The following is a 57671-nucleotide window of genomic DNA, read 5'->3' as shown; positions in this document are numbered from 1 at the left end:
GCCAGAAGGGCGTGGCCAAGCGTGAGAGCCGCAACGCCGAGAACGGCGCTGTCGTCTCCCTCATCGCGGACGACAAGACCTCCGGCGTGCTGGTCGAGCTGAAGTGCGAGACCGACTTCGTCGCCAAGGGCGACAAGTTCGTGGCCGTCGCGGACGCCATCGCCGCCCACGTCGCCAAGACCTCCCCGGCCGACCTGGAGGCCCTGCTCTCCTCCGAGATCGAGGCGGGCAAGACCGTTCAGGCGTTCGTCGACGAGGCCAACGCGACCCTCGGCGAGAAGATCGTCCTGGACCGCTTCGCGCAGTTCTCCGGCGGTTACGTCGCGGCGTACATGCACCGCACCAGCCCGGACCTGCCGCCGCAGGTCGGCGTCCTGGTCGAGCTGGACAAGGAAGACGCCACGGTCGCCAAGGACGTTGCGCAGCACATCGCCGCCTTCGCCCCGAAGTTCCTCACCCGCGACGAGATCTCGGCCGAGACGGTCGAGAACGAGCGCCGGGTCGCCGAGGCCACGGCCCGCGAGGAGGGCAAGCCCGAGGGCGCCCTGCCGAAGATCGTCGAGGGTCGCGTCACCGGCTTCTTCAAGGAGAACGTCCTGGTGGACCAGCCGTTCGCCAAGGACAACAAGAAGTCCGTCCAGAAGGTCCTGGACGAGGCCGGTGTCTCGCTCAAGCGCTTCGCCCGTTTCCGCGTCGGCGTCTGAGCCGAGCAGCGAATGACCGTCGACCCCGATAGGGTCGTAGTCAGCCAACCGTCAACCGGTCGGCCGCAGATGTGACGAGGAGGCCATTGCCGCAGAGGTCGTAACAGGACCCGTCCGGCAGTGGCCTTCTTCGTATGTGCACGAGGAGATCTCCAATGAATCACGGCGCGGACGCCAAACAGGCCGCCGATGACAAGAACGCGCACGGCGCGGCCAAGCATGGTCGCTTCATGCTGAAGCTGTCCGGCGAGGCGTTCGCCGGAGGCGGGGGACTCGGTGTCGACCCCGATGTCGTGCACGCCATCGCCCGCGAGGTCGCCGCCGTGGTCAGGGACGGCGCCGAGATCGCCATCGTGATCGGTGGCGGCAACTTCTTCCGCGGTGCGGAGCTGCAGCAGCGCGGTATGGACCGGGCCCGTTCGGACTACATGGGCATGCTCGGAACCGTCATGAACTGTCTCGCCCTCCAGGACTTCCTGGAAAAGGAGGGCATCGACTCCCGCGTCCAGACCGCCATCACCATGGGCCAGGTCGCGGAGCCGTACATTCCGCTGCGTGCGGTGCGCCACCTGGAGAAGGGGCGCGTGGTCATCTTCGGCGCGGGTATGGGCATGCCGTACTTCTCCACGGACACCACCGCGGCCCAGCGGGCGCTGGAGATCGACGCGCAGGCCCTGCTCATGGGAAAGAACGGCGTGGACGGGGTCTATGACTCCGACCCCGCCCGCAACCCCGATGCGGTGAAGTTCGACGCCCTGGAGTACGGCGAGGTGATCACCAGGGACCTGAAGGTCGCCGACGCCACCGCGATCACCCTCTGCCGGGACAACAAGCTGCCCATCCTCGTCTTCGAGCTCCTGGCCGAAGGAAATATCGCGCGCGCGGTGAAGGGTGAGAAGATCGGCACGCTGGTGAGCGACCAGGGCTCCCGGGCCTGACGGCTCGAACGGGGGATGGACAACGGCCTGCCGGTCGGACACCGTGCAGGAGAAGACGCACGCAGGGGCGAGGCTCTGCTTACTGATAACACCAGGAGCAAGTGGTGATCGAAGAGACCCTCCTCGAGGCCGAGGAGAAGATGGAGAAAGCCGTTGTGGTCGCCAAGGAGGACTTCGCCGCGATCCGCACCGGGCGTGCGCACCCGGCGATGTTCAACAAGATCGTGGCGGACTACTACGGTGCGCTGACGCCGATCAATCAGCTGGCGTCGTTCTCGGTGCCGGAGCCGCGCATGGCCGTGGTCACGCCGTTCGACAAGACCGCGCTCCGCAACATCGAGCAGGCGATCCGGGACTCTGATCTGGGCGTCAACCCGAGCAATGACGGCAACATCATCCGGGTGGTGTTCCCCGAGCTCACCGAGCAGCGCCGTAAGGAGTTCATCAAGGTCGCCAAGGGCAAGGGCGAGGACGCGAAGATCTCGATCCGCAGCGTCCGGCGCAAGGCCAAGGAGTCCATCGACAAGCTGATCAAGGACGGCGAGGTCGGCGAGGACGAGGGGCGCCGCGCCGAGAAGGAGCTCGACGACACCACGGCGAAGTATGTCGCGCAGGTGGATGAGCTGCTCAAGCACAAGGAAGCCGAGCTGCTCGAGGTCTGATGAACGACTCTTCCTGGGGGGCCCCACCAAGCGCCGGATTCCGGGGACCGGGCGGTCAGGGTACCTCCCCCGGCTACGGCTGGGTGGCGGCGCCTTCTTCGGCGGGTCCCGCGCATGAGGTGGGTGAAGCGGCGCAGACTCGCCCCATGCCCACCGTGCCCCACGCAGGCGGCGGCGACTCCGGCGAGGCCGCCGACCGTGACCGGGGGGCCGCTCGGCTGAGCGGCCCCCTCTTCCGCGACGAGCGGGAGCCGCAGCCCGGACCCCGGCAGCCCGCTGGACGCCCGCCGACGCCCCCCGACCCCGCGCCCGACCCGGCCTCCGCGGACGGCGGCGCGCGCGGCGCCGGTGCCGGGCAGGGGAAGAAGAGCGCGGGCCGCAATCTGCGCGCCGCGATAGGGGTGGGCATCGGCCTCGGCGTGATCATCGTGGCCTCGCTCTTCATCTACAAGCCCGTGTTCGTCGGCGTGGTAGCGGTCGCGGTGGTGGTCGGGCTCTGGGAGCTGACCTCGCGGCTGACCGAGCGCAAGGACATCCGGGTCCCCCTGGTGCCGCTCGCCGTCGGCGGGGTCGCAATGATCGTCGCCGGCTATGTGCGCGGTGCCCAGGGCGCGGTGGTGGCGGTGGCGCTCACGGCGCTCGCGGTGCTGGTCTGGCGGATGACCGAGCCGCCCGACAACTATCTCAGGGATGTCACCGCGGGCGTCTTCGCCGCCTTCTACGTGCCGTTCCTGGCCACCTTCGTGGCACTCATGCTCGACACCGAGGACGGCCCGTGGCGGGTCCTCACCTTCCTGCTGCTGACCGTGGTCAGCGACACGGGGGCGTACGCGGTGGGCTGGCGCTTCGGCAAGCATCCGCTGGCGCCGCGGATCAGCCCCGGCAAGACCCGCGAGGGGCTGCTGGGCGCGGTGACCTTCGCGATGGTCGCGGGCGCGCTGTGCATGCAGTACCTCATCGACGACGGCGTTTGGTGGCAGGGCCTGCTGCTCGGCCTCGCCGTCGCGGTCAGCGCGACCCTGGGCGACCTCGGCGAGTCCATGATCAAGCGGGACCTCGGCATCAAGGACATGGGCAAGCTGCTGCCCGGCCATGGCGGGATCATGGACCGGCTCGACTCGCTGCTGCCCACCGCGCCGGTGGTGTGGCTGCTGCTGGTGATCTTCGTGGGCGGCGGCTGACGACGCCGGCCCACAGGCCCCGCGCCACACATGGCGCGGGGCCCTTCGTACGTCTGCGACACTGGGTGAACCATGCCTAAGCCCGGAGAACTCACCTTCGTCGCGCCGCGTGGGGCCAAGAAGCCCCCGCGGCATCTTGCCGACCTCACACCCGCCGAGCGCCGGGAGGCCGTCGCCGCCCTCGGGGAGAAGCCCTTCCGGGCCAGTCAGGTGTCGCGTCACTACTTCGCGCGCTACGTCGACGACCCCGCACAGTGGAGCGACATACCGGCCGCCGCGCGCGAGAAGCTGGCCGCCGGGCTGCTGCCGGAGCTGATGAGCGTGGTGCGCCACATCAGCTGCGACGACGACACCACGCGCAAGACCTTGTGGCGGCTCTTCGACGGCACGCTCGTGGAGTCCGTTCTGATGCGCTACCCGGACCGGGTGACCATGTGCATCAGCTCACAGGCGGGCTGCGGGATGAACTGCCCGTTCTGCGCCACCGGCCAGGCGGGCCTGGACCGCAATCTGTCCACCGCCGAGATCGTGCACCAGATCGTCGACGGGATGCGGGCCCTCCGCGACGGTGAGATCCCCGGTGGGCCGGCCCGGCTGTCCAACATCGTCTTCATGGGCATGGGCGAGCCGCTGGCCAACTACAACCGCGTCGTCGGCGCCATCCGCCGGCTCACCGACCCCGAGCCCGACGGCCTCGGCCTTTCGCAGCGCGGGATCACCGTCTCGACCGTCGGCCTCGTGCCGGCGATGCTGCGCTTCGCCGACGAGGGGTTCAAGTGCCGGCTCGCGGTGTCGCTGCACGCGCCCGACGACGAGCTGCGCGACACCCTCGTGCCGGTCAACACCCGCTGGAAGGTGCGCGAAGTCCTGGACGCCGCGTGGGAGTACGCGGAGAAGTCCGGCCGCCGGGTCTCCATCGAGTACGCGCTGATCAAGGACATCAACGACCAGGCGTGGCGCGCCGATCTGCTCGGCCGGCTGCTCAAGGGCCGCCGGGTGCATGTGAACCTCATTCCGCTGAACCCGACGCCCGGCTCCAAGTGGACGGCGTCCCGGCCCGAGGACGAGAAGGCGTTCGTGGCAGCCCTGGAGGCCCACGGGGTGCCGGTGACCGTCCGGGACACCCGTGGCCAGGAGATCGACGGGGCCTGCGGGCAGCTGGCGGCTTCGGAGCGCTGACGACCGGCTGATACGGTGCCTGAGCATCGTTGCATCATGTGATCGTCGTAAAAGTGAACATCCGCACAAATGAACATTCCGACAGGGGAGCGCTCAGAGCGCTGAGAGTGCGGCACGGCCGCAGACCCTCGGACCTGATCCGGGTCATACCGGCGTAGGGAGTCAGCATCATCATGAACAGCCAGCTTCGGCGTGCCATCTCAGCCGCCCTCCTCGGCTCACTGGCCTTGGGCGCGCTCGTCGGCTGCGGCGAGGAGTCCAAGAGCGGCGCGGACTCCAAGACGGTCACCCTGGTCACGCACGACTCGTTCGCGGCATCCAAGGCGGTCCTCAAGGAGTTCACCAAGGAGACCGGCTACAAGGTGCGGGTGCAGGCCGGGGGCGACGCGGGAGCCGCCGTCAACCAGGCGATCCTGTCCAAGGGCCATCCCCAGGGCGATGTGTTCTTCGGCGTCGACAACACCCTGCTGTCCCGGGCGCTCGACAACGACCTGTTCACCCCTTACACGGCGAAGGGCCTGGACAAGGTCCCGGCGGCCCTTCAGCTCGACCGGGCCGAGCACCGCGTCACCCCCGTCGACTTCGGCGACATCTGCGTCAATTATGACCGTAAGTACTTCGCCGACAAGAAGCTGGCGCCGCCTCGGACGCTGGAGGATCTGACCAAGCCCGCCTACAAGAACCTCCTCGTCACAGAGAACGCGGCCACCTCGTCCCCCGGTCTCGGCTTCCTCCTCGCCACGGCCGCCAAGTACGGCGACGACGGCTGGAAGGGCTACTGGAAGAAGCTGCGGGCCAACGGCGTCGAGGTTGTCGACGGCTGGGAGCAGGCGTATTACGACCGGTTCTCCGGCTCGGCCGGCGGCGGCAAGGGCGACCGGCCGCTCGTCGTCTCCTACGCCTCGAGCCCGCCCGCCGAGGTGGCCGACGCCAAGGCCAAGCCCGCCAAGGCCCCCACCGGGGTGGCGACGGGCACCTGCTTCCGGCAGGTGGAGTTCGCCGGGCTGCTGAACGGCGCGGGCAACACCAAGGGCGGCAAGGCGCTACTGGACTTCCTGCTGAGCAAGCGGTTCCAGGAGGACGTCCCGCTGAACATGTACGTCAACCCGGCGCGCGAGGACGCCAAGTTGCCGGAGCTGTTCACCCGGTACGGGGCCAGGATCGCCGACTCGGCCACCCTGGCACCGCAGAAGATCGCCAAGAACCGTGAGCCGTGGGTCAAGACATGGTCCTCGCTGGTCCTGTAGAGCCCCGCGAGAACCGTAAGACGGCCGACGGCCACCGTAAGGCCGACAGGGCAGACGGCGGCGGCCGTCGCGCGCTCGCCCTCCGGCTCGCCCTGATGGCGGTGCCGCTCGCCTTCTTCGCGGTCTTCTTCGCCTATCCCGTAGCGGCCATCGTCACCCGGGGGCTGCGCGTCGGCGGGCAGTGGCGGTTCGGCCGGATCGCCGAGGTGGTGACCGACCCGGCGACGCTGGACGTCCTGTGGTTCACCTGCTGGCAGGCGGTCGCGTCGACCACCCTCACGCTCGCGGTCGCGCTGCCCGGCGCCTATGTCTTCGCCCGCTTCGACTTCCCCGGCAAGGGGCTGCTGCGGGCCCTGGTGACCGTGCCGTTCGTCCTGCCGACCGTCGTCGCCGGATCGGCCTTCCTGGCCCTGCTCGGCCGGGGCGGGCTGCTGGACGAGCTGTGGGGGGTGCGGCTCGACACCTCCGTCTGGGCGATCCTCCTGGCCCATGTCTTCTTCAACTACGCGGTCGTCGTCAGGACCGTCGGCGGGCTGTGGGCCCAGCTCGACCCGCGCCAGGAGGAGGCCGCGCGGGTGCTCGGCGCGAGCCGGCTGTCGGCCTGGCGCCGGGTGACGCTGCCCGCGCTGGCGCCCGCCGTGGCCGCCGCCGCGCTGATGGTGTTCCTGTTCACCTTCACCTCCTTCGGCGTGATCCAGATCCTCGGCGGCCCCCGTTACGCCACCCTGGAGGTGGCGATCTACCGGCAGACCGCGCAGCTGCTCGACCTGCCCACGGCCGCGGTGCTCACCCTCGTCCAGTTCGCCGCGGTCGCGGCCGTGTTGGCCCTGCACGCGTGGACCGTAAGGCGCCGGGAGAGCGCCCTGCGGCTCGTCGATCCCGGCCGCACGGCGCGCCGGCCGAACGGCCCGGCCCAGTGGGCGCTGCTGTGGGGCGTGCTGGCGGTGGTCGCGCTGCTGATCGTGACACCGCTCGCGGTGCTGGTGGAACGCTCGCTGAACGGACCGGACGGCTACGGCTTCACCTACTACGAGGCGCTCAAGTCGTCCGCCGACAGCGGAGGCACCTTCTTCGTGGCCCCCATGGAGGCCATCGGGAACTCCCTGCGGTACGCGGCGGTCGCCACCGTCTTCGCGCTCGCCGTGGGCGGCCTCGCCGCCGCCGCGCTCACCCGTAAGGCGGGCAGGCTGGTACGGGGCTTCGACGCGCTGCTGATGCTGCCCCTGGGTACCTCGGCCGTCACCGTGGGATTCGGGTTCCTGATCGCCCTCGACGAGCCCCCGCTGGATCTGCGTGCCTCCTGGGTCCTGGTGCCGCTCGCCCAGGCCCTGGTGGGCGTGCCCTTCGTCGTACGGACCATGCTGCCCGTGCTGCGGGCGGTGGACCACCGGCTCCGGGAGGCGGCGGCCGTGCTCGGGGCGTCCCCGTGGCGGGTCTGGCGGGAAGTGGACCTGCCGCTGGTGGGACGGGCCGTCGCGGTCGCGGCGGGCTTCGCGTTCGCCGTCTCCCTGGGCGAGTTCGGGGCGACCGTCTTCATCGCGCGCCCCGATCAGCCGACCCTCCCGGTGGCCATCGCCCGCTTCCTGGGCCGGGCCGGACAGCTCACCTACGGGCAGGCGATGGCCCTGAGCACGATCCTGATGCTGGTCTGCGCCGGATCGCTGCTGGCGCTCGAGCGCATCCGCACCGACCGTTCCGGAGAGTTCTGATATGACGCTGCTGCGACTGGACGAGGTGACCGTAAGGTTCGGCCGGCGCGACGCGCTGGACGCCGTGGCTCTGGAGGTCGCCGAGCACGAGACGGTCTGTGTGCTGGGCCCGAGCGGAAGCGGCAAGTCCACGATGCTGCGCGTGGTGGCCGGGCTGCAGCCCGCCGACGCCGGCCGCGTGTGGCTCGCCGGACAGGACCAGAACGGGGTGCCCACACACCGGCGCGGGGTGGGGCTGATGTTCCAGGACCACCAGCTGTTCCCGCAGCGGGACGTGGGCGGCAACGTCGCCTTCGGGCTGCGGATGCGCAAGGTGGGGCGCGCGGAGGCGGATCGCCGGGTCGCCGAACTGCTGGAGCTGGTGGGGCTGCCGGGCGCCCAGCGCCGCTCCGTCGACTCCCTCTCCGGCGGCGAGCAGCAGCGGGTGGCGCTCGCCCGCGCGCTGGCCCCGCGGCCCAAGCTGCTGATGCTGGACGAGCCGCTGGGCCAGCTCGACCGGGGGCTGCGGGAGCGACTGGTGGTGGAGCTCCGCGAGCTCTTCGCGCGGTTGGGGACCACCGTCCTCGCGGTCACCCACGACCAGGGGGAGGCGTTCGCGCTCGCGGACCGGGTGGTGGTGATGGACAACGGCCGGATCGCCCAGACCGGCACCCCGCTGGAGGTGTGGCAGCGGCCCGCCACCGAGTTCGTCGCCCGCTTCCTCGGCTTCGACAATGTGGTCGACGGGATCGTGGAAGGCGGGGTCGCCGACACCCGCTGGGGCAAGCTGCCCGTTCCGCCCGGCTCCCGGCCGGGCCCCACCAGGCTGCTGGTCCGCCCGGCCGGGGTGCGGCTGACGGACCCCGAGGAGGGGCTGGCGTGCACCGTGGAGACGCACACCTTCCGCGGCGACCATGTGGCGCTCATTTTGCGGCTGCCGGACCCGGCCGCGCCTCCTCTGGAGGCGTCCTGCGCTCTGCGGGACGCCCCGGAGGCGGGGGCCCGGGTGGGGGTGGCCTTCGACGCGGCCGATGTGGTGCTGTTGGACGTCGCGTCCTGACGCCTGGGTTCCTGGCGCCGGGCCCCTTGCGTCATGGGCTGACGCCTGGACTGCGGCGCGCCGAAGTGCGGACCAACGCGGGGGGCCTCCGGCGCGCCGGGCCCCTGGCACGAGGACCCGTGCGTGCCGGGGCCTTCTTGACGTCGGGTCAGCCCAGCAGCGACAGCAGTGCCTCGGGTGCCTCGTCCACCGAGTCCACCAGTGCGATACGGGCCTTCATGGACCGCCCCTCCGCGAGCGCTTCGAGCAGTGGCCAGGTCGGCAGCCGCCGTGTCCAGTGGTCCCGGTCCACCAGCACCATCGGGGTGGGCTCACCGCGCGACTCGTAGTAGTTCGGCGTCGCGTTGTCGAAGATCTCCTGGACGGTCCCGGCAGCGCCCGGCAGGAAGACCACGCCCGCGGTCGAGCGCGCCAACAGCCCGTCCTCCCGGGTGGCGTTGGCGAAGTACTTGGCGATGTGCGAGGCGAACGCGCTCGGCGGCTCGTGTCCGTAGAACCAGGTGGGGATGCCGACCGACGCCCCGCCGTCCGGCCAGCGTTCGCGCACCGCGAAGGCGGCCTCGGCCCACGCCCCGATGGACGGCCGGAACGAGGGCGTCTTGCCGAGCAGTTCGAGCGCCTCGTCCAGCATCGCGTCCTCGTGCGGGGCCGCGTAGGCGCCCAGGTTCGCGGCCTCCATCGCGCCCGGCCCGCCGCCCGTCGCGACCGTGAGACCGGTCCGCGCCAGGGCCCGTCCGAGGCGTGCGGCGCCCGCGAACCCGTCGGAGCCGCGCTCCAGCGCATGGCCGCCCATGACGCCCACCACCCGCGTCCCGACGAGGAATTCGTCGAGCGCGTCGGAGATCGCGTCGTCGTGGATGGAGCGCAGCATCGAGGCGAAGATGTCGCCGTCCGTCTTGGTCCGCTGGAACCAGGCGTAGGCGAGCGCGTCCGGCGTCCGCGCGTAACCGTGCTCCGTGAGGCCCTCGAAGAGCTGCGCGGGCGAGTAGAGGGTGCCGCGGTACGGGTCGAACGGCAGATCCGGCACCGGAGGGAACACCAGCGCACTCCCCGCCCGGACCTTCGCGGCCGCCTCGGACTCCATCGGGCAGCCGAGGAAGACCGCCTCGCTGGTGTCGGTGGAGAGGAGGGCGGCCGTACGGCTCGTCAGGTCCACGGACTGGACCCGGAACCCGGCCAGGGTGCCGCGGGCGACGACCTGGTCGAACTCCTCGATGGACTCTATTTCCCGGTCTGGTTCCTGCACGCCGACATGCTAATCACACCGGAGGCGGGGGTCTGTGGATTGAGGTAATCGTGACCGGGCCGCTCGGTCGCACAATCCAGGCATGGACACCAACACCCGAGACTTTCAGCGGCGGAACGGCATCGCCGTGAGATGCGCCACCACCCACACCAGCGGCACCAGCAGCGCCAGCAGGGCCGTCGCACGCAGCGCGGCCGCCCCGCGGAGCAGCCGGGCCGGGGCGCCGAGGCGGAGCAGCGCGGCCGTCGTGCGCTCGCGCGCGCTCCTCGCCTCCACGACCGCGGTCAGGGTGGTGGCCGCGGCGCACAGCGTGACCAGCGCCGCGCCCAGACCGGTGAGCGGGCCGAATGCATGGGTGCCGGACGGCCCCGAGGCCCTTCCGTACAGCTCCAGGACGGTGTATCCGGCGGAGGCCAGGGCGCACAGCGCGCCGACCGGACGTCCGATCAGACCGGCCTCCTGCTGGAGCATGCGCCCGGCCAGCAGCCGCAGCACACCAGGTCGCCCGACAGCCAGCAGCCTGCCGCACAGATGGGTGAGGCCGGGCCCGGCCAGCACCAGCCCGAGCGCCGCCAGCGCCCAACCGCCCACCACACCGGGCGGGTTGCCGCCGAGCCGGCCCTCCACGGCGAGCAGGGCGTCTGGGTGCGGGGGCGCGTCGCCGCTCGCGTATGCCTGCAGGGCGAGTCCGGCCGCGGTCAGGGCGATGCCCCACGGAAGTGCGGAGGTGGCCCGGTGGGGCCAGGGCGCGATCGGCCCCGTCACGACGGTGGGCGGGGCCGGGACCGCCGGGCGGCGGGCGCTCCGTGGTTCGCGGGGCGGCTGGTGCCCGGTCCGCGGCTGCCGGGGCCACAGCCCGGCCGCACACGCCGCGCCCACCAGCACGGGGACGACGGCGAGCAGCGTCACGGTGCCGGCCAGGGGCAGCGGCCGACCGCTGCCGAGCTGGCGGCCGACCGCCCCGCTTCCGGCCCAGTCCAGCCAGGATCCGAGGTCACCACGCAGATACAGGAAAACCAGCAGTGCCAGCACACCGCCGAGCGCACAGGCGGCCGCCATCGAGACCGCCGCGAGCAGTGCCGCACGGGCCGGCCCGAGCCCGGCCGCGGCGAATCCGGGGCCCGGCCCTGTGCTGGGGTCGGCGCGGCCCACGGCGATGGCCAGATGGACAGTCGCGGCCAGTGGCACGAGGCACCACAGCAGCCGCCCCACCGCGCCCTGCGAGTCGGCCGGATGGCCCGAGGCGAACCCGAGGGCGCTCAGCAGCAGAAAGCTCGCGCCCGCCGCCGCGACGGTGACCAGCGACCGCCGCAGCAGCACCGATGGGCGGGCACCGCGGGTCAGACGGAGGCTGAGCACGCGGCCCTGCCTTCCGTCTCGGAGGGGTCCGAGCCCACCCGGCGCCCGTCGAGCAGGGCGACGGTGCGATCGGCGAGGGTGGCCACCTCCTGGTCATGAGTCGCGAGGAGGACGGTGATGCCGTGGGAGCGGGCCGCCGAGGTGAGGGTGCGCAGCACCTGGGCCCGGTCGGCCTGGTGCAGCGGGGCGGTGGGCTCGTCGGCGAAGAGCACGCTGGGCCCGGCGGCCAGGGCACGGGCGATGGCGACCCGCTGGCGCTGCGACTGCAGCAGCGCGGCGGGCCGTGCCCGGGCGCATTCGCCGACGTCGAGCCGGTCCAGCCACTCGCACGCGGCGCTCTTCGCGGCGCGCCGCCCGGTGCCGCGCAGCATCAGGGCGAGCGCGGCGTTCTCCCAGGCGGTGAGCTCGGGGATGAGATGGGGCTCGGTGCCGATCCAGCCGAAGTGGTCGCGCCGCAGCCGTTCGAGACCGAGTGGGGGGAGGCTGTGCACGGGGACGCCCTTGAACCACACCTCCCCGCCATCCGGGACGAGTTGGCCCGCCAGGCAGGTGAGGAGGGTGGTCTTGCCGCAGCCCCGCGGACCGGTGACGGCGAGGATCTCGCCCTCTCGGGCGCCGAGGGAGACACCGAGGAGGGCGGGTGAGCCGCCGTAGGCATACGACACGGTGCGTGCCGCGAGCATGTCGTCGTCCGGCGGAGCCACCATCCCGAGCACCTCGCCTTACCTGCGATCGTCTCATTCCCCCGGTTGGGTGAACGAGCGCGAAGCCAATGGGTCACTGGCACGGTAAGGACTCGGGTGGGGGCCCGCGCCCAGGCTCGGCGCGGGTGGCCCCCATTTCCTCCGATCAGCCCTGATCGGGGTCGGGCTCCGATCAGCGCTGACCGGGTCCGGGGCTGTCATCGGGGCCGTCGTGGGCGAGCCGGTCGAGGTGGGTGGGCGCGAACATCCGCAGCAGCGCGGGCAGCACCACGACCGACGGCCCGGGGGCCGCGAGGGCGCCGGCGAGGTCCGTGCGCAGCCGCTCGGGTGTGGTACGGACCGCCGGGACGCCGAAGGACTCGGCCAGCGTGACGAAGTCCGGGCGGGACAGCTCGGTGGCGGTCGCCTCGCCGAACGTGTCCGTCATGTACTCGCGCAGGATGCCGTAGCCGCCGTCGTCCACGATCAGCCAGGTGACCGGCAGCCGGTACTGGTGGGCGGTGGCGAGTTCGGCGATCGAGTACATCGCCCCGCCGTCGCCCGACACGGCCAGCACCGGCCGTCCGGGATCCGTGGCGGCGGCGCCGAGGGCGGCCGGGAAGCCGTAGCCGAGGCCGCCCGCGCCCTGCGCCGAGTGCAGGGCACCCGCACGGGGATCGAAGGCCGACCAGGCCCAGTAGGAGAGGATCGTCATGTCCCAGAAGCTGGGGGAGTCATCGGGCAGCGCGTCCCGCACCGCGCCCAGCACCCGCTGCTCCAGCTCCAGACCCTGCGCATCGATCCGCTCCCGCACCCGGGTGAGCAGCCCGGCCGCGGCCTTGGCCGCCGTGCCCGGCGGGCGGGGCGTGACGGCCTCGGCGAGGGCGGCCAGCGCCTCCCGGGCGTCGGCGTGGATGCCGAGCGCCGGGTGGTTGGACTCCAGCTTGCCGAGGTCGGCCTCGACCTGGACCAGGCGGCCGCGCGGGCGGAACGTGTGGTAGTTGGAGGAGAGTTCGCCCAGTCCGGAGCCGACGACCAGCAGGACGTCGGCGTCCTCCAGGAACTCGGTGGTGTGCGCGTCCTCCAGCCAGGACTGGAGCGAGAGCGGATGATCCCAGGGGAACGCGCCCTTGCCCCCGAAGGTCGTCGCCACGGGCGCGTCCAGCGCCTCGGCCAGCGCCCGCAGCTCCTGCCGCGCCCCGGCGCGCACCACTCCGCCCCCGGCCAGGATCACCGGACGCTCGGCGGCGTCCAGCAGCCTCGCGGCCTCCGCCGTCAGCTCGGGCCGGGGCGGCAGCGGCCGGGGCTCGGCGCGCAGGGAGGTCACCGGCGGCACGGAGACCGGTGCGAGCAGCACGTCCTGCGGGATCTCCAGCCACACCGGCCCGGCGGGGGCCTCCAGCGCGGACGCCCAGGCGGCGGCGACTGCGGAGGGGATCTGGGAGGCGGTACGGACCGTGTGGACGGACTTGACGATGTCGCGGAACGACGCCTTCTGGTCGACGAGTTCATGGAGATAGCCCTTGCGCCCGCCGCCGAGCCCCGCGGTCGGCACCTGGCTGCCGATGGCCAGGACGGGCGCGGAAGCCGCCGCCGACTCCTGCAGCGCGGCGAGCGTCATCAGCGCCCCCGGCCCGGTGGACACCAGCAGCGGCGCCACCGTACCGGTGACACGCGCGAAGGCGTCGGCGGCGAACCCGGCGTTGTTCTCCACCCGCAGCCCCACATAGGTGAGCCCGGACCGCCGGAGCGCGTCGAACGCCCCGAGAGCGTGCTGTCCGGGAAGCCCGAACACGGTGCTCGCCCCGAGCGCGGTGAGGGACTCCACGACGAGATCGCCGCCGTGACGCGCGCGCTGTGCGGTGGGCATGGGTTGGTGCCTTTCTGACGGGGCGTATGGAGGCGCGGATGAGGGAGGGGTACGTAGGAGGGAGAGGTAGCGAATGAAGGGGCGCGAGGCCGAGGCCGTCTCAGGCGCCCGCGGTGGCCGGGCTGGTGGTCTCGGAGGCGGGGGCGGCCGGTTCACCGGCGAGTCGGCGCCGCCAGGCGTCGAGGATCGCCGCGTCAGTCGGCTTGGTGGCGAGGCTGACCGCCACATACGCCACCAGCGAGGCCAGCAGCCCGAAGTAGATGGGTTCGTTGGCGAGGATGCCCTTCCACCCCATCAGCGCGATGACCGTAAGGCCGCCGACACCGACCGAGGCCAGGGCGCCCGCGCCCGTGCCACGCTTCCACAACAGCCCGCCCAGGATCGGCATCAGCAACCCGCCGACCAGCACGTTGTAGGCGACGGTCAGTGCCTCCACGACATCGTTGAGCGCGACGGAGATGCCGATGACCGCGATGCCCATGATGAGGATGAAGACGCGGTTGCCGCCGACCTCGTCGTGGGCGCCACCGGCCGTACGGAGCGTACGGCCGCGCAGCCGGGCCCAGATGTCGTTGTTGGCCACCGTCGCGCAGGCGATGAGCGCGCCCGAGGAGGTGGACATCACCGCGGACAGCGCGGCGGCCAGCACCAGCCCCTTCACGCCCACCGGGAGGGAGTCCTTGACGATGGTCGCGAATGCGTCGTCCGGGGCGTCCAGCTTGGGGTACAGCACCTTCGCCGCCGTGCCGATGACCGCGCCCGCGACCGCGTAGGCCAGGCAGTACGTACCGGCCGCGGTGCCGCCACGGCGGGCCACCTTGTCATCGCGGGCGGTGAAGACCCGCTGCCAGATGTCCTGGCCGATCAGCATGCCGAAGGAGTAGATGAGCACATAGGTGAAGACGGTCTGGCCGCCGATGCCCAGGGGGGAGAAGTAGCCGTGGGGGAGTTCGGACTTCATCGCGCCGAAGCCGCCGGCCTTGACCACCGCGATCGGCAGCAGCAGGAGCAGCACGCCCACCGTCTTGACCACGAACTGCACCATGTCGGTGAGGGTGATCGACCACATGCCGCCGAGCGTCGAGTAGCAGACCACGATCGCCCCGCCGAGCACGATGGCGATGACCCGGTCCAGGCCGAAGATCACGTCGAAGATGGTGGCGTAGGCGATGGTCGAGGTGACCGCGAGCATCAGGGTGTAGCCCCACATCACGATGCCCGAGATCAGCCCGGAGGAGCCGCCGTAGCGCAGATCCAGCATCTGGCTGACCGTGTAGACCTTGAGGCGGGCGATGCGCGCCGAGAAGAAGACCGACAGCGCCAGCAGCCCCAGGCCGATGGCGATGACCATCCAGGCGCCGGAGAGCCCGTACTGGTAGCCGAGCCCGACGCCGCCGATGGTGGACGCGCCGCCGAGCACGATCGCGGCCATCGTCCCGGAGTACATGAACGGACCCAGCCGTCGGCCCGCGACCAGGAAGTCGCTGGTGGAGGTGGTGCGGCGCATGCCCCACCAGCCGAGCGCGAGCATGCCCGCGAGATAGACGACGATCACGGTGTAGTCGACAGCGGTCATGGTGGTGCTCCTCGGTCCGGCGGGGGTCGGGTAGCGGTACGTAGGTCGGGGGAGCGGGGCCGCACGGGATCGGGGAGGTCCCGGCGATCCGCGGGGATCGGGTCGTGGGAAGTACAGGAAGTGCGGGGGAGTACGGGGTGTGCGGGGAATGTGGGGAGTGACGGAGACCCTAGGTGTCGCCGGAGCGTCCGGGAAGTGTACGTTTCCTCCACTCCCGATCCCCGGGATGTACGAACCGTCCCCACGCGAGGCCCGCCGTGATGAACGACCGCGTACCCCCGACGGCCCCCGTCCCGCTCGCCACCCTCCTCGGCCACCCTGCCCTTGGGCTGCGGCAGGTCGCGGGGGCGCGCGAGGCGGACACACCCGTGTACTTCGTCCACACCAGCGAGATGGAGGACCCCGTCCCGTATCTGCTGGGCGGCGAGCTGCTGCTCAGCGCGGGGGTGCACTGCCCGGAGGCGGCGGGCGCCGGCACCTACTGGGACCGCTATGTGGCCCGTACGGTCCAGGCGGGTGCGGCGGCGCTCGGCTTCGGCATCGCGCCGGTGCACGACACGGTGCCCCGCGCGCTGGTCGAGGCGTGCGACCGGCATGGGCTGCCGCTGGTCGAGGTGCCGCGGCAGACGACCTTCACGGCCGTCGCGAGCGCGGTCTGGGACGCGATGGCCGAGCGCCGCCACCATGAGCTGCGGAGCGTCACCGAGGCGCAGCAGTCGCTGGCGACGGCCGCGGCGCGCCCGCACCCCGTACCGGCCGTGCTGCGACAGCTGGGCCAGCACCTCGGGGCGTGGACGGTGCTCTACGGCCCGGACGGTGCGGAGCTGGCGGCCGCGGGGCCGCGGCCGTCGCGGGAGGTCCGTACGGCGCTCGGCGCGCTCGCGGCGCGGCTGCGCTCGGGCCCGTCCTCGGCGGCGGGCAGGGCGGCCGGCGCGGACGGTGAGGAGCTGCAGCTGACCGCGTACGGGCTGGGCGGCCCGGCCGGGCCGGAGGACCGGCTCGCACTCGGCGTCTGCGCTCCCCGGCGGGACGGCGCGGACGGGGCGATCGTGGGGGTGGCCGTGGTGCTGCTGTCGCTGCTGACCGCGCGGCGGGTGGTCGGGGCCGAGGCCGAGCGCACGGCGGCGCTGGTACGGCTGATGCTCGGCGCCGAACCGGCACGGGTGGCCGGACTGCTGAGCCGCTCGCCGGGGCAGGCGGGGACACCCCCCGATGTGAGATCCGGGCCCCCGGAGGGCGGCGGGCTGTGGACCGTGGTGCACGGGCGGCGGCGCGGCCGCGGCCGGGACGACGGGCTGCTGGCCACGGCGGCGCTCGCGGCCGGGCTCGGGACGCCGCTGGTCGACCTCGACGGGGACGCGCTGTGCGCCCTCGTGCCAGGTGAGGGGGAGGTACGGGCGCAGCCCGGCTGGACCCTGGGCGTCGGGGCGCCCGTACCGGCCGCGGATCTGCCGCGCGGCGGCGCCGACGCCGCCCGTGCGCTGCGGCGGGCCGTCGCCGAGCGGGTGCCGCTGGTGCGGCACGGCCCGTCCCGCGCGGGCGGGGTCGGCTCGCTGGTGGACCCGGCCGAGGCGGGGGCGCACGGCCGGGCCCTGCTCGCGCCGCTCGACGGCGCACCGGCGCTGCTGGAGACGGTGCGGGTGTGGCTGTCGCTGCACGGCAGCTGGGACCGTACGGCGGTGGCACTGGAGGTGCACCGCAATACGGTCCGTCAGCGGATCGCCCGCGCCGAGGCCCTGCTGGATGTGGACCTGGGCGACGCGGACGTCCGGATGGAGCTGTGGTTCGCCCTCAAGTGGGCCTGAGCCTTACGTGGGCCTGAGCCTCACGTGGGCCTGAGCCTCACGTGGGCCTGAGCCTCAAGTGGGCCCGAGCCTTACGTGGGCCTGAGCCTCACGTGGGCCTCAGCCTCAAGTGGAGCTGACCTCAAGTGAACCTGAACCAGGCCGCCTTGTGCCGCCAAAGCGAGGTTCACCCTCAAGTGAGACCGAACCACGCGGCCTTGGGCTGCCGAAGCGACCGGCCGTCAGAGCTTGGTCCACGCCTCCGTCAGCACTGCCCGCAGGATCTGCTCGATCTCGTCGAACAGCGCCTGGTCGGCGATCAGCGGCGGCGCCAGCTGGACGACCGGGTCGCCGCGGTCGTCGGCCCGGCAGTACAGCCCGTTCTCGTACAGCGCCTTGGAGAGGAAGCCGTAGAGGATCCGCTCGGTCTCCTCCTCGTCGAAGGACTCCTTGGTGGCCTTGTCCTTCACCAGCTCGATGCCGTAGAAGAAACCATTCCCCCGGACATCGCCGACGATCGGCAGATCGTGCAGCCGCTCCAGCGTGGACCGGAACGCGCCCTCGTTGTCCAGCACATGCTGGTTGAGGCCCTCGCGCTCGAAGATGTCGAGGTTGGCGACGCCGACCGCGGCCGAGACCGGGTGGCCGCCGAAGGTGTAGCCGTGGAGGAAGGTGTTGTCGCCCTGGTAGAAGGGCTCGGAGAGCCGGTCGGAGATGATGCACGCGCCGATCGGGGAGTAGCCCGAGGTCATGCCCTTGGCGCAGGTGATCATGTCCGGGACGTAGCCGAACTTGTCACAGGCGAAGATCGTGCCCAGCCGGCCGAAGGCGCAGATGACCTCGTCCGAGACCAGCAGCACGTCGTACTTGTCGCAGATCTCGCGGACCCGCTGGAAGTACCCGGGCGGCGGGGGGAAGCAGCCGCCCGCGTTCTGCACCGGCTCCAGGAAGACCGCGGCCACGGTGTCCGGGCCCTCGAAGAGGATCTGCTGCTCGATCTGGTCGGCGGCCCAGCGGCCGAACGCCACGGGGTCGTCGCCGAAGATCGGCGCGCGGTAGATGTTGGTGTTGGGGACCTTGTGGGCACCGGGGACCAGCGGTTCGAAGGGGGCCTTGAGCCCCGGCAGCCCGGTGATCGACAGGGCTCCCTGCGGGGTGCCGTGGTAGGCCACCGCCCGGGATATGACCTTGTGCTTGGTGGGCTTGCCGGTGAGCTTGAAGTACTGCTTGGCCAGCTTCCAGGCGGTCTCGACGGCCTCGCCGCCGCCCGTGGTGAAGAAGACCTTGTTCAGGTCGCCGGGCGCGTAGCCCGCGAGCCGCTCGGCGAGCTCGACGGCCTTGGGGTGGGCATAGCTCCACACCGGGAAGAAGGCGAGCTCCTGGGCCTGCTTGTAGGCCGTCTCCGCCAGCTCGACCCGGCCGTGGCCCGCGTTGACCACGAACAGGCCGGCCAGGCCGTCGATGTACCGCTTGCCCTTGTCGTCGTAGATGTACGTGCCCTCACCGCGGACGATCGTCGGCACGGGGGAGTTCTCGTACGACGACATGCGGGTGAAGTGCATCCACAGGTGGTCGTACGCCGTCTTGGAGAGGTCGGCGCTCATTGCTATCTCGTTCCCCAGGTATAGGTCTGCTTCCGGAGCTTGAGGTAGACGAAGCTCTCGGTGGAGCGCACACCGGGCAGCGTGCGGATCCGCTTGTTGATCATTTCGAGGAGGTGGTCGTCGTCCTCGCAGACGATCTCGATCAGGAGATCGAAGGAGCCCGCGGTGACGACCACGTACTCGACCTCGTCCATGGCGGTCAGCGCGTCCGCGACCGGGTCGAGATCGCCCTCGACATTGATGCCGACCATCGCCTGCCGCCGGAACCCCACGGTGAGAGGATCGGTGACGGCGACGATCTGCATCACGCCCTGGTCGAGCAGCTTTTGCACGCGCTGCCGCACGGCGGCCTCGGAGAGCCCCACGGCCTTTCCGATGGCGGCGTACGGCCGGCGGCCGTCTTCCTGGAGCTGCTCGATGATCGCCAGGGATACGGAGTCGAGGGTCGTGCCGTTCTTGTCAGGTGTGGCCACGACCCTCACTGTGCACGAGCCTCGCCCGTGTCGCAACCCTTCATCGATGAATTTCGTCGTTAAGGGGCCTCGAAAACACTGATTCCGTTGTTCTGGTGTGGCGGGTATGTTGAAAGCGCAGCCCCGGCGACTACTGTGGGTGTCTCACCCATCGGACAGCTGACAGGAGGGGTGGCACGTGACCACCGAACTGCGTCGTCTGCGCAACTACATCGACGGAGCGTTCCGGGACGCCGCGGACGGGCGGACCACGGAGGTGGTCAACCCGGCCACGGGCGAGCCCTACGCCACCGCGCCGTTGTCGGGCGCGGCGGACGTGGACGCGGCGATGGCCGCCGCCGAGGCCGCCTTCCCGGCCTGGCGCGACCTGGTGCCCGGCGAGCGGCAGAAGGCACTGCTCAAGATCGCCGACGCCTTCGAGGCGCGGGCGGAGGAGCTGATCGCCGTCGAGTCCGAGAACACCGGCAAGCCGATCGGCCTCACGCGGGACGAGGAAATCCCGCCGATGATCGACCAGATCCGCTTCTTCGCGGGCGCGGCCCGGATGCTGGAGGGCCGCTCGGCCGGTGAGTACATGGAGGGGCTCACCTCGATCATCCGGCGTGAGCCGGTCGGGGTCTGCGCCCAGGTCGCACCGTGGAACTACCCGATGATGATGGCCGTATGGAAGTTCGCCCCGGCCCTCGCCGCGGGCAATACGGTCGTCATCAAGCCCTCGGACACCACCCCCGCCTCCACCGTGCTGATCGCCGAGATCATCGGTGGAGTGCTGGCGGAACTGGGCCATCCGCAGGGCGTCTTCAACGTGATCTGCGGCGACCGCGAGACCGGCCGGCTGATGGTCGAGCACTCCGTGCCCGCCATGGCGTCCATCACCGGCTCGGTGCGAGCGGGCAAGCAGGTCGCCGAGAGCGCCTCGAAGGACGTCAAGCGGGTGCATCTGGAGCTCGGCGGCAAGGCCCCCGTGGTCGTCTTCGAGGACACCGACATCCCCAAGGCGGTCGAGGACATCTCGGTCGCGGGCTTCTTCAACGCGGGCCAGGACTGTACGGCCGCCACCCGGGTGCTGGTCCACGAGTCGATCCACGACGAGTTCGTGAGCGCGCTCGCCAAGGCCGCCGCCGAGACCAAGACCGGTGCGCCCGACGACGAGGACGCGCTGTACGGGCCGTTGAACAACGCCAACCAGCTGGCCCAGGTCTCCGGCTTCATCGACCGGCTCCCCGCACACGCCAAGGTCGAGGCGGGCGGCCACCGGGTCGGTGACAAGGGCTTCTTCTACGCGCCCACCGTGGTCTCCGGGCTCAAGCAGGACGACGAGATCATCCAGAACGAGGTCTTCGGCCCGGTCATCACCGTGCAGACCTTCTCGGAAGAGGCGCAGGCGATCTCGTACGCCAACGGCGTGGAGTACGCGCTCGCCTCGTCGGTCTGGACCAAGGACCACGCCCGCGCGATGCGGATGTCCAAGGCCCTGGACTTCGGCTGTGTCTGGATCAACACCCACATCCCGCTGGTCGCCGAGATGCCGCACGGCGGCTTCAAGAAGTCCGGCTACGGCAAGGACCTCTCCGCCTACGGCTTCGAGGACTACACCCGCATCAAGCACGTCATGACGTCGCTGGGCTGATCCCGGGCCGATCCCGGCAGATTCCCGCGCCGGGCTTGTCACTTGGTCATGGCAGGATCTCCTGTCATGACCAAGTGGGGGAAATCCGGACGTCTGTGGATCGCGGCGGCCGCCGCGATCCTGCCGGCCATCGCGGGCTGCGGCGAGAAGAAGGCGGGCGGCCCGGCCGCGTCCGAGCTGGGGTTCCGGCACTACGCAGGGGCGGTGCAGTACCCGGCGATCACCAAGGACAGCGGCGGTGAGCACGGACTGAAGGCGCTCGTGCCGTACGGCGACTGCGTCCTCGGCCTCGGCACGTACAGCAACGGCCATCGCGACGTGGGCGTCAACTGGACCGGCGACGCGGCCTGTACGAAGCTCTCGCTCGATCCGGCGCCGGAGACCGGGGCCACCCCCGGCGAGGTGCCCGGGGACATGGCTCCGGGAAACGGCGCCGAGGGCTGGGGCGGCGGCGGGCTCGCCGGGAGGGCGGTGCTCTCCGGTGAGGACGGCTCGGTGTACGCGGCCGGTACGTCCCTCTCGCGCCTCGACCGCTCGGGGCGCGTCCACCGGCTGGCCGACCTCAAGGTCCCGCCCGTGGAGCCGGATCCGAACGCCGAACCGGGTGCCCGGGACCCGGGCGGCGCGGCCGTCATGGTGCGTAGCGGCCAGCGGCTGGTCCTCGGCGGTTCGGTGACCGAGAAGCGGCGGCTCGTACCGACGGTATGGATCTCCACGGACCAGGGGAGGACCGTCCGGCGCCAACGGCTCCCGGAGCTGCCCGCCGCTCAGGGCGCCTCCCTCACCAGGACGGGCGTGCTGGCCATGGCCGCCGAGGGCCGCCGGATCGTGGCCATCGGCGGCAACGCCCAGGGCCAGGGCCGGCCACGGCTGCCGGTCTGGGCGTCCACGGACGGCGGACGCACCTGGCGAACCGCACTCACCCCCCGGCTGCACGGCTACGCCCCGGTGAGCGGCGTGCTGTGGCACGACGGCCGGTGGATCGCCTACGGCGCCCGGTCCTACGGTGGCCGCGAGGACTACGGCAAGCCCGACCGGCCCTCCGTGCTGACCAGCGCGGACGGCCTGCACTGGACGGTCGAGGACACCTCGTCGCTGGGGGAGGGGCGGATCCGGGGCGCGGGCGTCGACGGCTCGGGCGCGCTGGTGCTTCTCGGCCTCCGCAGCGGGGACCACACCTTCTGCGGCATGGTGTGGACCGGCTTCGGCGAGGACGCCGAGCGGGCCGAGCTCGGCTGCGGCGATTCGCTGCCCTCGGCCATCACCACCCGCTCCGACGGGAAGGTCGTCATCGCGGGCAGCAATGACCTGTGGGTGGGCGGCGCCTCCGCCCGCCGCGCGGTCAGCCGCTGAGCAGAAGGGCCGCCAGGGCGCCGACCCGGTTGGTGGTGATCCCGTCGACGCCCGCCCTCAGCAGCCGGGACATCGACCGGCGGGTGTCGGCGGTCCAGGCGGAGACCAGCAGCCCGTCGGCGTGATGGCGGGCGACCAGCTCCCGGGAGACCAGCCCGAAGCGGTAGTTGAGCCACCGGGGGCGCAGCGCGGCCAGCAGCGCCGGAGCCGGCGGGGCGAGCGTGGTCCAGGTCAGCGCTATCTCGGCGTGCGGCTCCGCGCGGCGCACGGCGTGCAGGGCCGCCAGGGCGCCGCAGTAGTACACCCGGTCGCCCGCTCCGCTCTCCCGCACCTGGGCGACGGCGGCGGGCGCGGCCGACGCGTCCGGCAGATCGATCAGCAGCCGGGTGGAGTCGGCGCACGCGAGGGCCTCGCGCAGGGTCGGGACGCCCCCGCCGGTCAGCTGCCGCACCTCCTCGGCGGTCAGCCCGGACAGCGGCCGGTCCTGGCCCCACAGCCGCTTCAGCGTGGCGTCGTGGAGCAGCACCGGCACGCCGTCCCGGGACAGCCGTACGTCGATCTCGACCGCGCCCGCCCCCGCGCCCACCGCGGAGCGGATGGAGGGCAGGGTGTTCTCACGGCACACATACGGGTCGCCGCGGTGGCCGACCGGGACGCATCGCGCCCCCGCCGCCCTCATCGGCCCGCGACCGCCGTGTAGGCGTCGATCTCCGCGGCGAGCCGCGCCTTGCCCTCGGCGTCCAGGAAGGACGCCTGGACGGCGTTCTTCGCCAGGGCCGCGACGCCCGCCGCGTCCAGGTCCAGCAGCCGGGCCGCGACCTGGTACTCGGTGTTGAGGTCGGTGCCGAACATGGGCGGGTCGTCGCTGTTGATCGTGACGATCACCCCGGCATCGACCATCTGCTTCAGGGGGTGCTCATCGAGCGTGGCGACGGCGCGCGTGGCGAGGTTGGAGGTCGGGCAGACCTCCAACGGAATGCGATGCTCCGCGAGATGGGCGAGCAGTTTCGGGTCCTGCACGGCGCTGGTGCCATGGCCGATGCGCTCGGCCCGCAGCTCGATGAGGGCGTCCCAGATCGTCTGCGGCCCGGTGGTCTCGCCCGCATGCGGCACGCTGCGCAGCCCGGCGGCGATGGCTCGGTCGAAGTACGGCTTGAACTGGGGGCGCGGCACCCCTATCTCCGGGCCGCCGAGGCCGAAGCCGACCAGCCCCTCGGGGCGCAGCTCACAGGCGATCCGGGCGGTCTCCTCGGCGGCCTCGAGACCGGCCTCGCCGGGAATGTCGAAGCACCAGCTCAGCACCGTGCCGAACTCCGACTCGGCCGCCTTACGGGCGTCCTCGATCGCCTCGACGAAGGCGGTGTCCGGGATGCCGCGCCGGGTCGAGCTGTAGGGGGTGACGGTCAGCTCGGCGTAGCGGATGTTCTGCCGGGCCATGTCGCGGGCGATCTCGTAGGTCAGCAGCCGGACGTCCTCGGCGTCGCGGATCAGGTCCACCACGGAGAGATAGATCTCGATGAAGTGCGCGAAGTCCCGGAAGACGAAGTACTCGGCGAGGGCCTCGGGGTCGGTGGGCACCTTGGAGTCGGGGTGCCGGGCGGCCAGCTCGGCCACGATGCGCGGGGACGCGGACCCCACGTGGTGCACATGGAGCTCCGCCTTGGGCAGCCCGGCGATGAAGGTGGTCAGATCGGTCAACGAAACCTCCGGGAGACGCCCGCCGGTGGCGGGTTCCGGTCATCGTATGGTGTGTCGCCGGCGGGCTCGCCACAGGCCGTAGCATGGGCGGACGTCTTTGTGGGGGAGCTTCATGGCCGACCAGCACGACCCGTCCGAGCCGCAGGATGAGCCACGGCGGCCCGGGCAGCCGAGGCAGCCCGAGCCGCGCGAGCGCGATCCCTGGGCTCCACCGGCGCAGCGGGTCGCGATGGACAAGGGCCCGATGGACAAGACGGCGGCCGAACAAGGGATACCGGCTCCCCGCCCCCCGGTGGCCGAGCAGCCGACCCTCACCTCCTATCCCGCGGTGCCGGGCCCGACGCCCCCGCCCCCTCCGCCGCCCCCGCCGGGCCCCGTGGCCGCGCCGGGCGCGGTACCCCCGCCGCCGCCCGCGCCGACCGGCCCGGGCACGCCCAGCGCCTACCCGGCCGCCGGGCCGTACGGTCCAGCGGGCTACGGGCCGACGGGATACGGTCAAACCGGATACGGCCAGCAGGCGCCCCCCAAGCAGTCCCCGTACGGCGGGGTGCCGGGCTATCCCGGCTACGGCTACCCGGGCACCGCTCACCCCGGCACGGGATACTCCGGCTCCGGATATCCGGCCGCCGCCTACCCCGGCGCCGCCTACCCCGGAGGAACGTACGGCCAGGGCTGGCCGGGCGGGACGTATGTGCCGAACAACGGCCATGGCACGGCCGCCCTGGTGCTCGGCATCATCGGCCTGGTCCTCTCCCCGAGCATCGTGCTCGGCATCGTCCTCGGCGTGCTCGCGATCGTCTTCGGGGCACTCGGCCGCACCAGGGCGGCAAGTGGTGAGGCGACCAACGGCGGTTCGGCGCTCGCCGGGGTGATCCTCGGGGTGGTCGCCGTGGTGGCGAGCGTCGTCATGATCTTTGTCTACATCGCCACCGCGGACGACGGCTCGGACAACGGTGACGATCCGGGCTATGCCGATGTCTCGAGCGCGGCGGTGCTCCCGCTCGCCGATATCGGCCGCTGACGCGCCTCCGACAACGCGACCGGCCTCCCGGGACTCTCCCACCCCGCTCAGAAAGGCGCCGCCGACAGCGGCGCCGACCTGGACAATCGAGCTGTCCCGGGATGAGGCATGCCCATAACATTGCCGGACGTTTACCAGGAGGGGAGACCACCGATGTCCAGCTCCATGCCCGGCCCGCCGCAGGATCCGTACGACCCCCAGGCCAATCCCTACGCCACGCCCGCGCCACCGGCCCAGCCACCGCAGTACCCCGGCGCCGGCTACCCCGCCGCGCCGCCCCTCTACCCGGGGGCGGCCGGGACGCCGATGCAGCTGAACAACGGCATGGGCACGGCCGCGCTGGTCTGCGGCATCGTCGGCCTGGTCTGCGGGATCACCTACTTCCTGTGGGTCTTCGCGGTCATCCTCGGCATCCTGGCGATCACCTTCGGCGCCATAGGCAAGGGGAAGGTCGGCCGGGGCCAGGCGAACAACGGAGGCTCGGCCACCGCCGGTCTGGTCTGCGGAATCATCGGCATGGTGCTCCCGGTGATCTACGTCTTGGCGGTGGACGCCGCCATCGACTCCATCTTCTAGAACGGCGGTCCGGACCGGCATCCGAGCCGGGCATCCGGACCGGCGTCCGGCCCGGCTGTCCAAACCGTCGGTCCAGACCGGGATCCGGCGCGGAAACGGTGACGCCGGAGCCGCTCTGATCACTGAATCCGTCGCGAAATCAAAAAGCAACAACGGAATCCCTTGTTGAAGCGAAGGCTCTCTGTCAGGATCGGCCTTCAATTCCGGTTGGAGCTACGCCGCGCCTCGTTGGGGCGGACCGGCGGAGGAGAGCGCGATGGATCAGCGGTTCGACGTGACGGAGCGGTTCGCCGACGGTGCCCAGTACATCGCGGGCCGCCTGCGCCAGGGGGGCTCCGAGGGCACGCATCAGGTCGTCGACCCGGCCACCGGCGAGCAGGTGTTCAGCTACCGGCTCGCCGGTGCGGCCGATGTCGACACCGCTGTGGCCGCGGCCGAGGCCGCCTTCCCCGAATGGGCGGGCGCGACCCCCGGTGAGCGGTCCGACGCGATGCACCGCTTCGCCGCGGTGCTCACCGAGCGGGCGGACGACCTCGCCTACGCCGAGTCGCTGCAGTGCGGCAAGCCCATCAAGCTGAGCACCGAGTTCGATGTGCCCGGCTCCATCGACAACGTCTCCTTCTTCGCGGGCGCCGCCCGCCAGTTGGAGGGCAAGGCCGCCGCCGAATACAGCGGTGACCACACCTCGTACATCCGCCGCGAGCCCATTGGGGTCATCGGCTCCATCGCCCCCTGGAACTACCCCCTCCAGATGGCGGCCTGGAAGGTCCTCCCGGCCATCGCCGCGGGCAACACCATCGTGCTCAAGCCCGCCGAACTGACGCCCCTGACCTCGCTGATGTTCGCGCAGGCGGCCACGGAGGCGGGCCTTCCGGACGGCGTCGTCAACGTGGTGAGCGGCACCGGTCCGGAGGCGGGCGAGTGGCTGGTCTCCCACCCCGCGGTGGCGATGACCTCCTTCACCGGATCGACGGCGGTCGGCAAGCGGGTCGCCGAACTCGCCACCTCCACCGTCAAGCGGATCCATCTCGAACTCGGCGGCAAGGCGCCCTTCGTCGTCTTCGACGACGCGGACCTGGAGGCCGCCGCGCACGGCGCCGTCGCGGGCGCGTTGATCAACAGCGGACAGGACTGCACCGCCGCCACCCGCGCGTATGTCCAGCGCCCGCTGTACGACGCGTTCGTCGCCGCCGTCGCCGATCTCATGGCGTCCGTACGGCTCGGCGACCCCTTCGACCCGAACACCGACCTCGGCCCGCTGGTCTCCCACGCCCAGCGCGATCGCGTGGCGGGCTTCGTGGACCGGGCCCGCGGCTACGCCACCGTCGTCACCGGCGGCGAGATCCCGGGCGGCGACCTCGCCAAGGGCGCCTACTACCGGCCCACGCTCATCACCGGCGCGCCCCAGGACAGCGAGATCGTCCAGTCCGAGATCTTCGGCCCGGTCCTGGCGGTCCTCCCCTTCGACAGCGACGACGAGGGGATCGCACTCGCCAACGACACCCCTTACGGTCTCGCCGCCTCCGCCTGGAGCCGCGATGTCTACCGGACGGGCCGCGCCTCCCGCGAGCTCCGGGCGGGGTGCGTGTGGATCAACGACCACATCCCGATCATCAGCGAGATGCCGCACGGCGGGGTGCGGGCGTCCGGCTTCGGCAAGGACATGTCGGCGTACTCCTTCGAGGAGTACACGCAGGTCAAGCATGTGATGTTCGACAACACCGCGGTGGTCCGCAAGGACTGGCACCGCACGGTCTTCGGGGATCGACAGACCTGACCGACAGACCTGAATGTGCGGCCACCTGCGCGTGGCCTCGGCCGGCCGCCACCGGCCGACACCCTCGAAAGGCACAGCTTATGGAAGCACGGCACGAGCCCGAGAGCCTGTCCCCACCACAGATCGCCGCGATGCGGCGCTCCATGACCAGCGGCCGTATGGCCCTCACCCGCCGCTCCCTGCTGCGTGCGGGAGGCGCCGGGGCGATCGCCGTCGGCGGGCTCGGGGCGCTCGGCGGCTGCGGTATCCCGCCCGCGGGGCGCACCGAGGTGGACAACGCCTCAGATGACCACTCGGCCGAGGAGAAGCGGCTCGCCTTCTCCAACTGGACCGAGTACATGGACGTCGGTAAGGGCGGCCGCCATCCGACCCTGGACGCGTTCCAGCGCCGTACCGGCATCAAGGTCAAGTACACCGAGGACATCAACGACAACGTCGAGTTCTTCGGCAAGATCAAGCCACAGCTCGCGGCGGGCCAGGACACCGGCCGCGACCTCATCTGCGTCACCGACTGGCTGGCCGCCCGGATGATCCGGCTCGGCTGGATACAGCCGCTGGACCCCGCCCAACTGCCCCATGCCTACACCAACCTGGGGAAACCTTTTCGCACCCCGGACTGGGACCCGGGCCGCGCCCACTCCTACCCGTGGACCGGTATCCCCGCCGTCATCGCGTACAACAAGAAGGCCACCGGCGGCCGTAAGGTCACCTCGGTCTCCCAGCTGCTGGAGGACCCGAGGCTCAAGGGCCGGGTCGGGCTGCTGACCGAGATGCGCGACACCGTCGGGCTGACCCTCCTGGACATGGGCAAGAACCCCGAGACGGTCACCGCCGACGACTACGACGCCGCGATCGCCCGCCTCCAGAAGGCGTCCGACCGGGGCCAGGTCCGCCGCTTCACCGGCAACGACTACACCGGCGACCTCACCAAGGGCGACATCGCCGCCTGTATGGCCTGGGCCGGGGACCTGATCCAGCTCCAGTCGGACAACCCCGAGATCGAGTTCGCCATCCCCGACGCCGGCTATATGACGGCCACGGACAACCTCCTGGTGCCCAACAAGGCACGCCACAAGAGGAACGCCGAACGGCTCATCGACTACTTCTACGAGCCCAAGGTCGCCGCGAAGATCGCCGCGTACATCAACTACGTCTGCCCGGTCGACGGGGTGCGCGAGGAACTCGCGAAGATCGACAAGGCGCTGGCGGACAATCCGCTGATCCTCCCGGACGAGGAGATGGCCGCCAAGTCCCACTCCTTCCGCTCGCTCTCCAGCAAGGAAGAGGCGGCATTCGAGGACAAGTTCGCCAAGCTCACCGGCGCCTGACAAGCGAGGAAGCGCACCGCCATGACCCAGCCCACCTCCGGCGGCGACGTCCGGCTCGACCGGATCAGCAAGACCTACGGGTCCTTCACCGCCGTCCACCCGCTCGATCTGCACATACCCGCCGGCTCCTTCTTCGCCCTGCTCGGCGCCTCCGGCTGCGGCAAGACCACCACCCTGCGCATGATCGCGGGCCTGGAGGAGCCCACCAGCGGCATCGTCCGGCTCGCCGATGAGGACATCACCGCCCTCCCGCCCCATAAGCGGCCCGTCAACACGGTCTTCCAGAGCTATGCCCTCTTCCCGCACCTCGACGTCTTCGAGAACGTCGCCTTCGGACTGCGCCGGCGCGGCGTCAAGTCGGTGAAGAAGCAGGTCGAGGAGATGCTGGAGCTGGTCCAGCTCGGCGACTTCGCCCGCCGTAAACCGCAGCAGCTCTCCGGCGGCCAGCAGCAGCGCGTCGCCGTCGCCCGCGCCCTGATCAACCACCCCCGGGTGCTGCTGCTCGACGAGCCGCTGGGCGCGCTGGACCTCAAGCTGCGCCGTCAGATGCAACTGGAGCTCAAGCGCATCCAGACCGAGGTCGGCATCACCTTCATCCACGTCACCCACGACCAGGAGGAGGCCATGACCATGGCCGACACGGTCGCGGTGATGAACGGCGGCCGGGTCGAACAGCGCGGCGCCCCCGCCGACCTCTACGAGAACCCCGGCACCACCTTCGTCGCCAACTTCCTCGGCACCTCCAATCTCATCGCGGCCGAGATCACCGACAAGAGCGGCGGCGACCTCGTCCTCGCCGCCGCCGGCGGCAAGCTCTCGCTGCCCGCCGACCGATGTAGCGCTCCCGTCCGCACGGGAGGGAAACTGCTGGTAGGGGTGCGTCCCGAGAAGATCGCCCTGGCCCACGCCGAGGACGCCGGGACCATCCCGGAGGGCCGCAACCGGATCACCGGGCGGATCGCCGACTCCAGCTTCATCGGCGTCTCCACCCAGTACCTCATCACCACCCCGGGCTGCCCCGAGATCACCGTCTACGAGCAGAACATCGAGCGTGACGCCCGGCTCGTCCCCGGCGCCGAAGTCGTCCTGCACTGGAACCCCGCCCATACCTTCGGCCTCGACGCGACCCAGGACATCGACGCCGGCACGGAGCTGGACGAGGAGGCCCCATGAGCGCGACGGCGACTCCCGACGCCCCGCCGGATGCCGCCGGGCCGGTGCCTGACCCCGTACAGAAGCCGCCCCTCTTCAGGCCCGCCGTCCGCAAGCGGCTGGTGCCCTACTGGCTGCTGCTCCCCGGCATCCTGTGGCTGCTGATCTTCTTCGCCGCACCGCTGGTCTACCAGGCGTCGACCTCCGTCCAGACCGGCTCCCTCGAAGAGGGCTTCAAGGTCACCTGGCACTTCCAGACCTACTGGGACGCGCTGAGCGAGTACTACCCGCAGTTCCTGCGCTCGGTGCTCTACGCCGCCACCGCCACCGTGATGTGCCTGGTGCTGGGCTATCCGCTCGCGTATCTCATCGCCTTCCGGGCGGGCCGCTGGCGCAATCTGGTGATGGTCATGGTCATCGCGCCGTTCTTCACCAGCTTCCTGATCCGCACCCTGGCCTGGAAGACGATCCTGTCCGACAGCGGCCCGGTGGTGGGCGCGCTCAACTCGCTGCACCTCCTGGACGTCACCAGCTATCTGGGGATCACCGAGGGACAGCGGGTGCTGGCCACCCCGCTCGCGGTGGTCTGCGGGCTGACGTACAACTTCCTGCCCTTCATGATCCTCCCGCTCTACACCTCGCTGGAGCGCATCGACCCCCGGCTCCACGAGGCCGCGGGCGACCTCTACGCCCGGCCCGTCACCACCTTCCGGAAGGTGACCTTCCCGCTGTCCATGCCGGGGGTCGTCGCGGGCACGCTGCTCACCTTCATCCCCGCCACGGGCGACTACATCAACGCCGAACTGCTCGGCTCCGCCGACCAGAAGATGGTCGGCAACGTCATCCAGTCGCAGTTCCTGCGGGTGCTGGACTATCCGACGGCGGCGGCGCTGTCCTTCATCCTCATGGCGGCCATCCTGACGATGGTCACCGTCTACATCCGCAAGTCCGGGACGGAGGACCTGGTGTGACGGCCCTGACGCGCTGGATACGGCGGAACCTGGTGGTCATCGCGGGGCTCGGCACCCTCGCGTATCTGATCCTGCCCAACGTCGTCGTCCTGGTCTTCTCCTTCAACAAGCCCAACGGACGCTTCAACTACGAATGGCAGCGGTTCTCCACCGAGGCCTGGACCGATCCGTGCGGCGTCGCCGACCTGTGCGGCTCGCTCTCGCTCAGCCTGAAGATCGCGGTATGGGCGACGATCGGCGCGACCCTCCTCGGCACGATGATCGCCTTCGCGCTGGCCCGCTACCGCTTCCGGGCCCGCTCCGCGGTCAACAGCCTGATCTTCCTGCCGATGGCCATGCCCGAGGTCGTCATGGCCGCCTCGCTGGCCACCCTCTTCCTCAACATGGGTGTCGACTTCGGCTTCTGGACGATCCTCATCGCCCACATCATGTTCTGCCTGAGCTTCGTCGTGACGGCCGTCAAGGCGCGGGTGATGTCCATGGACCCCCGGCTGGAACAGGCCGCCCAGGACCTCTACGCCTCCCCGGCGCAGACCTTTGTGCGCGTCACCCTGCCGATCGCCGCACCCGGCATCGCCGCCGGCGCGCTGCTGTCCTTCGCGCTCTCCTTCGACGACTTCATCATCACCAACTTCAACGCCGGCTCGACCGTGACCTTCCCCATGTTCGTCTGGGGATCCGCACAGCGCGGCACGCCCGTGCAGATCAATGTGATCGGAACGGCGATGTTCGCCGTCGCGGTGCTGTGCGTTCTCGCCGGCCAACTGGCCGGCGCCCGCCGCAAGAGGAGCTGAAAACCATGGCCACGGACGCCATGACCCGCTCGCCGGGGGGCGACGGCGCCCCCGGCCCGTCCGCCCTCAAAGCCCTGGCCGACGCCGCGTACCGGCCGTACTGGCTGGATGACCCCGGCAGGCCCCGCCCCCGCCCCGCCCTCGTCGGGGAGGAGCGCTGCGATCTGCTCGTCGTCGGCGGCGGCTACAGCGGACTGTGGACCGCCCTGATCGCCAAGGAACGCGACCCCGACCGCGAGGTGGTCCTGGTCGAGGGCCAGGAGATCGGCTGGGCCGCCTCCGGGCGCAACGGCGGCTTCTGCGCCGCCTCCCTCACCCACGGCCTCGGCAACGGCGCGGCCCGCTGGCCCGATGAGCTGGCCGAACTCGAAAGGCTCGGCCACCGCAACCTCGACGCCATCGAATCAGCCGTCGAACGCTACGGCATCGACTGCGACTTCGAACGCACCGGCGAGATCGATGTGGCCACCGCGCCCCACCAGGTGGCGGAGTTGCGCGAAACCGTAGAACAGGCCGGCGCCCTCGGCCTCGAGCCACCCGAGTTCCTCGACCGCGACGCGGTACGCGCCGAGGTCGACTCGCCCACCTTCCTGGCCGGGCTGTGGGACCGCCGGGGCGTGGCCATGGTGCACCCCGCCAAGCTCGCCTGGGGCCTGGCACGGGCCTGCGCCGACCTGGGCGTACGGATCTACGAGCACACCCCGGCCGAACGGCTGGCGAGCACCGGGGCGGCGATGGCCGTCCGCACCCCCTACGGCCGGGTCCGCGCCCGCCAGGTGGCGCTCGCCACCAACGCCTTCCCCGCCCTGGTGCGCCGCGTCCGCCCGTACATCGCCCCGGTCTACGACCATGCGCTGATGACCGAACCGCTCACCGAGGAGCAGCTCGACGCGATCGGCTGGCAGCGCAGGCAGGGACTCAGCGACACCGCCAATCACTTCCACTACTTCCGGCTCACCGCCGACCGGCGCATCCTGTGGGGCGGCTACGACATCGTCTACCGGTACGGCGGACGGGTGCGCGCCGAATACGATCACCATCCGGCCACCTACCGCACCCTCGCCCAGCACTTCTTCCAGTGCTTCCCGCAGCTGGAGGGCGTGCGCTTCAGCCACGCCTGGGGCGGCGCCATCGACACCTGCTCGCGCTTCTCCGCGTTCTTCGGCAGCGCGCACGGGGGGAGGGTGGCGTACGCGCTCGGCTATACGGGCCTGGGCGTCGGGGCGACCCGCTTCGGCGCCGAGGTGATGCTCGATCTGCTCGCCGGTGAGCACACCGAGCGCACCCGCCTGGAGATGGTCCGCAGCAAGCCCCTGCCCTTCCCGCCGGAGCCGGTGCGCTGGGCGGGCATCGGCATCACCCAGTGGTCCATGACCCGGGCCGACGAGAACGGCGGGCGCCGCAATCTGTGGCTCAAGGCCATGGACAAGGTGGGGCTGGGATTCGACAGCTGAGGGTCGGGCGGGTGAGGGCCTGACGGCCGGATGACCGTGCTCGGCTGCGGTCACTACGGGCCGTTCGGCACCGCCCGGGGCGACCGCGGCCCGCTTTCACTTGGCCACCGGGGCTCAACCGGCTCAACCCGTCATCTGGCTCGTACGGCTCAGCCGGAGCAGCGTCCACAGCAGCAGACCGGACAGACACCAGCTCGCGACGGTGTCCAGCGGCCAGTGGTAGCCGCGCCGGACCAGCCCGGCGGCCACGGCCAGGTTCAGTACGGCGACGGCCACCAGGAGGGGCCGCCGTAGCCGCGGGCGCAGAAGAGGGTGGCGGAGCAGTGCCGCCGCGCCATAGGCGACGGCGGCCGTCGCGGCATGGCCGGAAGGGAAGAATCCGGTCTCGCCCGCCAGCGGACCGGGCGGGCCGGGGCGGTCGATCAGCGCCTTGAACGGAACCACCAGCGCCGGAACCGCCGCCATCGCCACCGCGGCGGCCAGTGGCCGCAACCACCAGCGAGGCTCTCCCGCGCGCCGGGCGCACCACGCCGCCCAGGCGATAGCGACGGCGAGGACGGGAACCGCCACCGCCGTATTGCCGAGGTCGGCGAGGAACTCGGCGACGGGGGAGGGGAGCGCCGAGCCGGAGATCGCGCGGCCGAGCCGTTCGTCGTAGGTCCGCAGGGGGCCATGGGCGGCGATCTGCCAGGTGCACAGCGCGAGCAGTGCGATCAGCGCGAGGGGTGTGAGGAGCGCGAGGGGCGCGAGGGGCGCGAAGAACGGCGCCCGGGGCGCGGAAGGGGAGGGAACAGTCGGCAGCCCCGGAACAGGGGGGGTAGTTCCGGGGCCGCCGTGGCGACCGGTGTGCCGCGCGCCCCGGGGGGTTTGGGGCGGGCGGCCGTCCGATCGGTGAGGAGATCCGGAGCCGGAGGCTCCAGTGGTGTGCGCGAGGGCACAGCCGGGTCGGGGCTGGGGAAGCACCGGCTCGGCATCGCCCGCAGTCCCCTGCGAGCGGGGTGTTTCTCTCATCTGCAATGACCGTACGGCAGCGAAGCCCTGCCCGACAGGCCGATCACCCACCTGTCATCGGCCCCGCACATCTTCTTCACGCCACCCATCGATCACCCACAGTCACAGCTCGGCGAAGGCGCTCTCGAGGACGTCGAGACCCTCGTTCAGAAGGTCCTCGCCGATCACCAGCGGCGGCAGGAAGCGCAGCACATTGCCGTAGGTTCCGCAGGTCAGCACCAGCAGCCCGGCCGAGTGGCACGCCTTGGCGACGGCGGCCGTGGCCTCGGGGTTGGGGTCCTTGGTGCCGGACTTCACCAGTTCGATGGCGATCATGGCGCCGCGGCCGCGGAGGTCGCCGATGATGTCGTACTTCTCCTGCATCGCGGCGAGGCGGCCCTTCATGACCTCCTCGATGCGCTGGGCCTTGGCGTTGAGGTCCAGCTCGCGCATCGTCTCGATCGCGCCGAGCGCCGCCGCGCACGCCACCGGGTTTCCGCCGTAGGTGCCGCCGAGACCGCCGGAGTGCGCCGCGTCCATGATCTCCGCGCGGCCGGTGACGGCGGCGAGCGGCAGACCGCCCGCGATGCCCTTGGCGGTGGTGATCAGGTCCGGGACGATGCCCTCGTCCTCACAGGCGAACCACTGGCCGGTGCGGCAGAAGCCGGACTGGATCTCGTCCGCGACGAAGACGATGCCGTTGGCCTGGGCGAACTCCGCGATCCGGGGCAGGAAGCCCTTGGCGGGCTCGATGAAGCCGCCCTCGCCGAGGACCGGCTCGATGATGATCGCGGCGACGTTCTCCGCCCCGATCTGCTTGCTGATCATGTCGATGGCCTGGGCCGCGGCCTCCTCGGCGCAGTTCTCCGGGCCGGTCAGCCAGCGGTAGGGGTAGGCGAGCGGAACGCGGTAGACCTCGGGCGCGAACGGGCCGAAGCCGTGCTTGTACGGCATGTTCTTGGCGGTGAGCGCCATGGTGAGGTTGGTCCGGCCGTGGTAGCCGTGGTCGAAGACGACGACCGCCTGGCGCTTGGTGTACGAACGGGCGATCTTCACCGCGTTCTCCACCGCCTCGGCGCCCGAGTTGAACAGCGCCGACTTCTTGGCGTGGTCCCCGGGCGTGAGCCGGGCCAGCTCCTCGCAGACCTCCACATAGCCCTCGTACGGCGTGACCATGAAACAGGTGTGCGTGAAGTCCGCCAGCTGCGCGGACGCCCGGCGCACGACGGCCTCCGCGGAGGAGCCGACGGAGGTCACGGCGATACCGGAACCGAAGTCGATCAGCGAGTTGCCGTCCACGTCCTCGATCACACCGCCGCCCGCGCGCACGGTGAAGACCGGCAGCACACTCCCCACCCCGCCGGCGACCGCCGCGTTCTTACGGGCGAGCAGCTCCTGCGACTTCGGGCCGGGAATGGCGGTGACGACGCGACGCTCCTGGGGGAGGGACGGGCCTCCGGACAGTTCGGTCATGAGGGGCTCCAGGGGAAAGAACAGCGGTTTTAGTCGCAGGCTAGGGGCGCGGCGGCGGATGAGGCATGTTCCGTTCGGGAGCAGTGCGCGTGTTGCCTTGTCCGCGACGGCCATAGCCCGACGACCGCCTTACGGATCCGGTGACCGCTTTAGGGGCCCCGCGAGTGAGACGGCACCGCCCGGGTCGCTGAACTCCCCGCGCGGGAACACTAGATTGAGCGATGGCGCGAAAGCCGAGGAACAGCCGGTCAGGGGGCAAGGGGCAGCACATGGACACCGAGGGCACGTTCGACCCACGCAGCACACGCCACAACCCGCTCCCACCCCCGCCCCCGCAATCCCCGCCCTCCTTCCCCACGGCCCCGCCGCCGGTGCCGCCGACCGCGCCCCCGGCGGCCCCGGGTGCGGCCCCGGTACCCGCCCAGGCTCCCGGCGCGCCCCCGGCCCCCGGGCCCGCGGCCCGCCCGTCCTTCGTCGCCTGGCTGCGCGCTCCGCGGTGCGAGGCGGCACCGGGGGTGTGGACGTACGAGCACAAGCCCAAGGCGCCGGAGGACCCGGATCGCATCCCGGGGCGGCGGCTGCTCAGTGGGGCCCTGATCTCGGCCTTGTGCGGCTGGCTGGTCTGGTCACTGATCTATTACGAGTACTTCGGCAGCTTCTACCTCTGGCCGCTGTACCTGCTGACCCCGGAGTCCTGGGTCGAGGGTGCCGACAAGATGGCCTTCGTCTGGGCTTGGCGTATCTACCAGGTCATCTTCGCAGGGGTACTCGCCGCCATCTTCGGCCGCGTCGGCCACTGGTCCGAAGTCTGGCGCCGCTATGTCGCACCCCTCTTCCGGCGGGCTTGGGATGAGCCCGCCCCTGAGGCGGCCGTCGCGGGGCGGCCGGAGGGGGATCCGCTGGAGTGGCCGCACTTGCGGGCCGCCGGGGCGCACAGTGCGGCTGATCGGTTGGCGGCGGACGCACGGGCGGGGGCGATGAATGACGTCGACCATGCCCGGATCGAGCGGGCCTGGCAGTCCGTGCGGGCCGGGAGGAATTCCCTCGCCTCGTTCACCGACACCGTGCTGCGCCACGGCGCCGCCTCGTACGGCCACCCGTCCGGGGCGCGGGACCTGCCCGCCAGGACGGCGCGGCATGATCTCCTCGCGCGTCAGGTCCGGCTCGGCACCGCCTCCGACGACCCCCGCAACCCGTACCAGCACCGCGGCGTCGGGCTCGCCCTCGAGCCCGATGTGCTCGCCACCTCGCTGCTGGCCGTCGGGCCGCCCGGTTCGGGGAAGACGGGGCGGATGGTGCGACCCGTCGTGGAGTCGCTGTGTCTGCAGGCGCTCGCCGGGCAGGTCGCCGTCGTGGCGGTCGGGGCGGCGGGGGCCGGGCTCGGGGCGGATGAGGCGTTCGACGTCGTCGTGAAGATCGGCCGGCCCGACTCCGGCTACGACTTCGACCTCTACGGCGGCACCACCGACCCCGACGAGGCCGCGGGCATCCTCGCCGAGGCCCTGATCGGTGACATGGCCGCCTCGCTGCCCGGCGGCGACAGCCGGCGCGCCGCCACCGCACTGGCCCAGCTGCTCGGCCCCTACCGCGCCGCCCACGGCCGCTTCCCGTCCGTCCCGGATCTGCGGGAGCTGCTGGACGGCTCCAAGACGGCCGTCAACGCGCTGCGCGAGGCGCTGGAGGAGTCCGGGGAGCGGGCGCAGGCCCGTGAGCTGGAGGCGCGGGTCCGGCAGTCGGGTGCGCCCGGGGACGTGGGCACGCTGCTCGCGGACCGGATCGCGCTGCTGGACCGGCCCGCGTTCGCCGATTTCTTCGACACCACCGGCGACCGCCGCCCGTTCTCCCTCCGCGCCCTCGAACACCCCCTCCGGGTCCGTATCGATCTGCCCGAGCGCGGCCATGCGGAGGCGTCGCGGATGCTCGCGCGGCTGGTCCTTGCACAGTTCACCGAGTGCGCCGTGGGCCGCGCCGACCGTTCGCTGTTCGCCTGTCTGGTCCTCGACGACGCCTCGCACACCATCACCCCGGAGGCCCTGCGCGGTATCCAGCGGCTCCGCTCCGCCCACGCGGGCGCCGTGCTCACCCTCCGCACCCTCGACGACGTCCCCGAGGCGCTGCGCAGCGCCCTGCTCGGCGCGGTCGGCTGCCGGATGGCCTGCGCCGGGGTGACGACCTGGGACGGGGCGCGGTTCGCGGAGGTGTGGGGGACGGAGTGGGTCGAGACGCGGGACGTCACCGACCGGCAGATCATCGCCGAGGAACCGCTCACCAAGGTGCTGCACTTCATCCGTAAGGTCGTCACCGGTAAGGCGGTGACGACGCAGTCGGTGACCGTACGGACGGTGGAGCGCGAGCGCTGGTCCGCGTCCGAGCTGGCCCACGCGGTTCCCGCCGGGCATGCGGTGCTGTCGGTGACCTCCGTAAGGGGCGAGGGCGGGCCGCCGGTGCTGGTGGATCTTCGCGGGTGACCGGACGCCGTCCCGGGTGTTCTGCTGCGGTCGCGAACCGTTCCTGGGCCAATCCACGAACGGCCCATCGCCCGTTCACGTGACGGGGCGACCGCAGCGTCACGGCCAGACCGGTGGCCAAATCAGGTCGTCAATTCCACGTATTCCTCCATTGAGGCAGAATCGGCAGTAGCCGTTCATACGGGGCGGTGAAGTCGTCGCATTCGCATCGAAGGTGCCATGCCTCCCACGCTCGCCTCACTCGTCCGCCACCCCGGTCTCAAGCTGTCCGTAATCGCGGGTGAGGACCGGCTGGAGACGCCGGTGCGCTGGGCACATGTCAGCGAGCTCGCCGACCCCGTGCCCTATATGGAGGGCGGCGAGCTGCTCCTGATCACCGCGATGCAGATCGAGGCCGAGGACCCGGAGGAGATGAGCCGCTATGTGCGGCGGCTGGTGGGCGCGGGCGTGGTCGGGCTCGGCTTCGCGCTCGGCGTCAAGTACGCCGAGGTGCCGGCCGCGCTCGCCGCGGCGGCCAAGGAGGAGGGGCTGCCGCTGATCGGCGTGCCCCGCCCCACCCCCTTCATCGCGATCAGCAAGGCCGTCTCCGCGGCGATAGCCGCCGACCAGTACCGGGCCGTGACCGCCGGATTCGAGGCGCAGCGCGAGCTGACCCGCGCCGCCATCGGCGCCGAGGGCCCCACCGCCCTGCTCGCCCGGCTCGCCGCTCATGTCGACGGCTGGGCCGCGCTCTACGACGTCTCCGGCTCCGTGGTCGCGGCCGCCCCCGACTGGGCGGCCCGCCGCGCCGCCCGGCTCACCGCCGACGTCGAGCGGCTGCGCTCCCGCCCCGGCCCCGCGAGCATCGTGGTCGGCGGGGGCGGCGAGGCCGGGGCCACGGGCGCGGAACCGGCCGAGGACACGGCAGTGGCCGACCGGGTGGAGCTCCAGTCCCTGGGCACCGGGCGCCGTACCACCCGCGGCGTGCTCGCCGTCGGCACAGGCGCGCCGCTGGGCACCGCCGAGCGCTATGCCGTGCACTCCGCGGTCGCGCTGCTGACCCTGACCACCGAGCGTTCCCGCGCCCTGCGGGAGGCCGAGCAGCGGCTCGGCGCCGCCGTGCTGCGGATGCTGCTCGCGGGCGAGCCCGACCATGCGCGGGCGGTGGCCGGGCGGCTGTACGGCGGGCTGCTCGACGCGCCGTTCCGGATGCTGGTCGCCGAGGTGCCGTCCGGCGGCGCGGCCCAGCAGCCCCACGCGGCGACGTCCGGCGCGGACGAGGCCCCTGCGGAGCCCTTCACGGAAGCCGCCGCCACCACGACCACGGGTACGGCCGCGGGCGAAGCCGAGGCGGCCGACCCCCTCGCCACGCTCACCGACACCATGGAGGCGGCCGCGGCCCGTATCGGTGAGTCGGTGCTGGTCGTGCCCGACGGTGAGCGGCTCATCGTGCTGGCCCCCGACGGCGGCGCGGCGGTCGCGGCATGCGCCGAGCACGCCCGGGCCGTCGAGAGTCGCCGCGGCACCAAGGCCCGCCCCCGCGACCGTACGGCCGCAGCCGCGCCCCACGGCGACGAGCTGGTCATCGGGCTGTCCGCCCCCGCGGGCCCCATCGCCGCCGCGGCCGCCTACCGCCAGGCCGAGCAGGCGCTGTCGGTGGCGCGCCGCCGTGGCCGGATGCTGGTCGAGCATGAGCAGGTCGCCGCGGGTTCGGTGCTGCCCCTGCTCGCCGACGACGCCGTAAGGGCGTTCGCCGACGGCATGCTGCGCGCCCTGCACGAGCACGACGCCACGGGCCGGGGCGATCTGGTCGCCTCGCTGCGCGCCTGGCTCTCCCGGCACGGCCAGTGGGACGCGGCCGCCGCCGACCTCGGCGTCCACCGGCACACCCTGCGCTACCGGATGCGCCGCGTCGAGGAGATCCTGGGCCGCTCCCTGGACGACCCGGACGTCCGCATGGAGCTGTGGCTCGCCCTCAAGGCCACGGCCGCCGGCACCTCGGCCTGAGGCGCTCACCTACGCCACGAGCCGACCGCGTTCGCTTCGGTCCCCTCGTTCCGGTCTTCCTCCTCCCGATCTCTCCCGAATCGGGCACGCCATAGCGGAGCGCCGACCGCCCCGACTGCTACGCCCCGGACAAACGCCCAGCGGGCCGGACGCGCCTACGGTTGGGAGGAGAGACACCACTTCAGAAGGGTCGGGATCCGCTGTGCCAGACACAAACGAAGCTGTCACCCATGCGTTCTGGCTCGCCGGCCGCAAGGCGACGGGCGAGAGCACGCTCGAGGTCACCTCGCCTTGGGACGGCCGCCGCGTCGGCGTGGTGAGCGTTCCCACCGATGCGCAGATCGAGGAGGCCGTCGCCGCGGCCGACGCGGTGCGCGAGGAGTTCGCCGCGACCCCCGCGCATGTCCGGGCCGCCGCACTGGACCATGTCTCGCGCCGCCTCGCCGAGCGCAGTGAGGAGATCGCCCGGCTGATCTCGGACGAGAACGGCAAGCCGATCAAGTGGGCGCGCGGCGAGGTGGGCCGCGCCGTGTCCGTCTTCCGGTTCGCGGCCGAGGAGGCCCGCCGGTTCAACAGCGGGGAGGCCCAGCGGCTGGACACCGACGCCGGTGGCACCGGGCGGCTCGCGCTGACCCGCCGCTTCCCGCGCGGCACCGTGCTCGGCATCTCGCCGTTCAACTTCCCGCTGAACCTCAGCGCCCACAAGGTCGCCCCGGCCATCGCGGTCGGCACGCCGATCATCCTCAAGCCGGCGCCCGCGACCCCGCTGTCCGCGCTGATCCTCGGCGAGCTGCTGGCCGAGACCGAGCTCCCGGTGGGCTCCTGGAGCGTCCTTACGGTGCCCAACGACCGGATGCCCGCGCTGGTCCAGGACGAGCGGCTGCCGGTCATCTCCTTCACCGGTTCGGAGAAGGTCGGCTACACGATCAAGGAGTCGGTGCCGCTCAAGCACTGCACTCTGGAGCTCGGCGGCAACGGCGCCGCGGTCGTCCTGTCGGACTACGCCTCCGACGCCGACCTCGACTGGGCGGCCACCCGCATCGGCACCTTCTCCAACTACCAGGGCGGGCAGTCCTGCATCTCCGTGCAGCGGGTGATCGCGGACGCGTCCGTCTACGAGGAGCTCGTGCCGAAGATCGTCGCGGCCGTCGAGGGGCAGGTCACCGGCGACCCGACCGATGACGCCACCGATGTCGGCCCGCTGATCAGCGAGGACGCCGCCAAGCGCGTCGAGTCCTGGGTCGACGAGGCCGTACGGGCCGGTGCGAAGCTGCTGACCGGCGGCAAGCGCGAGGGCTCGAACTACGCCCCGACCGTGCTCGCGGACGTCCCCGCGGACGTCACCCTCTCCTGCGAGGAGATCTTCGGGCCGGTACTCACCCTGCACAAGGTGACGGACGAGGACGAGGCGTTCGCGGCCGTCAACGACTCCAAGTACGGCCTCCAGGCGGGCGTCTTCACCCGCGAGGTGCGCACCGCCTTCCGCGCCCACCGAGCCCTGGAGGTCGGCGGCGTGATCATCGGCGATGTGCCCTCGTACCGCGCCGACCAGATGCCGTACGGCGGCGCCAAGAAGTCCGGCGTCGGCCGCGAGGGCGTGCGGTACGCGATGGAGGACTACACCTACGAGCGGGTCATGGTCCTCACCGGCCTCGACCTCTGATCCACCCCGCCCGGCCCCGCCCCACCGCGGGGCCGGCGCCGGGGGAAGGCTCGCCTCGGCCGCTCCGGACCCTCAAACCCTCAACCGGAGAAGCCGAGGCGAGCCAGTCTCAGACCCCCGCGCAGCGTGATGTGCAGATCCTGGACGCCGGTCGGCGGCGTGGCCAGGGCGGCGCGGACCGTGGTGTACGCGTAGCGGCCGCCGGTGGGTGGCACGGCGACGGTGGCCAGGGTGGTGCCGTCGGTGAGATGCACCTCGACCGTCGCGTCATCCTCCGCCGCGGCCGCATCGCGCGCCGTCTCGACGGTCATCGACGTGGCGCCCGCGCCGAAGTCGCAGGCGCGGAAGAGCAGTCGGCCGACCGCGTCATCACGGCAGGCCACCGCGTCCCCGCGGACCTTGGTGCGGTCCACCAGCACGATCCCGTCCGCCGCGTCGTAGTCCGCGGCCTCCAGACCGCGCCGCAGCACCGGGCGCGGCGCGGGCGGCGGGCCCTCGACGGTGACGGTGGCGGTGGCGCGGAGATCCGCGCTGGACGCGCCCGCGTGGATCTCGTACGTACCCGGGGCGACGGTCCAGCGGCCGTGCGCCACATCCCAGAAGCCCAGCGCGTCCTCGACCGGCACGGTGAAGAACAGCCGCACCCGCTCGCCCCGGCGCAGCCGCACCCGGCGGTGGGCGATCAGCCGGCGGTGCGGCAGCGGCACCCGCGACCCCGGCGCGCTCGCGTAGATCTGCACGACCTCGTCGCCGTCGTACGGACCGGAGTTGGTGACCTCGCACTCCACGGTGAGGCCCGCCTCCCGCCGCACCGACAGCTCGCCGTAGCCGAAGTCGGTGTACGACAGGCCGTGCCCGAAGGGGAAGAGCGGGGCGCCGTCGAAGTACAGGTAGGTGGCGCGCGAGGTGATGATGTCGTAGTCGAGCAGGTCCGGCAGATCATCGTGGGAGGCGTACCAGGTCTGCGGCAGCCGCCCCGCCGGTGAGACGTCCCCGAACAGCACCCGGGCCAGCGCCGTGCCCGCCGCCTGGCCGCCGTGCGCCGTCCACAGCAGCGCGGGCAGCGCATCGGCCGCCTCCCCGACCGCGTAGGGATAGCTGGACGTCAGCACCAGCGCGGTCCGCGGGTTGGCGGCGTGGGCCGCGCGCCACAGCCGCTCCTGCTGGGCGGGCAGGGCGAGGGTGGTGCGGTCCTCGGTCTCCCGGCCGCCGATATGCGGATCGTTGCCCGCCACGACCACCACGGCGTCCGCCCGCGCGGCGGCGCGGGCCACCGCGTCCTCGCCGCGCTCGACGACCTCCAGCCGGAAGACGGTCCCCTCCGCGCCGCTGTCACGCTCGGCAACCTTCAGCCCGCCCGCGGCGACACAGACGTAGCCGCCCGTCCCCATGTGTCTGAGGAGGTGTCCGTCGCGGTGTGCTTCGAGCGTGAACGTCTCCTGGACCACCCAGCCCCCGGGCCGCTCGGCCGCCGCGCGCACGAAGCCGTCGTCGGCCACGGTCAGATAGCGGCCGGAGGGTGCGCGCAGGGTCAGCACACCGCCGCCCCAGTCGGCCAGGGACAGCTCGGTGGGGGTGTCGCCGACGGTCAGCGGGGGCAGGTCGGTACGGCCCGCCGTATGGGCAGGGTTGAGCGAGCCTTCGTCTGCCGAGCCCTCGTCCGTGGGCCCTTCGTCCGCCTGCCCCTCCTCCGCCGGACCCCCGCCCTCCGCCGCCGCGTCCGGTACCCGAACCCAACCGGCCGCGGTGCGCAGCCGTACGGTGTCCAGGCCGTCCGCGAACACCACCCGGTCCGCGCCGAGCCGCTCGGCCAGCGCCTCGCGTGGCGAACTGCGCCGGATCAGGCTGCCGCTGTACCAGTCCAGCTTGCACTCGTCCGCGAGCGGACCGACGACCGCGAGGGTGCGGACGGCGCTCTCGGAGAGCGGCAGCAGACCGTCGTTGGCCAGCAGGACGACGGCCTGTTCGGCGGCCTCCAGGGCGAGCGCGCGATGGGCGGGAGTGTCGAAGGCGCCGTCGGTTCCGTCTGCCGACCCGCCGGGCTGGTCGGGCTCCTCGGGCTCGGCGAACTCGCCCAGCGCGCACCGCATCGTCAGCAGCCGCCGCACCGCCGTGTCCACCGTGGACGCGTCGATCAGCCCGCGCTCCAAGGCGCCCCGCACCCGCGCGATCGTCGTCGACGCGTCCTGGTCGTGGTCGGTGAAGCTGTCCACCCCCGCCAGCAGAGCCGCGGCGATGGCCTCCTCATAGGTGTCGAAGTAGTGCTCGGAGTCGACCAGATTGGACGGCGCGCCCGCGTCGGAGCAGACCACCAGCTCCTGGTCGGTCCAGGTGCGCAGCTGCTCGCGCAGATACGGGGAGACGTGGTTGGGCCGCCCGTTGACCAGGTTGTACGCGGGCATCACCCCGGCCACCGCGCCCGCCCGCACCGCCCCGCGGAAGGCCGCCAGATCGTATTCGTGCAGCACCCGCGGCCGCACCGAGGAGGAGGTGGTGTCCCGGTCGGTCTCGTTGTTGTGCGCCAGCCAGTGCTTGAGGACGGGCGCGGTGCGCCAGCGCTCCGGGTGGTCGCCGCGCAGCCCGCGGGTGTAGGCCGTGCCCAGGACCGAGGTGAGACACGGATCCTCGGCGTACCCCTCCTCATTGCGGCCCCAGCGCGGATCGCGCAGCAGATTCACCGTTGGCGACCACACATTGAGGCCCACTCGCGGATCGCGTGCGCGCATGGCCCGCGCCTCGCGGCCGACCGCCTCGCCGACGCGCCGCACCAGCTGCGGGTTCCAGGTCGCGCCGAGCCCGACGGCCTGGGGAAAGACGGTCGCCGGACCCATCCAGGCGACACCGTGCAGCGCCTCCTGCCCGGTACGGAAGGGCGCGAGGCCGAGCCGCTCCACTCCGGGCGCGAACTGGTGCAGCATCGCGATCCGCTCATCGAGCGTGAGCCGGGCCAGCAGATCCGCCACGCGTGTACGCACCGGCAGCCGCGCATCGCGAAACGGCAGACGCGTGATCAGACCACCGTCATCACTCATCACGGATACCGATCCCCTTACCCAGTTCGTCTCAGACGTGGCGTACAGGTGATGCATGGTCAATTCGAAGCGCTTCGATGCTGGATGCGTCATGCCGACCCTGTCAAGGCTCAACGGGGCAACACCCGCACGCCTCACGTCGATTGCTCAGATCCTCGATCGCCAGACGCCCAACGGCTCATTTCGACACCACTCTTGCGCGACCTCACCCCCCGACTTAACCTCAGCGCAATATCGAAGCGCTTCGACCATCGGTCGTACGGCGGGCACGCCACGAAGGGTTGACGCACATGTCGAACTCCCAGGCTTCGGCCTCCACTTCCGCTCCCAGCCGGAGAACCTTCCTGGCCTCTACGGCGGTTGCCGCGGCGGCCGTCGCGGGAGGGGCGCCGCTGCTGTCCGGGTGCTCCACCGAGGAGGGCTCCGGCAAGGGCGGCACCACCTCCGGCAAGGAGCTGAAGAACCTGCTGCCGACCTATGTGGCCTCGACGGTGGCGGACCCGGACATCCCCAGCGTCAACGGCTCCAGCCCCGGCTACACCAAGGCTCCGCCCGCCGCCGCACTGGTCGCCTCCGTGAAGGGCAAGCCCGGCCACGGCGGCAGCTACACCATGTTCGAACCGCTGTGGGGCACCCCGCCGCCCAAGAACAACGCCTACTACAGGGCGGTCGACGACGCGCTCGGCGCCAAGGTCAGACTTCAGCCGCAGGACGGCAACACCTACGGCGAGAAGCTCGGTGCCGTCCTCGCCTCCGGCGATATCGCCGATATCGTGATGATCCCGCTGTGGGAGATGGGCGGGCGGATCCATGGCGCGGTCAGCGCCAAATTCGCCGACCTGGGCCCGTATCTCTCCGGCGACAAGGTCAAGAAATATCCGAACCTCGCCGCCATTCCCACCGCCGCCTGGCAGATGTCCGTCTTCGGGGGCAAGCTCCGCGGGCTGCCGATGCCCTCCCGCCCGCTCGCCGGCGTCATTCCGTACTACCGCGAGGACATCTTCGCCAAGGAGGGCTACCAGGTCCCGAAGAGCCCGGCGGAATTCCTCGATCTGGCCAAGGAGATCACCCGGCCCAGGAGCAAGGTATGGGCCTGCGACGACATGTGGTGGTCGGCGCAGCGGTTCTTCGGCTGCCCGGGCGAGAAGCCGTATTACTGGGTCGAGAAGGACGGCAAGCTGGTCCACAAGGTCGAGACCGAGAACTATCTCGAGGCCCTGGAATGGTGCCGCAAGCTCTTCGCCAAGGGCTATGTCCACCCCGACGCGGTCGCGGGCAAGGGCAATGACGCGCTGACCCGCTTCACCTCCGGCCAGACGCTCCTCTACAACGACGGCGAAGCCAAGTGGTACGGCGCCACCTTCGAACAGGCCGGGCCGAACCCCGAATTCAAGATCCAGGGAATGGACTGGTTCGGCCCCGACGGCGGCGACCCGGTCATCTATCTGGACCCGCCCGCCCAGATCTGGTCCTTCCTCAACAAGAACCTCTCCAAGGACGAGATCGGGGAAATCCTCGCCCTCGCGAACTTCATCGCCGCGCCCTTCGGTACCAAGGAACAGCGCCTCATCGACTACGGCGTCGAAGGCGTGCACCACGACATGAAGAAGGGGGTGCCGGTCAAGAACGCCACGGGCGTCCGGGACGTCCAGGACACCTACCGCTTCATCGCCTCCCCGCAGGCGAGCGTCGCCTATCCGGACTTTCCGCAGATGGTCGAGGACTACTGCGGCTGGATGCAGCGAATGGGCAAGTTCGCCAGGAAGCCGCTCTTCTACGGGATGCAGATCCAGGAACCCAACCGCTACGCCTCGCTCTACACGCCCTTCGAGGACCTCGCCAAGGACGTCACCCGCGGCCGTAAGTCCATCAAGGACGCCCAGCAGGCCATCAGCGACTGGCGCGGCGGTGGCGGCGACCGGCTCCGCGACTGGTACGGGAAGCTCCTCGACAAGAACGGCAGCGGCGCCTGATGACGCTGGACATCCAGGGCCGGGCCACGAGCCGCCAGAACACAGGCAGCCCGAGCAAGGGCCCCGGCCGCGCCAAGTCCCGTGGCACCCCAGCCGGCCGCGGCGGATGGTGGCACCGGCTGCGCCGGGACCGCGCCCTGCTGCTGATGACCGCGCCCGCCGTCGGTCTGCTGCTGCTGTTCACCTACATCCCGCTGATCTGGACCACCGTCGCCTTCAAGGACTACGACCCGTTCACCCAGGGGCTGTGGACCAGCCCCTGGGTGGGCTTCGACAACTTCACCCTCCTCTTCGAGGACAGCCGCTTCTGGGACGCCTTCGCCAACACCCTCTCCATCACCTTCATCCAGCTGGTGCTGTTCTTCCCGGTGCCCATCGCGCTGGCTCTGCTGCTCAACAGCGTGCTCAGCGACAGGGTCCGCGGCCTGGTGCAGTCGATCCTGTACCTGCCGCACTTCTTCTCCTGGGTGCTGGTCATCACGATCTTCCAGCAGATGCTCGGCGGCGCCGGGCTGCTCGCCCAGCAGCTGCGCGCCCATGGGCACGAGGGCTTCGACCTGATGACCGACCCGGCGGTCTTCAAGTTCCTGATCACCGCCCAGCTGGTGTGGAAGGACGCGGGCTGGGGCGTGATCGTCTTCCTCGCCGCCCTCTCCGCCGTCAATCAGGACCTCTACGAGGCGGCGGCGGTGGACGGCGCGAACCGCCGGCGCCGGATGTGGCACGTCACGCTGCCCGCGCTGCGCCCCGTGGTCGCCCTGCTGCTGGTGCTGCGCGTCGGCGACTCGCTGACCGTCGGCTTCGAGCAGATCCTGCTCCAGCGCGACGCGGTGGGGCCCGGCGCCTCGGAGGTCTTCGACACCTATGTGTGGTGGGTCGGCATCGCCAACACCGACTACGGGATCGCCGCCGCCGGCGGGCTGATCAAGGGCGTCTTCAGCCTGGTGCTGGTGCTGATCGCCAACAAAGTCGCCCATATGCTCGGCGAGCAGGGGGTTTACCGGAAATGACCGTGACCGAGCGGACCCCGGCCGCGCACACCCCGCTCACACCCACCGCCCCGCCCCCGCGGCGGCGTGGCAGCGAGAAGCGCCCGGTGTGGGAGGAGGAGCCCGGCAAGGTCGGCCAGGGGCTCAAGGGGGCCACCCTGACCGGGGTGTGTCTGGTGATCCTCGGCCCGCTGTGGGTGGTGATCGTCACCAGCCTCTCCGACCAGAAGACCATCACCGACGCCGGGGGACTGGTGATCGTCCCCAAGACGATCACCTTCCGGGCCTACACCGAGCTGCTGAGCGGCGGCACGGTCACTCGCGCGACCCTCGTCAGCCTCGCGCTCACCGCCGTGGGCACCGTGATCAGCACCGTGGTCTCGGTGCTGTGCGCCTACGGACTGTCCCGCTCGGGGTCCTTCCTGCACCGGCCGATTCTGATGGTGCTGCTGATCACCATGTTCTTCAACGCCGGTCTCATCCCCACGTATCTGCTGGTCACCGGCGTCGGTCTGGAGGGCAGCTACTGGTCGATGATCCTGCCCGGGGCCGTCTCGGTCTTCAACGTCCTGGTGCTGCGGGCGTTCTTCCAGAACATCGCGCCGGAGCTGATCGACAGCGCTCGGATCGACGGCGCGGGGGAGTGGCGAATCCTGCTGCGCATCGTGCTGCCGCTGTCGAAGGCCGTGATCGCGGTGGTCTCGCTCTTCTACGCGGTGGGCTACTGGAGCCAGTGGTTCAACGCCATGCTCTACCTCAACGACCAGGACAAATGGCCGCTGCAGATGATCCTGCGCCAGCTGGTGATCAAGCAGCAGGCGCCGCAGGGCATGTCCCAGATGATCTCCACCCAGCAGATCCCCGGACTGGCCGTACAGATGGCCGTCATGGTGCTCGCGCTGATCCCCGTCGCGGTGCTCTACCCCTTCGTCCAGAAGCACTTCACCAAGGGCATGCTCACCGGCGCCGTCAAGGGCTGACGCCGGTTGCCCCGTTCCCAGCCGACCCGAGACGGGAGCCGGTATGCCCGACCTGAACGACGCCACCCGCGGCCGCATCCTCTACGGCGGCGACTACAACCCCGAACAGTGGCCCGAGAGCCTCTGGCACGACGACATCCGGCTGATGCGCCGGGCGGGCGTCACCACCGTCACCCTCGGCGTCTTCTCCTGGGCCCGGCTCGAACCCCGCCCCAGCGCACGGGACTTCGGCTGGCTGGACCGGGTCATGGACCTGCTCCACGACGGCGGGATCGAGGTGTGCCTGGCCACCCCGACCGCCTCCCCGCCGCCCTGGATGGGCTCCCGCCACCCCGAGACCCTGCCGCGCGACGAGACCGGCTCGGTCGTCTGGTACGGCTCACGGAACCAGTTCTGCGCCTCGTCCCCCGTCTACCGCGACTACGCCCTGCGCATCACCGAGGACCTGGCGGACCGCTACGGCGGCCATCCGGCCCTGCGGATGTGGCATGTCGGCAACGAGTACGGCACCCATTGCTGGTGCGATGAGACCGCCCGGCACTTCCGCCGCTGGCTGCGCGCGCGGTACGGCGGCCTGGACGCCCTCAACGAGGCGTGGGGGACGGCCTTCTGGAGCCAGCGCTATGACTCCTGGGAGGAGATCATCCCGCCGCGCCGCGCCCAGTACATGATCAACCCCGGTCAGGGGCTGGACTTCCGCCGCTTCACCAGCGATGCCCTGCTGGAGTGCTTCACCGCCGAACGCGACGCGCTGGCCGCACGCACCCCGCGCATCCCCGTGACCACCAACTTCATGCCGCTGTTCATCGGGCAGGACGGCTGGGCCTGGGCGGCGGAGGAGGACGTGGTCTCCGTCGACCTCTACCCCGACCCCAAGGACCCGCACGCGGCGGCGTACGGGGCGATGGTCCAGGACCTGACCCGCTCCCAGGCGGGCGGCCCCTGGATCCTCATGGAGCAGGCCGCGGGCCCGGTCAACTGGCGCGGCGTCAACCACCCCAAGCCGGACGGGCTGATGCGGCTGTGGTCCCTGCAGGCCGTCGCGCGCGGCGCCGACGGGATCTGCTTCTTCCAGTGGCGGCAGTCCCGGCAGGGCAGCGAGAAGTTCCACTCCGGGATGGTCCCGCACGCCGGTGAGCACAGCCGCACCTTCGCGCGGGTGCGTGGGCTCGGCGCCGAGCTGCGCGAACTGGCCCCGGTCACCGGCTCGGACGTCCCCGCACGGGCCGCCATCCTGCACGACTGGCACTCCTGGTGGGCCACCGTCCAGGACGGCCGCCCCTCCTCCCAGGTCCCTTATGAAGGGCTGCTGCGCGCCTGGCACCGGGCCCTGTGGGAGCGGAACCTCACCACCGACTTCGCCCATCCGCATGCCGACCTCACCGACTACGTCCTCGTCGCCGTCCCCCAGCTGTATCTGCTGACCGACGAGGCGCTGGACAACCTCGCGGCGTATGTGCGCGGCGGCGGCACCCTCGTCTGCGGCTTCTTCACGGGCGTCGCCGACGAGGACGACCGGGTGCGCCCCGGCGGGGTGGACCGGCGGCTCCGTGAACTCCTCGGGATTCGTACGGTCCACGAGTGGTGGCCGCTGGACGAGGGCGAGACGCTCGACGCCGGGGGCGCCTGGCTCGGCCCGTTCCACGGCACCGGCTGGTCGGAGGACCTGGAGCCGTCCACCGCCGAACCGGTCGCCCGCGTCAAGGGCGGTGAGCTCGACGGCCGCCCCGCCGTGACCCGCCACGCCTACGGCGCCGGGACCGCCTGGTACGTCTCCACGCTCCCCGAACCCGCCGCCCTGCGCGCCCTGCTCGCCCGCGCCGCCGAGGAGGCGGGGCTGGCACCGGTGCTGCCCGGTCTCCCCGAGGGCGTCGAGGCGGTGGAGCGCGGCCCGTACCTCTTCCTCCTCAACCACGGCCGCACCCCGGCGGTCGTCCCCCTGCCGTCCCCGCGGACGGATCTGCTCACCGGACGCGCGCACCACACCGGCGTCCGGCTCGACCGCTTCGCGGTCATGGTCCTGGCCCCGCCCGAATCCCCCCGTCCGACCCCCCATTCGAAGGGACAACCCCCGTGCGACGAACCGCCCGAACGCTCTTCCTGACCCCGCTGATCGCGTTACTCGCGCTGATCGGTTTCGCCGCCGCCCCCGCCCAGGCCGCCACCTGGTCCTCCTCGGACCAGTGGGGCACCTGGTCCAACGGCGGCTACACCCTCTACAACAACATCTGGGGCTCGGGCGCCGGAGCCCAGACCATCTGGGCCAACTCCTTCGGCGACTGGGGAGTGTGGGCCAACCACCCGAACACCGGCGGCATCAAGTCCTACCCCAACGCCAAGAAGGTCGTCGGCAAGAAGATCAGCGCCATCTCCAGCCTGACCAGCACCTACAACGTCACCGTGCCGTCCGCGGGCGCGTACAACACCTCGTACGACATCTGGGACACCAACTACGACTACGAGATCATGCTCTGGGTCAACAAGACCGGCCCGGTCGGCCCGCTCGGCACCGCCCAGGGCAATGTCTCCCTCGGCGGCCACACCTGGAGCGTCTACAAGGGCAGCAACGGGGCCAACGAGGTCTTCTCCTTCATCCGCACCTCGAACTCCACCTCCGGCTCCGTGGACATCAAGCCCATCGTGAACTGGATCAAGAACACCAAGGGTTGGTTCGGCGATGTGACCATCGGCGACGTCCAGTTCGGGTACGAGATCACCTCCTCGGCCGGCGGTCTGGACTTCCGGACCAACAGCTTCGGTGTGAGCGCGAGCTGACGCCCCCGTGCCGCCGCCGCCCTCCCGCGCGGCGGCGGTACGCCTCCGGGTACGCGGGTCAGGAGGCGCCGGGCGCCGGGCCCGAGCTGGCCCGTACGGTCAGCTCCGGGGCGAGTAGCGTCACCTGCTCCTCGAGGGGCTGCCCCTCCAGCTTCGCCACCGCCAGCTCCACGGCGCGCCGCCCCATCTCCTGTGCGGGGATGGCCACCGAGGTGAGCCGCACCGACGCCTGGGTGGCCACCTGCTCGGGGCAGACGGCGACCACCGAGACGTCCTCGGGGACCGCGCGCCCCTGCCGGCGCAACAGGCTGAGCAGCGGTTCGATAGCCGCCTCGTTCTGCACCACGAAGCCGGTGGTGCCGGGCCGCTCGTCGAAGATCCGGGAGAGGGTGCCGTCCATGGATTCGTAGCTGCCCTCGCACGGGCGGTGCAGCAGCCGCACCCCCAGCTCACCGGCGCGGCGCCGCAGCCCCCCCAGGGTCCGCTCGGCGAAGCCGGTGTGGCGCTCATAGACGGCCGCGGCCTCGCCCACGACGGCGATCTCCCGGTGGCCGAGCTCCGCCAGATGCTCGGCGCACAGCGCACCGGTGGCGGTGAAGTCCAGATCGACGCAGGTCAGGCCGACGGTGTCGGCGGGCAGTCCGATCAGCACGGTGGGCTGGCGGGCCGCGTGCAGCAGCGGCAGCCGCTCGTCCTCCAGCTCCACATCCATCACGATCATGGCGTCGGCGAGCCCGCTGCCGGTCACCCGGCGCACCGCCGCCGGGCCCTCCTCGCCGGTGAGCAGCAGCACGTCATAGCCGTGGGAGCGGGCGGTGGTGGCGACCGCGATGGCGATCTCCATCATGACCGGCACGTACATGTCCGTCCGCAGTGGCACCATGAGCGCGAGGATGTTGGAGCGGCTGCTGGCCAGGGCGCGGGCCCCGGCGTTCGGGTGGTAGCCCAGCTCCTTGATGCTGTGCTCGACGCGCTCGCGCGTGGGGGCGGAGATCGACCGCTTGCCGCTGAGGACATAGCTCACCGTGCTGGCGGAGACTCCGGCGTGGCGGGCGACCTCGGCGAGGGTGACCATGCGGGGCGACTCCATCCGATGAGGGGTGCGAGGGGATTGCGACACGAGTCAGTGAAGCGCTTCGATGCCATGGCCTAGCCTCTTCCTGCTGGCCATGCGGATTGACAGTAGACCTGTAGTGCAGAGCTGTCCAGAGCCATCGAAGCGCTTCGACACTTCTCGTGCACCCCGTGGGACCCGCGGGTGAGGCAATCCCGCTCCGCCCTCCCGATTACTCCCGATTGCGGCGTCCTCCCGCTTTGCCGACCGGTGGGACCGGAGGCACACTGGCAGCGGTACGTGCCGGTAATGTCACGAGATCGTCCTTCGCGGCAAGGGAGCACCGATGACCGCATCCTCCGTCAGGCCGGTGTCCGAGCGTGAAGCGCGCCAGGTCGCCGAGGCCGCACGCGAACAGGTATGGCACAAGCCCAGCTTCGCCAAGGAGCTCTTCCTCGGCCGCTTCCGACTCGACCTGATCCATCCGCACCCCGCCCCCGCCCCGGACGATGTGCGCCGTGGCGAGGCCTTCCTCGCCAAGCTCCGCGAGTTCTGCGAGACACGGGTCGACGCCGCCCGTATCGAGCGCGAGGCCCAGATCCCCGACGAGACCATCCAGGGGCTCAAGGAGCTCGGCGCGCTCGGCATGAAGATCGACACCAAGTACGGCGGCCTCGGCCTCACCCAGGTCTACTACAACAAGGCCCTCGCCCTGGCCGGCTCCGCCAGCCCGGCGATCGGCGCCCTGCTCTCCGCCCATCAGTCCATCGGCGTACCGCAGCCGCTGAAGCTCTTCGGCACCCAGGAGCAGAAGGACCGCTTCCTGCCGCGCTGCGCCCGCACCGACATCTCGGCCTTCCTGCTCACCGAGCCGGACGTGGGCTCCGACCCGGCCCGCCTCGCCACCACCGCCGTGCCCGACGGCGACGACTACCTCCTCGACGGCGTGAAGCTGTGGACCACCAACGGCGTGGTCGCCGACCTTCTGGTGGTGATGGCCCGGGTGCCGCGCTCCGAAGGCCGTAAGGGCGGCATCACCGCCTTCGTCGTCGAGACCGCCTCCGAAGGCGTCACCGTCGAGAAGCGCAACGCTTTCATGGGGCTGCGTGGCCTGGAGAACGGCGTCACCCGCTTCCACCAGGTCCGCGTCCCGGCGGCGAACCGAATCGGACCCGAGGGCACCGGCCTCAAGATCGCGCTGACCACGCTCAACACCGGACGGCTGTCGCTGCCCGCGATGTGCGCGGGCGCCGGCAAGTGGTGCCTGAAGATCGCTCGCGAATGGTCCGCCGCCCGTGAGCAGTGGGGCAAGCCCATCGCCAAGCACGAGGCCGTCGGCGCCAAGATCTCCTTCATCGCGGCGACCACCTTCGCCCTGGAGGCCGTCATCGACCTCGCCTCCCAGATGGCCGACGAGGACCGCAACGACATCCGTATCGAGGCGGCGCTCGCCAAGCTCTACGGCAGCGAGATGGCCTGGCTGGTGGCCGACGAACTGGTCCAGATCCGCGGCGGCCGGGGCTATGAGACCGCGGCCTCGCTGGCCGCCCGCGGGGAGCGGGCCGTCCCCGCCGAGCAGATGCTCCGCGATCTGCGCATCAACCGGATCTTCGAGGGCTCGACCGAGATCATGCATCTCCTCATCGCCCGCGAGGCCGTGGACGCCCATCTCTCGGTGGCGGGCGATCTCATCGACCCCGACAAGTCCCTGCAGGACAAGGGCAAGGCGGCCGCCAAGGCCGGCGGCTTCTACGCCCGCTGGCTGCCCGGCCTGCTCACCGGCCCCGGCCAACTGCCCCGCGCCTACCCGGAGTTCCACCCCGTCGGGCATCCGGACCTGTCACCGCATCTGCGCTATGTGGAGCGCTCGGCGCGCAAGCTGGCCCGCTCGACGTTCTATGCCATGTCCCGCTGGCAGGGCCGGATGGAGACCAAACAGGGCTTCCTCGCCCGGATCGTCGACATCGGCGCGGAGCTGTTCGCGATGAGCGCGGCCTGTGTACGGGCCGAGATGCTGCGCTCCCGTGGTGACCACGGCGTCGCGGCCTACCAGCTGGCCGACGTGTTCTGCCGGCAGGCCAGAATCCGCGCCGACGAGCTCTTCGGGCGGCTGTGGACCAACACCGACGAGTTCGACCGCAAGGTGGTCTCCGGGGTGCTCTCCGGCGCGTACGAGTGGCTCGAGCAGGGCGTTATCGACCCCAGCGGCGACGGCCCCTGGATCGCCGACGCCACCCCCGGCCCGACCGCCGCACAGAACGTCCACCGCCCCATCCACTGAGGAGTGGCCGAGGAGTCACCGAGGAATCACTGAAGAGGACGGAGGAGTCACTTCAGGAGCCGCCGGAGCCCGTGATCGCGGTAACCCGGGGCGTGTCCCCGGGCCGCCACCCCTTGCCGCCACAATGGGGGGATGACGGAATCCCTGGCTGACCCGCATCTGCGCTTTCCGGCGGCCACCGCCGCGGAGAGCGTGCGCGACATCGTGATCCTGGGCTCCACCGGTTCGATCGGCACCCAGGCCATCGACGTGGTGGTGCGCAACCCCGACCGCTTCCGCGTGACCGGCCTGTCCGCCGCCGGGGGACGGGCCGGGCTCCTCGCCGAGCAGGCCCACCGGCTGCGGGTGGACAGGGTGGCGGTCGCCCGTCCGGAGGCGGTGCCGGAGGTGCGTGAGGCGCTGGGCGCGCTCTACGGAGCCGGTGAGCCGCTCCCCGAGATCCTGGCGGGGCCCGACGCGGCCACCGAGCTCGCCCGCTCCCAGTGCCACACGGTGCTCAACGGCATCACCGGCTCCATCGGGCTGGCGCCGACCCTGGCCGCCCTGGAGGCGGGCCGGGTGCTGGCACTGGCCAACAAGGAATCGCTCATCGTCGGCGGCCCCCTGGTCAAGGCCGTCGCCAAGCCCGGCCAGATCGTCCCCGTCGACTCCGAGCACTCCGCGCTCTTCCAGGCGCTGCTCGGCGGCGCCCGCGAGGAGGTCCGCAAGCTGGTCGTCACCGCCTCCGGCGGCCCGTTCCGCGGCCGGACGAAGCGGGAGCTGGCCTCGGTCACCCCGGAGCAGGCGCTGGCCCACCCCACCTGGGACATGGGCCCGGTGGTCACGATCAACTCCGCGACCCTCGTCAACAAGGGCCTCGAGGTCATCGAGGCCCATCTGCTGTACGACATTCCCTTCGAGCGGATTGAGGTGGTGGTCCACCCTCAGTCGTATATCCACTCGATGGTTGAATTCACCGATGGCTCGACGCTCGCCCAGGCGAGCCCGCCGGATATGCGGATGCCTATCGCGCTCGGCCTCGGCTGGCCCGAGCGGGTGCCGGACGCCGCGCCCGGCTGTGACTGGACCAAGGCCCACACCTGGGAGTTCTTTCCCCTCGACACCGAGGCGTTCCCCTCCGTCGGCCTCGCCCGGCATGTCGGCGGCCTCGGCGGCACCGCCCCGGCCGTCTTCAACGCGGCGAACGAGGAGTGCGTGGACGCGTTCCTTGACGGAAAGCTGCCTTTCAACGGAATCGTCGATACGGTCGCCGAGGTGGTGGCCGAGCACGGCACCCCCGCCGTGGGAACCCGGCTCACCGTCGCGGACGTCCTCGAGGCTGAGACATGGGCCCGCGCCCGCGCAACGGAACTGGCCGCCAGAGCGGCGAAGGCGACCCCGGAGGCTCGCGCATGACGACACTGATGACGGTCCTCGGCATAGTGGTGTTCGCCGTCGGCCTGCTGATCTCGATCGCCTGGCATGAGCTCGGCCATCTCTCCACGGCCAAGCTCTTCGGCATCCGGGTCCCGCAGTACATGGTCGGCTTCGGACCGACGATCTTCTCCCGCAAGAAGGGAGACACCGAGTACGGCATCAAGGCGGTCCCGTTCGGCGGCTACATCCGCATGATCGGGATGTTCCCCCCGGGCGACGACGGCAAGCTCACCGCCCGCTCCACCTCCCCCTGGCGCGGCATGATCGAGGACGCCCGGTCGGCCGCCTTCGAGGAACTGCAGCCCGGCGACGAGAAGCGCCTCTTCTACACGCGCAAGCCGTGGAAGCGCGTGATCGTCATGTTCGCCGGGCCCTTTATGAACCTGGTCCTCGCGGTGGTGATCTTCCTCGGGGTGATGATGAGCTTCGGCGTCAACACCCAGACCACCAGCGTGGGCACGGTCTCCCAGTGCGTGGTCGCGGCGTCGTCCGCCACCGACAAGTGCCCCAAGAGCGCCAAGGACTCCCCGGCCAAGGCCGCCGGTCTGCAGCCGCGGGACAAGATCATCGCCTTCAACGGGCACCGCACCCCGGACTGGGGCGCGCTCCAGAAGGACATCCGCGAGACCACCGGCCCCGCCACGATCACCATCGAGCGGGACGGCGTCCGCAAGACCCTGCACGCCAACCTCATAGAGAACCAGGTCGCCAAGTCCGACGGGAACGGCGGCTATGTCGAGGGCGAGTACGTCACCGCCGGCTTCCTCGGCTTCACCCCGGCCAGCGGCGTGGTCCAGCAGTCCTTCGGGCAGTCCGTGGACCGCATGGGCGACATGGTCCACGACGGCATCGACTCCATGATCGCGCTGCCCTCCAAGGTCCCGGACCTGTGGAACGCGGCCTTCGGGGACGGCGAGCGCAAGGCGGACTCCCCGATGGGCGTCGTGGGCGCGGCCCGGGTCGGCGGCGAGGTCGCCAGCCTCGACATCCCGCCCTCCCAGCGGATCGCGACCATGCTCTTCCTGGTCGCCGGGTTCAACCTCTCGCTGTTCCTGTTCAACATGCTCCCGCTGCTGCCGCTGGACGGCGGCCACATCGCGGGCGCGCTGTGGGAGTCCATCCGGCGCCACGCCGCCCGGCTGGTCCGGCGGCCCGACCCCGGGCCGTTCGATGTGGCGAAGATGATGCCGGTCGCCTATGTGATCGCCGGAGTCTTCATCTGCTTCACCCTCCTCGTCCTGGTGGCGGACGTCGTGAACCCCGTGAAAATCTCTTGATGACGCGAGATGTCCTGAAGTTCACCTTTGGGCGGACTTCAGGAGCACGGTGTGCTGACGCCATCACCGTTGCCGTAATCTCGGAGACCGGAGTCTGCTGATCTCCGGCCACGCACACACCTTCTTGGGGTTACGAACCAGATGACTGCGATTTCGCTAGGAATGCCGTCCGTACCGGCCAAGCTCGCCGAGCGCAGGGTCAGCCGGAAGATCCAGGTCGGTCCGGTGGCCGTGGGCGGCGACGCTCCGATCTCGGTGCAGTCGATGACGACGACGGTGACGGCGGACATCGGGGCGACGCTGCAG

Annotated in this window: 44 protein-coding genes and 1 riboswitch (1 of these 45 running past the window's edge); of the genes, 31 read left to right on the top strand and 13 right to left on the bottom strand. The window is 71.3% G+C overall.

The genetic code is table 11. The annotated features are described in order from the left end of the window. The 8 genes from tsf to ACFYOY_RS00185 all read left to right on the top strand — a co-directional run. Positions 1-704: the 3' portion of a translation elongation factor Ts gene (tsf, locus tag ACFYOY_RS00220; RefSeq protein WP_351880817.1), read on the top strand. It extends 133 nt beyond the left edge of the window; only the last 704 of its 837 coding nucleotides appear in the window; its start codon lies off the left edge, out of view; it ends in the stop codon at positions 702-704. Between the two features lie 155 nt (positions 705-859). Continuing rightward, entirely contained in the window at positions 860-1642 is a 783-nt protein-coding gene (gene pyrH, locus ACFYOY_RS00215; RefSeq protein WP_014055206.1) for a UMP kinase, read from the top strand. A 104-nt stretch (positions 1643-1746) separates the two neighbouring features. Continuing rightward, entirely contained in the window at positions 1747-2304 is a 558-nt protein-coding gene (frr, locus tag ACFYOY_RS00210; RefSeq protein ID WP_044569540.1) for a ribosome recycling factor, read from the top strand. After that, on the top strand, positions 2304-3485 hold the full coding sequence (locus ACFYOY_RS00205; RefSeq protein WP_351880821.1) for a phosphatidate cytidylyltransferase: 1182 nt from the start codon (positions 2304-2306) through the stop codon (positions 3483-3485). The genes frr and ACFYOY_RS00205 overlap by 1 nt, the downstream gene beginning before the upstream one ends. Positions 3486-3557: 72 nt before the next feature. After that, on the top strand, positions 3558-4664 hold the full coding sequence (gene rlmN, locus ACFYOY_RS00200) for a 23S rRNA (adenine(2503)-C(2))-methyltransferase RlmN (protein WP_093464980.1): 1107 nt from the start codon (positions 3558-3560) through the stop codon (positions 4662-4664). Between the two features lie 73 nt (positions 4665-4737). Beyond that, a riboswitch (TPP riboswitch) is annotated at positions 4738-4842 on the top strand. Beyond that, entirely contained in the window at positions 4838-5911 is a 1074-nt protein-coding gene (locus ACFYOY_RS00195) for a thiamine ABC transporter substrate-binding protein (RefSeq protein ID WP_351880860.1), read from the top strand. (Overlaps the previous riboswitch by 5 nt.) 95 nt (positions 5912-6006) lie before the next feature. Then, positions 6007-7620, top strand: a complete 1614-nt coding sequence (locus tag ACFYOY_RS00190; protein ID WP_351881034.1) for an iron ABC transporter permease — start codon at positions 6007-6009, stop codon at positions 7618-7620. A gap of 1 nt (position 7621) precedes the next feature. Further along, positions 7622-8659 carry an ABC transporter ATP-binding protein gene (locus ACFYOY_RS00185; protein WP_388583814.1) on the top strand — a complete coding sequence of 346 codons (1038 nt, stop codon included), beginning with the start codon at positions 7622-7624 and terminating at the stop codon, positions 8657-8659. 148 nt (positions 8660-8807) lie between these two features. Here the strand turns inward: ACFYOY_RS00185 and ACFYOY_RS00180 are convergent, their stop codons facing one another. The 5 genes from ACFYOY_RS00180 to ACFYOY_RS00160 all read right to left on the bottom strand — a co-directional run bounded on the left by ACFYOY_RS00180 (position 8808) and on the right by ACFYOY_RS00160 (position 15393). Next, a complete protein-coding gene (locus ACFYOY_RS00180) occupies positions 8808-9905 on the bottom strand; it encodes an LOG family protein (protein WP_388583811.1) in 1098 nt (365 codons plus the stop codon). Between the two features lie 105 nt (positions 9906-10010). Then, positions 10011-11264, bottom strand: a complete 1254-nt coding sequence (locus ACFYOY_RS00175; protein WP_351880869.1) for a hypothetical protein — start codon at positions 11262-11264, stop codon at positions 10011-10013. Further along, the gene (locus ACFYOY_RS00170) at positions 11246-11971 is read right to left on the bottom strand and encodes an ATP-binding cassette domain-containing protein (RefSeq protein WP_351880872.1); all 726 of its coding nucleotides are present in this window, start codon (positions 11969-11971) and stop codon (positions 11246-11248) included. The genes ACFYOY_RS00175 and ACFYOY_RS00170 overlap by 19 nt, the downstream gene beginning before the upstream one ends. A 169-nt stretch (positions 11972-12140) precedes the next feature. Continuing rightward, positions 12141-13817, bottom strand: a complete 1677-nt coding sequence (locus ACFYOY_RS00165; protein WP_388583808.1) for a thiamine pyrophosphate-binding protein — start codon at positions 13815-13817, stop codon at positions 12141-12143. Positions 13818-13917: 100 nt separating this feature from the next. Next, the gene (locus tag ACFYOY_RS00160) at positions 13918-15393 is read right to left on the bottom strand and encodes a sodium:solute symporter (RefSeq protein WP_351880878.1); all 1476 of its coding nucleotides are present in this window, start codon (positions 15391-15393) and stop codon (positions 13918-13920) included. Positions 15394-15653: 260 nt separating this feature from the next. Between ACFYOY_RS00160 and ACFYOY_RS00155 the strand changes: the two genes are divergently transcribed. Further along, positions 15654-17198 (top strand): PucR family transcriptional regulator, encoded by a 1545-nt coding sequence (locus ACFYOY_RS00155; protein ID WP_351880881.1) that lies wholly within the window; start codon positions 15654-15656, stop codon positions 17196-17198. Between the two features lie 221 nt (positions 17199-17419). On the opposite strand, the gene ACFYOY_RS00150 is transcribed toward ACFYOY_RS00155, so the two are convergent. Both ACFYOY_RS00150 and ACFYOY_RS00145 read right to left on the bottom strand, forming a co-directional pair. Then, positions 17420-18781 (bottom strand): aspartate aminotransferase family protein, encoded by a 1362-nt coding sequence (locus ACFYOY_RS00150; RefSeq protein WP_351880884.1) that lies wholly within the window; start codon positions 18779-18781, stop codon positions 17420-17422. A 2-nt stretch (positions 18782-18783) separates the two neighbouring features. Then, positions 18784-19254, bottom strand: a complete 471-nt coding sequence (locus tag ACFYOY_RS00145; protein ID WP_043235601.1) for an Lrp/AsnC family transcriptional regulator — start codon at positions 19252-19254, stop codon at positions 18784-18786. Positions 19255-19432: 178 nt separating this feature from the next. Between ACFYOY_RS00145 and ACFYOY_RS00140 the strand changes: the two genes are divergently transcribed. Beyond that, a complete protein-coding gene (locus ACFYOY_RS00140) occupies positions 19433-20884 on the top strand; it encodes a gamma-aminobutyraldehyde dehydrogenase (RefSeq protein WP_351880887.1) in 1452 nt (483 codons plus the stop codon). Positions 20885-20950: 66 nt separating this feature from the next. Further along, positions 20951-22237, top strand: coding sequence for a hypothetical protein (locus ACFYOY_RS00135; protein ID WP_351880890.1), 1287 nt, complete (start codon positions 20951-20953; stop codon positions 22235-22237). On the opposite strand, the gene ACFYOY_RS00130 is transcribed toward ACFYOY_RS00135, so the two are convergent. Together ACFYOY_RS00130 and ACFYOY_RS00125 are read right to left on the bottom strand one after the other, a co-directional pair. Further along, positions 22227-22916: a glycerophosphodiester phosphodiesterase gene (locus tag ACFYOY_RS00130; protein ID WP_351880893.1), complete on the bottom strand. Its 690-nt coding sequence runs from the start codon at positions 22914-22916 to the stop codon at positions 22227-22229. The two genes, ACFYOY_RS00135 and ACFYOY_RS00130, sit on opposite strands and share 11 nt — an antisense overlap. Next, positions 22913-23935, bottom strand: a complete 1023-nt coding sequence (locus ACFYOY_RS00125; RefSeq protein ID WP_351880896.1) for an adenosine deaminase — start codon at positions 23933-23935, stop codon at positions 22913-22915. Before ACFYOY_RS00125 ends, ACFYOY_RS00130 begins: the two co-directional genes overlap by 4 nt. A 112-nt stretch (positions 23936-24047) precedes the next feature. On the opposite strand from ACFYOY_RS00125, the gene ACFYOY_RS00120 reads away from it, so the two are divergent. From ACFYOY_RS00120 to ACFYOY_RS00085, 8 genes are all read left to right on the top strand, one after another. Next, entirely contained in the window at positions 24048-24956 is a 909-nt protein-coding gene (locus tag ACFYOY_RS00120; RefSeq protein ID WP_351880899.1) for a DUF4190 domain-containing protein, read from the top strand. A 153-nt stretch (positions 24957-25109) separates the two neighbouring features. Then, the gene (locus ACFYOY_RS00115; RefSeq protein WP_388583801.1) at positions 25110-25532 is read left to right on the top strand and encodes a DUF4190 domain-containing protein; all 423 of its coding nucleotides are present in this window, start codon (positions 25110-25112) and stop codon (positions 25530-25532) included. A 256-nt stretch (positions 25533-25788) separates the two neighbouring features. Next, positions 25789-27309, top strand: a complete 1521-nt coding sequence (locus ACFYOY_RS00110; protein WP_351880903.1) for a gamma-aminobutyraldehyde dehydrogenase — start codon at positions 25789-25791, stop codon at positions 27307-27309. Positions 27310-27389: 80 nt separating this feature from the next. Beyond that, a complete protein-coding gene (locus ACFYOY_RS00105) occupies positions 27390-28637 on the top strand; it encodes a spermidine/putrescine ABC transporter substrate-binding protein (protein ID WP_388583798.1) in 1248 nt (415 codons plus the stop codon). A 21-nt stretch (positions 28638-28658) separates the two neighbouring features. Beyond that, positions 28659-29810, top strand: a complete 1152-nt coding sequence (locus ACFYOY_RS00100) for an ABC transporter ATP-binding protein (RefSeq protein ID WP_351880908.1) — start codon at positions 28659-28661, stop codon at positions 29808-29810. Then, positions 29807-30760 (top strand): ABC transporter permease, encoded by a 954-nt coding sequence (locus ACFYOY_RS00095; protein ID WP_351880911.1) that lies wholly within the window; start codon positions 29807-29809, stop codon positions 30758-30760. The genes ACFYOY_RS00100 and ACFYOY_RS00095 overlap by 4 nt, the downstream gene beginning before the upstream one ends. Next, complete coding sequence (locus tag ACFYOY_RS00090) at positions 30757-31554, top strand: ABC transporter permease (protein WP_351880914.1); 798 nt, start codon at positions 30757-30759, stop codon at positions 31552-31554. The genes ACFYOY_RS00095 and ACFYOY_RS00090 overlap by 4 nt, the downstream gene beginning before the upstream one ends. A gap of 5 nt (positions 31555-31559) precedes the next feature. Continuing rightward, on the top strand, positions 31560-33008 hold the full coding sequence (locus ACFYOY_RS00085; protein ID WP_388583794.1) for an NAD(P)/FAD-dependent oxidoreductase: 1449 nt from the start codon (positions 31560-31562) through the stop codon (positions 33006-33008). 123 nt (positions 33009-33131) lie between these two features. On the opposite strand, the gene ACFYOY_RS00080 is transcribed toward ACFYOY_RS00085, so the two are convergent. Then, positions 33132-34019: a phosphatase PAP2 family protein gene (locus ACFYOY_RS00080; protein WP_351880917.1), complete on the bottom strand. Its 888-nt coding sequence runs from the start codon at positions 34017-34019 to the stop codon at positions 33132-33134. 102 nt (positions 34020-34121) lie between these two features. After that, positions 34122-35471 (bottom strand): 4-aminobutyrate--2-oxoglutarate transaminase, encoded by a 1350-nt coding sequence (gene gabT / locus ACFYOY_RS00075; RefSeq protein ID WP_351880920.1) that lies wholly within the window; start codon positions 35469-35471, stop codon positions 34122-34124. Positions 35472-35740: 269 nt separating this feature from the next. On the opposite strand from gabT, the gene ACFYOY_RS00070 reads away from it, so the two are divergent. The 3 genes from ACFYOY_RS00070 to ACFYOY_RS00060 all read left to right on the top strand — a co-directional run bounded on the left by ACFYOY_RS00070 (position 35741) and on the right by ACFYOY_RS00060 (position 41588). Continuing rightward, a complete protein-coding gene (locus tag ACFYOY_RS00070; RefSeq protein ID WP_388583792.1) occupies positions 35741-37939 on the top strand; it encodes an ATP-binding protein in 2199 nt (732 codons plus the stop codon). Between the two features lie 219 nt (positions 37940-38158). Continuing rightward, complete coding sequence (locus tag ACFYOY_RS00065) at positions 38159-39925, top strand: PucR family transcriptional regulator (protein WP_351880926.1); 1767 nt, start codon at positions 38159-38161, stop codon at positions 39923-39925. A 202-nt stretch (positions 39926-40127) separates the two neighbouring features. Then, positions 40128-41588: an aldehyde dehydrogenase family protein gene (locus ACFYOY_RS00060; RefSeq protein ID WP_351880929.1), complete on the top strand. Its 1461-nt coding sequence runs from the start codon at positions 40128-40130 to the stop codon at positions 41586-41588. An 80-nt stretch (positions 41589-41668) separates the two neighbouring features. Here the strand turns inward: ACFYOY_RS00060 and ACFYOY_RS00055 are convergent, their stop codons facing one another. Next, positions 41669-44620 (bottom strand): glycoside hydrolase family 3 C-terminal domain-containing protein, encoded by a 2952-nt coding sequence (locus ACFYOY_RS00055; RefSeq protein ID WP_388583790.1) that lies wholly within the window; start codon positions 44618-44620, stop codon positions 41669-41671. Positions 44621-44910: 290 nt separating this feature from the next. Here ACFYOY_RS00055 and ACFYOY_RS00050 point away from each other — a divergent pair, with 290 nt between their 5' ends. From ACFYOY_RS00050 to ACFYOY_RS00030, 5 genes are read left to right on the top strand one after another with little or no spacing between them, the layout of a single operon-like run. Beyond that, positions 44911-46593: an extracellular solute-binding protein gene (locus tag ACFYOY_RS00050; protein WP_351880935.1), complete on the top strand. Its 1683-nt coding sequence runs from the start codon at positions 44911-44913 to the stop codon at positions 46591-46593. Next, complete coding sequence (locus ACFYOY_RS00045; RefSeq protein ID WP_351880938.1) at positions 46593-47603, top strand: ABC transporter permease subunit; 1011 nt, start codon at positions 46593-46595, stop codon at positions 47601-47603. Before ACFYOY_RS00050 ends, ACFYOY_RS00045 begins: the two co-directional genes overlap by 1 nt. Continuing rightward, positions 47600-48562 carry a carbohydrate ABC transporter permease gene (locus tag ACFYOY_RS00040; protein WP_351880941.1) on the top strand — a complete coding sequence of 321 codons (963 nt, stop codon included), beginning with the start codon at positions 47600-47602 and terminating at the stop codon, positions 48560-48562. Before ACFYOY_RS00045 ends, ACFYOY_RS00040 begins: the two co-directional genes overlap by 4 nt. A 43-nt stretch (positions 48563-48605) precedes the next feature. Then, complete coding sequence (locus tag ACFYOY_RS00035) at positions 48606-50666, top strand: beta-galactosidase (protein WP_351880944.1); 2061 nt, start codon at positions 48606-48608, stop codon at positions 50664-50666. Next, complete coding sequence (locus ACFYOY_RS00030) at positions 50636-51337, top strand: hypothetical protein (protein ID WP_351880947.1); 702 nt, start codon at positions 50636-50638, stop codon at positions 51335-51337. The genes ACFYOY_RS00035 and ACFYOY_RS00030 overlap by 31 nt, the downstream gene beginning before the upstream one ends. Before the next feature lie 58 nt (positions 51338-51395). On the opposite strand, the gene ACFYOY_RS00025 is transcribed toward ACFYOY_RS00030, so the two are convergent. Further along, positions 51396-52412: a LacI family DNA-binding transcriptional regulator gene (locus tag ACFYOY_RS00025; RefSeq protein WP_351881040.1), complete on the bottom strand. Its 1017-nt coding sequence runs from the start codon at positions 52410-52412 to the stop codon at positions 51396-51398. A gap of 325 nt (positions 52413-52737) precedes the next feature. Between ACFYOY_RS00025 and ACFYOY_RS00020 the strand changes: the two genes are divergently transcribed. From ACFYOY_RS00020 to ACFYOY_RS00005, 4 genes are all read left to right on the top strand, one after another. Then, positions 52738-54672: an acyl-CoA dehydrogenase family protein gene (locus ACFYOY_RS00020; protein WP_388583785.1), complete on the top strand. Its 1935-nt coding sequence runs from the start codon at positions 52738-52740 to the stop codon at positions 54670-54672. 132 nt (positions 54673-54804) lie between these two features. Then, positions 54805-56067 carry a 1-deoxy-D-xylulose-5-phosphate reductoisomerase gene (gene dxr, locus ACFYOY_RS00015; RefSeq protein WP_388583782.1) on the top strand — a complete coding sequence of 421 codons (1263 nt, stop codon included), beginning with the start codon at positions 54805-54807 and terminating at the stop codon, positions 56065-56067. Further along, positions 56064-57365 carry a site-2 protease family protein gene (locus ACFYOY_RS00010; protein WP_351880956.1) on the top strand — a complete coding sequence of 434 codons (1302 nt, stop codon included), beginning with the start codon at positions 56064-56066 and terminating at the stop codon, positions 57363-57365. The genes dxr and ACFYOY_RS00010 overlap by 4 nt, the downstream gene beginning before the upstream one ends. A 141-nt stretch (positions 57366-57506) precedes the next feature. Continuing rightward, on the top strand, positions 57507-57671 hold a 165-nt coding region (locus ACFYOY_RS00005; protein WP_351881043.1), incomplete at its 3' end, for a flavodoxin-dependent (E)-4-hydroxy-3-methylbut-2-enyl-diphosphate synthase.

It is taken from the genome of Streptomyces sp. NPDC007875, assembly GCF_042868035.1.
Taxonomy (GTDB): Bacteria; Actinomycetota; Actinomycetes; order Streptomycetales; family Streptomycetaceae; genus Streptomyces; species Streptomyces antimycoticus.
Note: the sequence above shows the minus strand (reverse complement) of the source record. Positions and strands in the feature narration are given on the sequence as shown.

Excerpts from the sequence above, each read along its gene's own strand:
- pyrH (WP_014055206.1), top strand. The coding sequence starts at position 860 with ATGAATCACGGCGCGGACGCCAAACAGGCCGCCGATGACAAGAACGCG.
- ACFYOY_RS00205 (WP_351880821.1), top strand. The coding sequence starts at position 2,304 with ATGAACGACTCTTCCTGGGGGGCCCCACCAAGCGCCGGATTCCGGGGA.
- rlmN (WP_093464980.1), top strand. The coding sequence starts at position 3,558 with ATGCCTAAGCCCGGAGAACTCACCTTCGTCGCGCCGCGTGGGGCCAAG.
- ACFYOY_RS00195 (WP_351880860.1), top strand. The coding sequence starts at position 4,838 with ATGAACAGCCAGCTTCGGCGTGCCATCTCAGCCGCCCTCCTCGGCTCA.
- ACFYOY_RS00190 (WP_351881034.1), top strand. The coding sequence starts at position 6,007 with ATGGCGGTGCCGCTCGCCTTCTTCGCGGTCTTCTTCGCCTATCCCGTA.
- ACFYOY_RS00185 (WP_388583814.1), top strand. The coding sequence starts at position 7,622 with ATGACGCTGCTGCGACTGGACGAGGTGACCGTAAGGTTCGGCCGGCGC.
- ACFYOY_RS00170 (WP_351880872.1), bottom strand. The coding sequence starts at position 11,971 with ATGGTGGCTCCGCCGGACGACGACATGCTCGCGGCACGCACCGTGTCG.
- ACFYOY_RS00165 (WP_388583808.1), bottom strand. The coding sequence starts at position 13,817 with ATGCCCACCGCACAGCGCGCGCGTCACGGCGGCGATCTCGTCGTGGAG.
- ACFYOY_RS00160 (WP_351880878.1), bottom strand. The coding sequence starts at position 15,393 with ATGACCGCTGTCGACTACACCGTGATCGTCGTCTATCTCGCGGGCATG.
- ACFYOY_RS00155 (WP_351880881.1), top strand. The coding sequence starts at position 15,654 with ATGAACGACCGCGTACCCCCGACGGCCCCCGTCCCGCTCGCCACCCTC.
- ACFYOY_RS00150 (WP_351880884.1), bottom strand. The coding sequence starts at position 18,781 with ATGAGCGCCGACCTCTCCAAGACGGCGTACGACCACCTGTGGATGCAC.
- ACFYOY_RS00135 (WP_351880890.1), top strand. The coding sequence starts at position 20,951 with ATGACCAAGTGGGGGAAATCCGGACGTCTGTGGATCGCGGCGGCCGCC.
- ACFYOY_RS00130 (WP_351880893.1), bottom strand. The coding sequence starts at position 22,916 with ATGAGGGCGGCGGGGGCGCGATGCGTCCCGGTCGGCCACCGCGGCGAC.
- ACFYOY_RS00120 (WP_351880899.1), top strand. The coding sequence starts at position 24,048 with ATGGCCGACCAGCACGACCCGTCCGAGCCGCAGGATGAGCCACGGCGG.
- ACFYOY_RS00115 (WP_388583801.1), top strand. The coding sequence starts at position 25,110 with ATGTCCAGCTCCATGCCCGGCCCGCCGCAGGATCCGTACGACCCCCAG.
- ACFYOY_RS00110 (WP_351880903.1), top strand. The coding sequence starts at position 25,789 with ATGGATCAGCGGTTCGACGTGACGGAGCGGTTCGCCGACGGTGCCCAG.
- ACFYOY_RS00105 (WP_388583798.1), top strand. The coding sequence starts at position 27,390 with ATGGAAGCACGGCACGAGCCCGAGAGCCTGTCCCCACCACAGATCGCC.
- ACFYOY_RS00100 (WP_351880908.1), top strand. The coding sequence starts at position 28,659 with ATGACCCAGCCCACCTCCGGCGGCGACGTCCGGCTCGACCGGATCAGC.
- ACFYOY_RS00095 (WP_351880911.1), top strand. The coding sequence starts at position 29,807 with ATGAGCGCGACGGCGACTCCCGACGCCCCGCCGGATGCCGCCGGGCCG.
- ACFYOY_RS00085 (WP_388583794.1), top strand. The coding sequence starts at position 31,560 with ATGGCCACGGACGCCATGACCCGCTCGCCGGGGGGCGACGGCGCCCCC.
- ACFYOY_RS00080 (WP_351880917.1), bottom strand. The coding sequence starts at position 34,019 with ATGAGAGAAACACCCCGCTCGCAGGGGACTGCGGGCGATGCCGAGCCG.
- gabT (WP_351880920.1), bottom strand. The coding sequence starts at position 35,471 with ATGACCGAACTGTCCGGAGGCCCGTCCCTCCCCCAGGAGCGTCGCGTC.
- ACFYOY_RS00070 (WP_388583792.1), top strand. The coding sequence starts at position 35,741 with ATGGACACCGAGGGCACGTTCGACCCACGCAGCACACGCCACAACCCG.
- ACFYOY_RS00065 (WP_351880926.1), top strand. The coding sequence starts at position 38,159 with ATGCCTCCCACGCTCGCCTCACTCGTCCGCCACCCCGGTCTCAAGCTG.
- ACFYOY_RS00055 (WP_388583790.1), bottom strand. The coding sequence starts at position 44,620 with ATGAGTGATGACGGTGGTCTGATCACGCGTCTGCCGTTTCGCGATGCG.
- ACFYOY_RS00050 (WP_351880935.1), top strand. The coding sequence starts at position 44,911 with ATGTCGAACTCCCAGGCTTCGGCCTCCACTTCCGCTCCCAGCCGGAGA.
- ACFYOY_RS00045 (WP_351880938.1), top strand. The coding sequence starts at position 46,593 with ATGACGCTGGACATCCAGGGCCGGGCCACGAGCCGCCAGAACACAGGC.
- ACFYOY_RS00040 (WP_351880941.1), top strand. The coding sequence starts at position 47,600 with ATGACCGTGACCGAGCGGACCCCGGCCGCGCACACCCCGCTCACACCC.
- ACFYOY_RS00035 (WP_351880944.1), top strand. The coding sequence starts at position 48,606 with ATGCCCGACCTGAACGACGCCACCCGCGGCCGCATCCTCTACGGCGGC.
- ACFYOY_RS00025 (WP_351881040.1), bottom strand. The coding sequence starts at position 52,412 with ATGGTCACCCTCGCCGAGGTCGCCCGCCACGCCGGAGTCTCCGCCAGC.
- ACFYOY_RS00020 (WP_388583785.1), top strand. The coding sequence starts at position 52,738 with ATGACCGCATCCTCCGTCAGGCCGGTGTCCGAGCGTGAAGCGCGCCAG.
- dxr (WP_388583782.1), top strand. The coding sequence starts at position 54,805 with ATGACGGAATCCCTGGCTGACCCGCATCTGCGCTTTCCGGCGGCCACC.
- ACFYOY_RS00010 (WP_351880956.1), top strand. The coding sequence starts at position 56,064 with ATGACGACACTGATGACGGTCCTCGGCATAGTGGTGTTCGCCGTCGGC.